This window comes from Modestobacter altitudinis, from assembly GCF_005930475.1.
Classification (GTDB): Bacteria; Actinomycetota; Actinomycetes; order Mycobacteriales; family Geodermatophilaceae; genus Modestobacter; species Modestobacter altitudinis.
In genome coordinates, this window is the sequence record NZ_SJEW01000017.1 from 1 (window position 1) to 56,372 (window position 56,372).

57 protein-coding genes (1 of these 57 running past the window's edge) are annotated in these 56,372 nt (G+C 74.0%); 25 read left to right on the forward strand and 32 right to left on the reverse strand.

Annotated elements, in window-relative coordinates; translation table 11 throughout:
* Positions 1-8: 8 nt before the first annotated feature.
* Entirely contained in the window at positions 9-983 is a 975-nt protein-coding gene (locus FHL79_RS08625) for an ATP-binding cassette domain-containing protein (protein ID WP_138758202.1), read from the reverse strand.
* 112 nt (positions 984-1,095) lie between these two features.
* Here FHL79_RS08625 and FHL79_RS08630 point away from each other — a divergent pair, with 112 nt between their 5' ends.
* A complete protein-coding gene (locus tag FHL79_RS08630) occupies positions 1,096-1,428 on the forward strand; it encodes a TraR/DksA family transcriptional regulator (protein WP_138758203.1) in 333 nt (110 codons plus the stop codon).
* Positions 1,429-1,528: 100 nt separating this feature from the next.
* Here the strand turns inward: FHL79_RS08630 and FHL79_RS08635 are convergent, their stop codons facing one another.
* The 5 genes from FHL79_RS08635 to FHL79_RS08655 are packed head-to-tail and all read right to left on the reverse strand — an operon-like array spanning position 1,529 to position 6,464.
* Positions 1,529-2,464, reverse strand: a complete 936-nt coding sequence (locus tag FHL79_RS08635; protein WP_218938388.1) for a glycosyltransferase family 2 protein — start codon at positions 2,462-2,464, stop codon at positions 1,529-1,531.
* Complete coding sequence (locus tag FHL79_RS08640; protein ID WP_246080527.1) at positions 2,461-3,318, reverse strand: glycosyltransferase family 2 protein; 858 nt, start codon at positions 3,316-3,318, stop codon at positions 2,461-2,463. Before FHL79_RS08640 ends, FHL79_RS08635 begins: the two co-directional genes overlap by 4 nt.
* A 29-nt stretch (positions 3,319-3,347) precedes the next feature.
* On the reverse strand, positions 3,348-4,439 hold the full coding sequence (locus FHL79_RS08645) for a prenyltransferase (RefSeq protein WP_138758205.1): 1,092 nt from the start codon (positions 4,437-4,439) through the stop codon (positions 3,348-3,350).
* Positions 4,432-5,190, reverse strand: coding sequence for a class I SAM-dependent methyltransferase (locus FHL79_RS08650; RefSeq protein ID WP_138758206.1), 759 nt, complete (start codon positions 5,188-5,190; stop codon positions 4,432-4,434). Before FHL79_RS08650 ends, FHL79_RS08645 begins: the two co-directional genes overlap by 8 nt.
* The gene (locus FHL79_RS08655) at positions 5,184-6,464 is read right to left on the reverse strand and encodes a glycosyltransferase family 4 protein (RefSeq protein ID WP_171058081.1); all 1,281 of its coding nucleotides are present in this window, start codon (positions 6,462-6,464) and stop codon (positions 5,184-5,186) included. Before FHL79_RS08655 ends, FHL79_RS08650 begins: the two co-directional genes overlap by 7 nt.
* Positions 6,465-6,552: 88 nt before the next feature.
* Here FHL79_RS08655 and FHL79_RS08660 point away from each other — a divergent pair, with 88 nt between their 5' ends.
* The 3 genes from FHL79_RS08660 (at position 6,553) to FHL79_RS08670 (ending at position 8,860) form a co-directional block, all read left to right on the forward strand.
* Positions 6,553-6,846, forward strand: a complete 294-nt coding sequence (locus tag FHL79_RS08660) for a Dabb family protein (RefSeq protein ID WP_138758207.1) — start codon at positions 6,553-6,555, stop codon at positions 6,844-6,846.
* Positions 6,847-6,891: 45 nt separating this feature from the next.
* Entirely contained in the window at positions 6,892-7,647 is a 756-nt protein-coding gene (locus FHL79_RS25055; protein ID WP_171058082.1) for a hypothetical protein, read from the forward strand.
* 151 nt (positions 7,648-7,798) lie between these two features.
* On the forward strand, positions 7,799-8,860 hold the full coding sequence (locus FHL79_RS08670) for a DUF4192 domain-containing protein (RefSeq protein ID WP_138758209.1): 1,062 nt from the start codon (positions 7,799-7,801) through the stop codon (positions 8,858-8,860).
* A 4-nt stretch (positions 8,861-8,864) separates the two neighbouring features.
* Here FHL79_RS08670 and FHL79_RS08675 read toward each other — a convergent pair whose 3' ends face one another.
* Positions 8,865-10,946 (reverse strand): alpha/beta hydrolase family protein, encoded by a 2,082-nt coding sequence (locus tag FHL79_RS08675; protein WP_138758210.1) that lies wholly within the window; start codon positions 10,944-10,946, stop codon positions 8,865-8,867.
* A gap of 113 nt (positions 10,947-11,059) precedes the next feature.
* A complete protein-coding gene (locus FHL79_RS08680; RefSeq protein ID WP_138758211.1) occupies positions 11,060-11,779 on the reverse strand; it encodes an iron-dependent transcriptional repressor DtxR in 720 nt (239 codons plus the stop codon).
* 191 nt (positions 11,780-11,970) lie between these two features.
* On the opposite strand from FHL79_RS08680, the gene FHL79_RS08685 reads away from it, so the two are divergent.
* A complete protein-coding gene (locus FHL79_RS08685; protein WP_138758212.1) occupies positions 11,971-13,155 on the forward strand; it encodes an acetoin utilization protein AcuC in 1,185 nt (394 codons plus the stop codon).
* Positions 13,156-13,239: 84 nt separating this feature from the next.
* Positions 13,240-15,912 carry a bifunctional acetate--CoA ligase family protein/GNAT family N-acetyltransferase gene (locus tag FHL79_RS08690; protein ID WP_246080529.1) on the forward strand — a complete coding sequence of 891 codons (2,673 nt, stop codon included), beginning with the start codon at positions 13,240-13,242 and terminating at the stop codon, positions 15,910-15,912.
* A gap of 58 nt (positions 15,913-15,970) precedes the next feature.
* On the opposite strand, the gene sigB is transcribed toward FHL79_RS08690, so the two are convergent.
* Together sigB and dtd are read right to left on the reverse strand one after the other, a co-directional pair.
* Complete coding sequence (sigB, locus tag FHL79_RS08695; protein ID WP_171058083.1) at positions 15,971-16,954, reverse strand: RNA polymerase sigma factor SigB; 984 nt, start codon at positions 16,952-16,954, stop codon at positions 15,971-15,973.
* Positions 16,955-17,209: 255 nt separating this feature from the next.
* Positions 17,210-17,641: a D-aminoacyl-tRNA deacylase gene (gene dtd / locus FHL79_RS08700; RefSeq protein WP_138758214.1), complete on the reverse strand. Its 432-nt coding sequence runs from the start codon at positions 17,639-17,641 to the stop codon at positions 17,210-17,212.
* Positions 17,642-17,684: 43 nt separating this feature from the next.
* Between dtd and FHL79_RS08705 the strand changes: the two genes are divergently transcribed.
* Entirely contained in the window at positions 17,685-17,825 is a 141-nt protein-coding gene (locus tag FHL79_RS08705) for a hypothetical protein (RefSeq protein ID WP_246080531.1), read from the forward strand.
* Positions 17,826-17,934: 109 nt separating this feature from the next.
* Here FHL79_RS08705 and FHL79_RS08710 read toward each other — a convergent pair whose 3' ends face one another.
* The 6 genes from FHL79_RS08710 to FHL79_RS08735 all read right to left on the reverse strand — a co-directional run bounded on the left by FHL79_RS08710 (position 17,935) and on the right by FHL79_RS08735 (position 23,058).
* Positions 17,935-18,165 (reverse strand): hypothetical protein, encoded by a 231-nt coding sequence (locus FHL79_RS08710; protein ID WP_171058084.1) that lies wholly within the window; start codon positions 18,163-18,165, stop codon positions 17,935-17,937.
* A gap of 83 nt (positions 18,166-18,248) precedes the next feature.
* Positions 18,249-18,515 carry a twin-arginine translocase TatA/TatE family subunit gene (locus FHL79_RS08715; protein ID WP_138758216.1) on the reverse strand — a complete coding sequence of 89 codons (267 nt, stop codon included), beginning with the start codon at positions 18,513-18,515 and terminating at the stop codon, positions 18,249-18,251.
* Between the two features lie 64 nt (positions 18,516-18,579).
* A complete protein-coding gene (locus FHL79_RS08720) occupies positions 18,580-19,581 on the reverse strand; it encodes an intradiol ring-cleavage dioxygenase (protein WP_246080533.1) in 1,002 nt (333 codons plus the stop codon).
* Between the two features lie 290 nt (positions 19,582-19,871).
* Entirely contained in the window at positions 19,872-21,002 is a 1,131-nt protein-coding gene (locus tag FHL79_RS08725; protein WP_218938389.1) for a glycerate kinase, read from the reverse strand.
* 14 nt (positions 21,003-21,016) lie between these two features.
* A complete protein-coding gene (locus FHL79_RS08730) occupies positions 21,017-22,093 on the reverse strand; it encodes a tartrate dehydrogenase (RefSeq protein WP_138758218.1) in 1,077 nt (358 codons plus the stop codon).
* 71 nt (positions 22,094-22,164) lie between these two features.
* Positions 22,165-23,058: a LysR family transcriptional regulator gene (locus FHL79_RS08735; RefSeq protein WP_138758219.1), complete on the reverse strand. Its 894-nt coding sequence runs from the start codon at positions 23,056-23,058 to the stop codon at positions 22,165-22,167.
* A 146-nt stretch (positions 23,059-23,204) separates the two neighbouring features.
* Between FHL79_RS08735 and FHL79_RS08740 the strand changes: the two genes are divergently transcribed.
* The 3 genes from FHL79_RS08740 to FHL79_RS08750 all read left to right on the forward strand — a co-directional run bounded on the left by FHL79_RS08740 (position 23,205) and on the right by FHL79_RS08750 (position 25,754).
* A complete protein-coding gene (locus FHL79_RS08740) occupies positions 23,205-24,656 on the forward strand; it encodes a GntP family permease (RefSeq protein WP_138758220.1) in 1,452 nt (483 codons plus the stop codon).
* Between the two features lie 122 nt (positions 24,657-24,778).
* Positions 24,779-25,240 (forward strand): HhH-GPD-type base excision DNA repair protein, encoded by a 462-nt coding sequence (locus FHL79_RS08745; protein WP_246080535.1) that lies wholly within the window; start codon positions 24,779-24,781, stop codon positions 25,238-25,240.
* Between the two features lie 166 nt (positions 25,241-25,406).
* A complete protein-coding gene (locus FHL79_RS08750) occupies positions 25,407-25,754 on the forward strand; it encodes a DUF3099 domain-containing protein (RefSeq protein WP_138758221.1) in 348 nt (115 codons plus the stop codon).
* A gap of 3 nt (positions 25,755-25,757) precedes the next feature.
* Here the strand turns inward: FHL79_RS08750 and FHL79_RS08755 are convergent, their stop codons facing one another.
* Together FHL79_RS08755 and FHL79_RS08760 are read right to left on the reverse strand one after the other, a co-directional pair.
* Complete coding sequence (locus FHL79_RS08755) at positions 25,758-26,642, reverse strand: carbohydrate kinase family protein (protein WP_138758222.1); 885 nt, start codon at positions 26,640-26,642, stop codon at positions 25,758-25,760.
* Between the two features lie 10 nt (positions 26,643-26,652).
* Positions 26,653-27,585 carry a pseudouridine-5'-phosphate glycosidase gene (locus FHL79_RS08760; RefSeq protein WP_138758223.1) on the reverse strand — a complete coding sequence of 311 codons (933 nt, stop codon included), beginning with the start codon at positions 27,583-27,585 and terminating at the stop codon, positions 26,653-26,655.
* Between the two features lie 69 nt (positions 27,586-27,654).
* Between FHL79_RS08760 and FHL79_RS08765 the strand changes: the two genes are divergently transcribed.
* Positions 27,655-27,885, forward strand: a complete 231-nt coding sequence (locus tag FHL79_RS08765) for a DUF3039 domain-containing protein (RefSeq protein WP_218938390.1) — start codon at positions 27,655-27,657, stop codon at positions 27,883-27,885.
* A 368-nt stretch (positions 27,886-28,253) separates the two neighbouring features.
* On the opposite strand, the gene FHL79_RS08770 is transcribed toward FHL79_RS08765, so the two are convergent.
* The 6 genes from FHL79_RS08770 to ppgK form a co-directional block, all read right to left on the reverse strand.
* On the reverse strand, positions 28,254-29,441 hold the full coding sequence (locus tag FHL79_RS08770; RefSeq protein ID WP_218938391.1) for an amidohydrolase family protein: 1,188 nt from the start codon (positions 29,439-29,441) through the stop codon (positions 28,254-28,256).
* Between the two features lie 273 nt (positions 29,442-29,714).
* Positions 29,715-30,791 carry a YihY/virulence factor BrkB family protein gene (locus tag FHL79_RS08775; protein WP_138758226.1) on the reverse strand — a complete coding sequence of 359 codons (1,077 nt, stop codon included), beginning with the start codon at positions 30,789-30,791 and terminating at the stop codon, positions 29,715-29,717.
* Positions 30,792-30,868: 77 nt separating this feature from the next.
* Complete coding sequence (locus FHL79_RS08780) at positions 30,869-33,058, reverse strand: VanW family protein (RefSeq protein ID WP_138758227.1); 2,190 nt, start codon at positions 33,056-33,058, stop codon at positions 30,869-30,871.
* 146 nt (positions 33,059-33,204) lie between these two features.
* Positions 33,205-33,432 carry a DUF7455 domain-containing protein gene (locus FHL79_RS08785; protein ID WP_216870603.1) on the reverse strand — a complete coding sequence of 76 codons (228 nt, stop codon included), beginning with the start codon at positions 33,430-33,432 and terminating at the stop codon, positions 33,205-33,207.
* 452 nt (positions 33,433-33,884) lie between these two features.
* Positions 33,885-35,192: an RNA polymerase sigma factor gene (locus tag FHL79_RS08790; protein ID WP_439331125.1), complete on the reverse strand. Its 1,308-nt coding sequence runs from the start codon at positions 35,190-35,192 to the stop codon at positions 33,885-33,887.
* 349 nt (positions 35,193-35,541) lie between these two features.
* Positions 35,542-36,285, reverse strand: coding sequence for a polyphosphate--glucose phosphotransferase (gene ppgK, locus FHL79_RS08795; RefSeq protein WP_138758229.1), 744 nt, complete (start codon positions 36,283-36,285; stop codon positions 35,542-35,544).
* A gap of 62 nt (positions 36,286-36,347) precedes the next feature.
* On the opposite strand from ppgK, the gene FHL79_RS08800 reads away from it, so the two are divergent.
* Positions 36,348-37,175, forward strand: a complete 828-nt coding sequence (locus tag FHL79_RS08800; protein ID WP_171058085.1) for an inositol monophosphatase family protein — start codon at positions 36,348-36,350, stop codon at positions 37,173-37,175.
* Positions 37,176-37,379: 204 nt separating this feature from the next.
* Here FHL79_RS08800 and FHL79_RS08805 read toward each other — a convergent pair whose 3' ends face one another.
* On the reverse strand, positions 37,380-37,913 hold the full coding sequence (locus tag FHL79_RS08805) for a LytR C-terminal domain-containing protein (RefSeq protein WP_138758231.1): 534 nt from the start codon (positions 37,911-37,913) through the stop codon (positions 37,380-37,382).
* Between the two features lie 58 nt (positions 37,914-37,971).
* Complete coding sequence (locus FHL79_RS08810; protein WP_138758232.1) at positions 37,972-39,018, reverse strand: phosphotransferase family protein; 1,047 nt, start codon at positions 39,016-39,018, stop codon at positions 37,972-37,974.
* Positions 39,019-39,366: 348 nt separating this feature from the next.
* Here FHL79_RS08810 and FHL79_RS08815 point away from each other — a divergent pair, with 348 nt between their 5' ends.
* From FHL79_RS08815 to FHL79_RS08845, 7 genes are all read left to right on the forward strand, one after another.
* On the forward strand, positions 39,367-39,669 hold the full coding sequence (locus tag FHL79_RS08815) for a DUF4193 domain-containing protein (protein WP_026844338.1): 303 nt from the start codon (positions 39,367-39,369) through the stop codon (positions 39,667-39,669).
* A 139-nt stretch (positions 39,670-39,808) separates the two neighbouring features.
* A complete protein-coding gene (locus FHL79_RS08820; protein ID WP_138758233.1) occupies positions 39,809-40,732 on the forward strand; it encodes a hypothetical protein in 924 nt (307 codons plus the stop codon).
* A 53-nt stretch (positions 40,733-40,785) separates the two neighbouring features.
* On the forward strand, positions 40,786-41,310 hold the full coding sequence (gene dut / locus FHL79_RS08825) for a dUTP diphosphatase (RefSeq protein WP_218938392.1): 525 nt from the start codon (positions 40,786-40,788) through the stop codon (positions 41,308-41,310).
* Position 41,311: 1 nt separating this feature from the next.
* Positions 41,312-42,034 carry a DUF3710 domain-containing protein gene (locus FHL79_RS08830; RefSeq protein WP_138758234.1) on the forward strand — a complete coding sequence of 241 codons (723 nt, stop codon included), beginning with the start codon at positions 41,312-41,314 and terminating at the stop codon, positions 42,032-42,034.
* Positions 42,031-42,843, forward strand: coding sequence for an alpha/beta hydrolase family protein (locus FHL79_RS08835; protein ID WP_138758235.1), 813 nt, complete (start codon positions 42,031-42,033; stop codon positions 42,841-42,843). Before FHL79_RS08830 ends, FHL79_RS08835 begins: the two co-directional genes overlap by 4 nt.
* Positions 42,840-43,253, forward strand: a complete 414-nt coding sequence (locus FHL79_RS08840; RefSeq protein WP_138758236.1) for an OB-fold nucleic acid binding domain-containing protein — start codon at positions 42,840-42,842, stop codon at positions 43,251-43,253. The genes FHL79_RS08835 and FHL79_RS08840 overlap by 4 nt, the downstream gene beginning before the upstream one ends.
* A 65-nt stretch (positions 43,254-43,318) precedes the next feature.
* The gene (locus FHL79_RS08845; RefSeq protein ID WP_138758237.1) at positions 43,319-44,068 is read left to right on the forward strand and encodes a DUF3159 domain-containing protein; all 750 of its coding nucleotides are present in this window, start codon (positions 43,319-43,321) and stop codon (positions 44,066-44,068) included.
* A 9-nt stretch (positions 44,069-44,077) separates the two neighbouring features.
* Here FHL79_RS08845 and FHL79_RS08850 read toward each other — a convergent pair whose 3' ends face one another.
* Both FHL79_RS08850 and FHL79_RS08855 read right to left on the reverse strand, forming a co-directional pair.
* Positions 44,078-44,746 carry a potassium channel family protein gene (locus tag FHL79_RS08850; RefSeq protein WP_138758238.1) on the reverse strand — a complete coding sequence of 223 codons (669 nt, stop codon included), beginning with the start codon at positions 44,744-44,746 and terminating at the stop codon, positions 44,078-44,080.
* Positions 44,746-45,414 (reverse strand): potassium channel family protein, encoded by a 669-nt coding sequence (locus tag FHL79_RS08855; RefSeq protein ID WP_138758239.1) that lies wholly within the window; start codon positions 45,412-45,414, stop codon positions 44,746-44,748. The genes FHL79_RS08850 and FHL79_RS08855 overlap by 1 nt, the downstream gene beginning before the upstream one ends.
* A 197-nt stretch (positions 45,415-45,611) precedes the next feature.
* Here FHL79_RS08855 and FHL79_RS08860 point away from each other — a divergent pair, with 197 nt between their 5' ends.
* Both FHL79_RS08860 and FHL79_RS08865 read left to right on the forward strand, forming a co-directional pair.
* On the forward strand, positions 45,612-47,648 hold the full coding sequence (locus FHL79_RS08860) for an APC family permease (protein ID WP_138758240.1): 2,037 nt from the start codon (positions 45,612-45,614) through the stop codon (positions 47,646-47,648).
* Positions 47,641-48,912 (forward strand): class I SAM-dependent RNA methyltransferase, encoded by a 1,272-nt coding sequence (locus FHL79_RS08865; protein WP_138758241.1) that lies wholly within the window; start codon positions 47,641-47,643, stop codon positions 48,910-48,912. The genes FHL79_RS08860 and FHL79_RS08865 overlap by 8 nt, the downstream gene beginning before the upstream one ends.
* On the opposite strand, the gene FHL79_RS08870 is transcribed toward FHL79_RS08865, so the two are convergent.
* Positions 48,902-49,699, reverse strand: a complete 798-nt coding sequence (locus tag FHL79_RS08870; RefSeq protein ID WP_171058086.1) for a DUF8728 domain-containing protein — start codon at positions 49,697-49,699, stop codon at positions 48,902-48,904. The two genes, FHL79_RS08865 and FHL79_RS08870, sit on opposite strands and share 11 nt — an antisense overlap.
* Positions 49,663-50,418: a hypothetical protein gene (locus FHL79_RS08875; RefSeq protein WP_138758243.1), complete on the reverse strand. Its 756-nt coding sequence runs from the start codon at positions 50,416-50,418 to the stop codon at positions 49,663-49,665. The genes FHL79_RS08870 and FHL79_RS08875 overlap by 37 nt, the downstream gene beginning before the upstream one ends.
* Before the next feature lie 218 nt (positions 50,419-50,636).
* Between FHL79_RS08875 and FHL79_RS08880 the strand changes: the two genes are divergently transcribed.
* From FHL79_RS08880 to FHL79_RS08895, 4 genes are all read left to right on the forward strand, one after another.
* Positions 50,637-51,023, forward strand: a complete 387-nt coding sequence (locus FHL79_RS08880; protein WP_246080537.1) for a hypothetical protein — start codon at positions 50,637-50,639, stop codon at positions 51,021-51,023.
* A 105-nt stretch (positions 51,024-51,128) separates the two neighbouring features.
* A complete protein-coding gene (gene dxs, locus FHL79_RS08885; protein ID WP_138758244.1) occupies positions 51,129-53,051 on the forward strand; it encodes a 1-deoxy-D-xylulose-5-phosphate synthase in 1,923 nt (640 codons plus the stop codon).
* 77 nt (positions 53,052-53,128) lie between these two features.
* Positions 53,129-53,416, forward strand: a complete 288-nt coding sequence (locus FHL79_RS08890) for a thiamine-binding protein (RefSeq protein WP_138758245.1) — start codon at positions 53,129-53,131, stop codon at positions 53,414-53,416.
* A gap of 44 nt (positions 53,417-53,460) precedes the next feature.
* Positions 53,461-54,075 (forward strand): dihydrofolate reductase family protein, encoded by a 615-nt coding sequence (locus FHL79_RS08895; protein ID WP_138758246.1) that lies wholly within the window; start codon positions 53,461-53,463, stop codon positions 54,073-54,075.
* A gap of 88 nt (positions 54,076-54,163) precedes the next feature.
* Here the strand turns inward: FHL79_RS08895 and FHL79_RS08900 are convergent, their stop codons facing one another.
* Positions 54,164-56,242, reverse strand: a complete 2,079-nt coding sequence (locus FHL79_RS08900; RefSeq protein ID WP_138758247.1) for a 3-hydroxyacyl-CoA dehydrogenase NAD-binding domain-containing protein — start codon at positions 56,240-56,242, stop codon at positions 54,164-54,166.
* Positions 56,239-56,372 carry the end of a thiolase family protein gene (locus FHL79_RS08905; RefSeq protein WP_138758248.1) on the reverse strand. 1,090 nt of this gene lie beyond the right edge of the window, so 134 of the gene's 1,224 nt are visible here — the last part of the coding sequence; the start codon falls outside the window, past its right edge; the stop codon is at positions 56,239-56,241. The genes FHL79_RS08900 and FHL79_RS08905 overlap by 4 nt, the downstream gene beginning before the upstream one ends.

Genomic DNA, 56,372 nt, shown 5'->3' on the forward strand with positions numbered 1-56,372 from the left:
GGCGGTGGTCATGCCAGGGCCTCCTGTCGGGTGTCGGTGGGGGTGGGGTCCTCGGCGCCGTGGCCGGTGAGGGCGAAGAAGACGTCGTCCAGGCTGGGCAGCCGGACGGCGACCTCGGAGACGGCGACGCCGTGGCTGGTGAGCCGGTCCAGCACGGCGCTGAGCAGCGCCTCGCTGGGCACCGGCACCGAGGACGTGCCGCGGGCGTCAGTGCTGGGGACGGCGCCGCTGACCTGCTCCAGGACGGCGAGCACGACGGGCAGGTCGGCCCGGTCGCGGGGGCGGACGGTGAGGGTCTGGGCGCCGGTGCGCGCCTTCAGCTCGTCACTGGTGCCGCGGGCGACGACGCTGCCCTCGTCGAAGACGACGATGTCGTCGGCGAGCTCGTCGGCCTCCTCCAGGTACTGGGTGGTCAGCAGCACCGTGGTGCCGTCGTCGACCAGGCCGCGGACGGTGTCCCACACCTCGTTGCGGCTGCGCGGGTCCAGCCCGGTGGTCGGCTCGTCGAGGAAGAGCACCCGCGGCCGGTTGACCAGGCTGGCGGCCAGGTCCAGCCGGCGGCGCATGCCGCCGGAGTAGGTCTTCGCCGAGCGGCCGCCGGCGTCGGTGAGGCTGAACCGGCCGAGCAGCTCGGTGGCCCGGGCGTGCGCCTCGGGGCGGGAGAGCCCGAGCAGCCGGCCGATCATGACCAGGTTCTGCCGGCCGGTGAGGTCCTCGTCGACCGAGGCGTACTGACCGGTCAGGCCGATCAGCTCGCGCACCCGGTCGGGTTCGCTGGCGACGTCGTGCCCGCAGATCCGGGCGGTGCCCGAGTCGGCGCGCAGCAGCGTGGCCAGCACCCGGACGGCGGTGGTCTTGCCGGCGCCGTTGGGGCCGAGGACGCCGAGCACCGTGCCGGCCGGGGCGGACAGGTCCACCCCGGCCAGCGCCCGGTTCGCGCCGTAGCTGAGCTCGAGGCCGGTGGCCTCGATGGTGTTCTCCATGGGTCCTCCTGGACGTGGGTGGTTGCCAGGAGAGAGGTTCGGCGGTGGCGCTGACATCGCGGCGACGGACGGCTGACACCGGCTGACGGCCGCTGACGGGCACGATGGCGGGGTGACCGCAGTCGAGGACCTGACCCGCACCCGGGCGGGGACCCTCGCCCACATCGCAGCGCTCACCGCGGAGTTCGACGAGGTGGTGGCGGCGTCGGCGTCCTCCAACGCCGACGACGAGCACGACCCCGAGGGCGCGACGATCGCCTTCGAACGGCAGCAGCTCGCCGCCCTGCTCGACCAGGCCCGGCAGCGGCTGGCCGACGTCGACGCGGCGCTGGCCCGGGCTGCGGCCGGCGACTACGGCCGCTGCGTCGAGTGCGGCCAGCAGATCGCCCCCGAGCGGCTCGCCGCCCGCCCCCAGACCCGCACCTGCATCAGCTGCGCCCGCTGACGGCTGGGCGGCTCGTTGATCATGGGCGTCTGGCGCGGGGACACGCCGTCCACCGCGTGTCCGCGAGCGAGAACTCCATGATCAACGCCGGGGTGGGTGCTCAGCTCACGTAGCGGCGGGCGGTGGAGCTGCGCTGGGCGTGCTCGAGGGCGGCGAACCGGGCCTCGGCGTGCGGCGGGAGCACGGTGCGCTCGCGGAGCACCCAGGGCAGCCCCCGCACCGCGGCGAGCAGCCCGCGGGCGGTCACCCGGTCGCGCGGGACGGTGCGCAGCAGGTGCCCGGTGCGGCGCAGGGCCGGCCGGAGCGGGCGGCGCAGCCACGTGGTCCACAGCGTGTTGCGGATGCCGTCGGCCCGCCGCTTGTGCGGGTCCCGCGCGGTGCTGGCCTGGTGGTGGACGGTGAGGTCCGGCAGGTAGCAGAGCTCCCAGCCGGCGGAGGCGAGGTCGCCGGCCATCAGCTCCTCCTCGCCGCCCAGCCAGAGCCGCTCGCTGAAGCCGCCGACCTCGTCGAAGGCCTCGCGGCGGAGCACGCTCGCGCCGGCGAGGAAGCTGCCCAGCGCCGGGCCGGGGAGCCAGTCGGCGCCGACGACGGGGGAGTCGCGCAGCTCGGCGACGATCGGGTCCTCGGTGCTGCCGGGCTCGACCAGGATCCGCGCGGTGAGCACGGCCAGCCGGGGGTGTGCGTCCAGGGTGTCGGCCGCGGTGCGCAGCGAGCCCGGTTCCCACCAGGTGTCGTCGTCGCAGAAGGCGACGTAGGGGGTGTCCAGCCGGGCGACGCCGCGGTTGCGGCCGACCGCGCCGAGGTTGGTCGGGCTGGCGATCAGCTCCACCCAGGGGTGCTGGGCGCGGACGGCGTCGGCGGTGCCGTCGGTGGAGCCGTTGTCCACGACCACGACGTGCGGCTGCTCGGGGAGCAGGCGCAGCCGGGACAGCGCGAGCAGCAGTTCCTCGCGCCGCTGGTGGGTGATGACCACGACCGCGACCCGCGGGTCCGCGCCGGTGTCGGTGGTCATCGGCGCGGCGAGCTCGCTGGTCACCGGGCCAGCGTCCGGACGCCGTCCATCACGTGCCGGGGCAGCACCCGGCGGCGGCGCAGCGCCGCGGGGACCCGGGGGAGGGCGCCGGCCAGCCCGCGCCAGCCGGGGACGCCGGCGCGCGCGGCGCGGAGCAGCTGACCGGCCAGGTCGCGCAGCGGGTAGCGCATCAGGGCGGTGAGCACCCGGCTGCGCCAGATGCCCGCCTGCCGGCTGGCCGGCGCCTCGCGCGAGGTCGAGGGGTGGTGGTGCACGGTGACGCTGTCGACGTAGGACAGCCCCCAACCGGCGGCGGCGAGGTCCAGGGCGAGCCGCTCCTCCTCGCCGGGGAAGCGGACCACCGGGTCGAAACCGCCGACGTCGGTGAACGCCTCGGTGCGCACCAGCGCGGCGCAGGCCACGAAGCCCAGCAGCGACGGCCCGGGCAGGTCCGGCTCGGTGCCCAGCGGGCTGGCCGCCATCTCGGTGCAGACCGGGTCCAGCTCTTCCTCGCTGTCCACCAGGATCCGGGCGGACAGCAGCCCCAACCGCGGGTGGGCGTCCATGATCGCGACGGCGCGGGCCAGGTCGCCGGGCGCCCACCAGGAGTCGTCGTCGGTGAAGGCCACGAACGGGGTGCCGGCGCGGGCGGTGCCCAGGGTGCGGGCGACGGCACCGGCGTTGCGGTCCAGCGGGACGACCGTGACGGCGGGGTGGGCGGCGCGCACCGCCTCCACGGTGCCGTCGGTGGAGGCGTTGTCGACCAGGACGACGTGCGCCTCGTGCCGCGGCAGGCTGGCGAGGAGGTCGGCGCGGCGGTTGCGGCTGGCCACCACGCAGGTCACCGCGGACAGCGGTGGGTGGAGCTGTGTGATCACGCCCGGACCCTGCCCGGTCCGCACGCCGGTCAACCCCGCACGACCCCTCCGCCGGGGGTGGCGTCGGGCACTCCCCGGCGGGCAGGACCCGCCAGCGCGCCCGGGTCGGCGAACAACGCAGCGGCCGGTCCGGTGCCGGCGATCGCGTCGGCGGCCAGCACCACGGCGGCGGCGGTCCAGCTGGTGCGCTCCACCGGCCAGCGGGCGTCGTCGGCGTAGACCAGGCCGGTCCAGTACGAGCCGTCGTCCGCGCGGAGGTGCTGCATGGCGGCCAGCTGCTCGGTGGCGTCGTCCACCCGGCCCGCGGCGGCCAGCGCCAGCGCCAGCTCGCAGGTCTCGGCACCGGTCACCCACGGCCGGTCGGCGACGCAGCGGACGCCCAGGCCGGGGACGACGAAGGTGTCCCAGCCGGCGGCGAGCCGGGCCTCGGCCGGTGCGCCGCAGACCGCGCCGGCGAGCACCGGGTAGTACCAGTCCATCGAGTACCGCGAGCGGTCGGCGAAGGCCCCGGGCCGCTCGACCAGCGCCCGGCCGAGGTCGGCGGCGGCGAGGTCCCAGTCCGGCTGCTCCTCACCGACAAGACCGGCCAGCGCGATGCCGGCGCGCAGGGCCTGGTAGAGGCTGGCGTTCCCGGTGAGCAGCGCGGTGTCGTCGGGCGTGCCGTCGGGTCGCAGCGCCCAGCTGACCGCGCCGCTGGGCAGCTGCATCGCGGTCACCAGGTCCAGGGCGCGGCGCACCGTGGACCACAGCCGGTCGACCAGGGCGTCGTCGCCGGTGGCGAGCCAGGAGTGCCACACGCCGACGGCCAGGTAGCCGGCGTGGTTGCTCTCGACCGCGGGCGCGGTGACGACGCCGTCCCGGTACTCGGCGGCCCACGACCCGTCCGGGCGCTGCCGGCGGGCCAGCCAGGCGTACGCGGCGGCGGCCCGGTCGTGCCGGCCGCCGACGTCCAGCGCCATCGCCGACTCCACCATGTCCCAGGCGTCGAGCTGGCCACCGCGGAACCAGGGCAGCGCACCGTCGGCCGACTGCTCGGCGGCGATGGCGGTCACGGTCTCCCGGACCTGGTCGGCGGTCAGCACGCCGGGCACCTCGGGGAGGGCCGCGGGGACGTCAGGCACGCGCGAGGTCCCCGGCGGGCTCGGCGGTGTCGTCGACCCGGACCCCCGGCTTGTCGGCGTAGATCACGAAGCTCTTGCCCAGCAACGGGTCCAGCAGCCGCTCGGCGGTCCGGGTGAGCCACGGCCGGCGCACCAGGTCCCACACCAGCAGCCGGTGGTAGGCGCGCACGGCAGAGGTGTCCCGGTCGACGCCGACCGCGCACTTGAGCCACCAGAACGGGGCGTGCAGGGCGTGCGCGTGATGGGTGTCGGTGGGCTGCAGACCGGCGCCGACGAGCCGCTCCCACAGCTGGTCCCCGCGGTAGATGCGGATGTGGCCGCCCTCGTTGGCGTGGTAGCTGTCCGACAGCGCCCAGCAGATCCGCTCGGGCCCGTAGCGGGGGACGCTGATCGCCACCCGACCGCCGGGCCGGAGCACCCGGGCGATCTCGGCCAGCGCGGTCCGGTCGTCCGGGATGTGCTCGAGCACCTCGGAGGCGATCACCCGGTCGACGCTGGCGTCGGGCACCGGCAGCGCCCGCAGGTCGCCGCGGGCAGCTCCCGCGGACGCGCCGACCGGCGCCTCACCGGCGGCCGCGATGGCGCCCAGCCACTCGGTGGTGGTGGCCACCTCCTGCTGCCCCCAGTCGACCGCGAGCACCGAGGCCCCGCGTCGGTAGGCCTCGAACGCGTGCCGGCCCTCCCCGCAGCCCAGGTCCAGCAGCCGCATGCCGGGCCGGAGGTCGAGCAGGTCGTAGTCGACCGTCAGCACGCGGCGCTCCCGGTCGTCGTGGTGCTGGTGGTCGTGGACCGGTCCAGCACCTCGGCGTACCAGTCGGCGGTCCGCTCCGCGGTGCGCCGCCAGGTGTAGGCGCCCAGCACCCGGGTCCGGCCGGCCCTGCCCAGCTGCTCCTGCAGCGACGGGTGGTCGAGCACCAGCTCCAGCGCCGCGGCCAGCCGGTCGACGTCGCCGGCCGGGACCTGGAGCCCGGCGTGCGAGCCGACCACCTCCGGCAGCGCTCCGGCGTCTGTGGTGACCAGCGGGGTCCCGCAGGCCATCGCCTCGACCGCGGGCAGCGAGAAGCCCTCGTACAGCGACGGGATGGCGGCGACCGTGGCCGTCTGCAGCAGCCGCACCAGCTCCTCGGTCGGCACCGGCCCGGTGAAGCGGACCGCGTCGCCGAGGTCCAGTCGGTCCAGCGCCGCGTGCGCGGGTCCACCCGGGCGCGCGGTGCCGACGACGGTCAGCCGGACCTGCCGCTCGGTGCGCAGCTTGGCGACCGCGTCGAGCAGGTGCACCAGTCCCTTGAGCGGCACGTCGGCGCTGGTGGTCACCACGATGCTGGCCGGGTCCCGGAGGCCCCGCTCGGCCGGCGGCCGGAAGACGTCGGGGTCGATCCCGACCGGGATCACCTCGACGTCGGCCGCGGGCACGCCCATGTGCCGGGTGATGTCGCGGCGGGAGCTCTGCGACACGGTGGTGACGCCGTCCAGCCGCTGGGCGACCCGGGCCTGCATCGCGGTGAAGGCGTACCAGCGGCGCAGGGTCAGCCGCCGGCGCAGGCCGGTGGCCGCAGCGAGCTCGAGGTCCCGGTCGATCGCGATGGGGTGGTGGACCGTCGCCACCGTGGGCAGACCGCGGCGGCGGAGCTGCAGCAGCCCGTAGCCGAGGGACTGGTTGTCGTGCACCAGGTCGAACTCGCCGGCGCGACGGCCGAGGAGCCGGGCCGCCCGGAGGCTGAAGGTCAGCGGCTCGGGGAAACCGGCGGTGCACATGGTGGCCCACTCGGCCACGTCGACGAGGCCGCGGAACTCGCTGGGTCGCGGTGTCCGGAACGGGTCGGGTTCCCGGTAGAGGTCCAGGCTGGGCACCCGGGTCAGCGGCACGCCCTCGTCGAGCTCCGGGTAGGGCTGCCCGCTCAGCACCTCGACCCGGTGCCCGAGTTCGCGGAGCTCCCGGGACAGCGCCCGGACGTAGACGCCCTGGCCACCGCCGTGGGGCTTGCTCCGGTAGGACAGCAGTGCCACGCGCAGCGACCGTCCCATGCCCGGACTCTAACCAGCGGGTCCGGCCGCCCCTGGAGCCGGACCGGGCGCCGTGGCAGGTGGTCGGCCCGCCTGGCAGGGTGCGGGCATGCTGCGTCACGTCGTGCTCTTCACCTGGACCGAGGACACCGACCCCGAGACCCGGGCCGCCACGGTCGCGGCCATCCGCCGGCTGCCGGAGGTGGTGGGCGGGATGACGTCCTTCGCCATCGGCCCGGACGCCGGCATCACCGAGGGCAATGCCCACACCGCCCTGGTGGCCGACTTCCCCGACGTGGAGGCCTACCGCGCCTACGCGATGGACCCGCGGCACCTGGCCGTCATCGCCGAGCACGTGAAGCCCCACCTGGCCGCACGGTCGGCCGTCCAGTACGAGGTCTGAGCGCGCGCCCCGCTCGCCGGTGTGCTCCGGCCCTACCCTCGGACCATGATCACCGATCGCCGCCGTCAGGTCGGGCTGCTCACCGCGGGACTGCTCGGCGCGGCGGTGCTGGCCGGCTGCGGCTCCGAGGTCGAGGGGCAGGGGTCGGCGAGCCCGACCCCGACCTCCTCGGCCGGGCAGAGCACCGGCGCGCCGGACGACGTCGAGGACCTCTCCGCGGGGCTGCTGCCGGCGGAGGCGTTCGGGGCCGGCGCCCAGGCCACGCCGATCACCGCCGACCAGCTGCAGCAGCAGTCCTCGCTCGGGGGACTGGGCGGGGGGCAGGACGTCACGGTCACCCCCGAGGCGTGCGCGCCGGCGGTGAAGTCGATGGAGCCCGGCCTCGACGACCTCACCGGCCTGGGCGGCCAGACCGTCACCACCGGCTCCGCGGGCACCGCCACCGCTGAGCTGCTGATCGCGGGCCCGGGGGTCACCGACGGCGTCGACCAGCTGAGCGCGACCGTGCAGTCCTGCCCGGAGGCGACGATCACCGCTCCCCAGCTCGGCACGGCCACCGCCACCTTCGCCGAGCTGGCCGTGCCGGATCTCGGCGACGGGTCGGCCGGGATGACGATGACCATCTCGCTGACCGGCCCGGACGGGCAGCCGGTGACCGTGCCGCTGCTGATGGGGATGGTCGCGGACGGCGACCGGCTGGTCAGCCTGACCACCACCGATCCGACCGGTGCGACCGACCCCGCGGCCTTCGGCGCTCTGCTGCAGCAGGCCTACGAGCACCAGGCCGACGCCCTGGACTGAGCAAGCGGTCCGGCACGGGGACGGGGTGCACATGTCCTGACCGTGCACCCGTGAGCCGACGGCCCGCTGCTGGCCGTCCACAGGGGCGGCCTCCGTCCACAACCTGGGCTGACACGCTCCGCGCCGGGCCTGCCGGCAGCAGGGTCGCCGCATGTCCGACGCCGACCCGCCGTTCACCGTCCGTCTCTCCGATCCCGGCGAGGTGGCCGCCGCCCTGCCGCACCTCATCGGCTTCCAGCCGCACGAGTCGCTCGTGGCGGTGAGCCTGCGCGGCCGGGGCGGTGGCCGGCTCGGCCTCACCGGCCGGACCGACCTGCCGCCCGCCGCGCACGCCCGGCCGGTGCTGGACGGCATGGTGCGCTCGATGCTCACCGACCGGCCCGCGGCCGTGCTGCTCCTCGTGGTGAGCGAGCAGGACGACGACCGGGACGGGGGGCCCGGTCCGGCCGAGCTGCCGCACCGGCCGCTGGTGCACGAGGCGGTGCTCGCCTTCACCGCGGCCCGGGTGGCCGTGCGCGAGGTCCTCCTGGTCCGGGGCGGTCGCTGGTGGTCCTACGACTGCGACGCGGCGTGCTGCCTGCCCGCTGCAGGCACGCCGCTGCCCGGCGGCACCAGCCCGCTGGCCGCCGCCGCCGTGGTGACCGGGCAGGTGGTCGAGGCCGACCGGGCCGCGCTGGTCCGGCGGCTCGCCCCGGTCGGCTTCCTGGCCGCTGCGGGGATGGCCCGGGCCTGCGACGAGGTGGGTGACCACCTGGCCCGCCGGACCGCCGAGCTGGGCTGGGACGCCGTCGCGGAGGAGGGCTGGGCGGCTGTGCTGGCGGCCGTGGACGCCGCGGAACCCGGTGCGGGCGCCCGGCTGTCCGACCGGCAGGTGGCCCGGCTCGCCTGGGGGCTGCGCGACGTCGACCTGCGCGACCGCGCGCTCACCCTGGCGCTGGGCCGCTCGGCGGCTGCAGCCGAGGTGGTCTGGACCGAGCTGACCCGGCGGGCGCCGGCATCGCTGGCCGCGGCACCGGCGACCCTGCTCGCGGTCACCGCCTGGGTGCGCGGCGACGGCTCGCTGGCCAACGTGGCGCTCGAGCGCGCGCTGGCCAGCGAGCCGACCTACACCTTCGCCGTGCTGCTGCGCACGGCCCTGGATGCCTGCCTGCCGCCGGCCGAGGTGCGCCGGCTGATCCGCGACGCGTGCGGACCCAGCGATGCCCGCCGGTGACCGGTCAGAGCAGCTCCGGCCGCCGCCACTCCTCGCCCAGCACGTGCTCGGCCAGGAACGCGAGCACCGTCTCGTACCAGACCGCGGCGTTGCCTGGGGTGAGCACCCAGTGGTTCTCGTCGGGGAAGTACAGGAACCGGGACGGCACCCCGCGCTTCTGCAGGTCGTACCAGAGCCGGAGGCCCTCGCCGATCGGCACCCGGTAGTCCTTGTCGCCGTGGATGACCAGCATCGGCGTCCGGATCGCGTCGGCGTACCGGTGCGGGGAGTTCTGGTCGTAGCGCTTCGGCTCGGTCAGCGGGTTGCCGAACTCGCGCTCCCAGTAGAACGCCGAGTCGGTCGTGCCGCTGAAGGTGTCCAGGTGCCAGAGGCTCGCGTGGGTGACGATCGCGGCGAACCGGTCGGTCTGGGTGGCAATCCAGTTGGCCATGTAGCCACCGAACGAGCCACCCATCGCCGCGGTCCGGGTCTCGTCGATCTCCGGGAGCGCCTCGGCGGCGTCGACCGCGCTCATCAGGTCGGTGTAGGGCTCGGCACCCCACGCACCCCAGCCGCGGCGCACGAAGTCCTGGCCGAAGCCCTGCGAGAGGCCGGGATTGGGCAGCAGCACCGCGTAGCCGCGGGCGGCCAGCACCCACGGCGTCCAGCGCCAGGACCAGGAGTTCCAGCTCATCAGCGGGCCGCCGTGGACCCACAGCACCAGCGGTGCCGGGTTCTCCGGGCCGGCACCCTCAGGCAGCACCAGCCAGGACTGCACCCGGCTGCCGTCGGTGGCGGTCGCGTCCAGCTCCCGGAGGGTGCCCGGGAAGCTGCTGATGGTGCCCGGGTTGGGCAGCGGGGACGGGTCCTGCCCGGTCGCCCGCGGGTCCAGCCGGACGGGCACCGGCGGGGTGTCGTAGCCCGACCGCAGGGCGTAGAGAGCGCTGCCGTCCCGGGCCACCTGCAGGTCGCTGTAGGCGCCCTGGTCGGTCAGCCGCACCGGCGAGCCGCCGTCCAGCCCGACCCGGAAGAGGGCGTGCCGGCCGTCGTCGTCGGCGAGGAAGAACACCGAGTCCCCGTCCGCGGAGAACTGCGGTGCGCTCGGCCAGCGGTCGAAGCCGGCGGTCAGCTCGCGGGCCTCCGCGGTGGCCACGTCGACGACCAGCAGCGTGTGGTCCGGGGGCTCGGCGAAGGTCGACTGCGACTCGCAGACGCAGACCACCCGTGCCGAGTCGGGGGAGAACGAGGGCGCGTACACGTCGGACAGCGGGTCGTCGAGGAGGACCCGGGTCCCCCCGGACGCCACCTCGGTGAGCACCAGCCGGGAGCGTCGGCCGGCCGGCCCGTCCGGCACGTCCTCGCTGCGGGCCAGGAAGCGGCCGTCGGGGGAGAGGGCCACGTCGTCCCCGGCGCCCAGCGGCGGGCCGGCGTCCGGGGTGAGGTCGCGCCAGGTCGGCGTCGCCGCCGCGGTGCCCGGGGCGGCCTCGGCCGGCAGCCGGCCGATCCAGAACACGTGCGGGACGGCCGGGCCCAGGTCGTGGTCCCAGAACCGCACCGGGTAGCTCTCGTGCAGCACGGCGCTGACCCCGGCGTCCTTGCGGGCCGTCCGGCGCTGCTCGTCCGCCTCGGCGTCCGCCGCACCGGGCATCGTGGACGCGACGACCGCGACGTCGCCGGTGTCCTGGGCGAGCGCCACCGCCGAGATGCCGCCGGGGCGCTGAAGGACCAGCCGCGCCTCGCCGCCGCCTGCCGGCAGGCTCCACAGCGAGCCCGTCGGCTCCCCGCCCTCCTTGCCCTCCGGGTCCGGGCGGGCGGAGGTGAACAGCAGGTCGCCGGCCGGGGTGAACAGCGGCGCGGACTCGCCGGCGGCGCCCCGGGTCAGCCGGCGCGCCTCCCGCCGCCCCGTGGGGTCGACCTCCCACAGCGCGGACTGCCACTTCTTCCCCTCGGCGTCCAGCGTGGCGACCGAGGTGACCAGCCGGCTGCCATCGGTGGAGAGCGCCAGGCCGCCCAGCCGGGGCAGTGCGACGAAGTCCGCGAGCCGGTGGAACGGGCTGGGCGGAGGGGTGTCAGCAGCCTGCTCGGGAGGAGCTGCGGAGTCGCTCACCGGTGCCTTCTCTCTGCACGTCCGGACGGGTGGTCCCCGAGCCTAGTGACCGAGTCGTGAGCAAGGCGAACGACTCGGACCGGCATCCGGTGCGCGCAGCGGCCGGTTCGCTCCTAGCCCACGCCGACCGCGGCCTCGGCCGCCTCGGCCGGGGTGAGGTCGTCGTCGACCGCGCTGACGAACACGTGCTGGGCCACACCGGGCTGCACGGCGACGCCGTCGACCAGCACGGTGCCGTTGACCAGCGTGGCGGTGACCGTGGAACCGGGACGGACGCCCTGGTCGGCCAGCGAGCGCAGCAGCGGCGCGTCCTCCTGCAGCTGCTCGCTGATCCGGCGGACGACGACCTGCCGACCCTCCGGGGTCGCCGTCACCGACAGCAGGGTCAGCGCGTCCAGGACGGCCGAGGTGTCGCCGCCGAGCGCGTCCAGCCCCGGGATCGGGTTGCCGAAGGGGGAGACGGTCGGGTTGCCGAGCAGGCTGAGCAGCTTGCGCTCGACGGCCTCGCTCATCACGTGCTCCCAGCGGCACGCCTCCTCGTGGACGTCGGCGTACTCCAGGCCGATGACGTCGACGAGCAGGCACTCGGCCAGCCGGTGCTTCCGCATGACCGCGGTGGCCAGCGCCCGGCCCTCGTCGGACAGCTGCAGGTGCCGGTCGCCCTGCACGGTGAGGAGACCGTCGCGCTCCATCCGCGCCACGGTCTGGCTCACCGTCGGGCCGCTCTGGTGCAGGCGCTCGGCGATCCGCGCGCGCAGCGGGACGATGCCCTCTTCCTCGAGCTCGAAGATGGTCCGGAGGTACATCTCCGTGGTGTCGATGAGGTCGTTCACGTCCACTCCTCCGTCAGGTGCGCCCGATCTTACGAGGCGGGGGCCACCCCACGGGGAGATCAGGACCGACGCGTTCCCCTGGCGCAGCGAGGGTGCGCCACCGGTAGCGTCGCCACGGTGATGCAGCTGGCCCGCTCGATGACGAGCACCGCAGCACCGGTCGCACGCCCGGCCTCCGGCGGTGGGCGGCCGTGAGCGACTCCGTGGCCGTCGTCTGGGACGACACGCTCCTGGGCTACACCATGGGCGGCGACCACCCGATGCACCCGGTCCGGCTGGACCTGACCATGCGGTTGGCCGACTCGCTGGGGGTGTTGGCACGGCCGCGGCTGGAGGTCGTGGCACCCACCCCCGCCGGCCCGGAGCTCCTCACCCTGGTGCATGACCCGGCCTACCTCGAGGCGGTCCGCCGGGCACCGGAGGACCCCTACGGCGTCGGGCACGGCCTGGGGACGGCGGACAACCCGGTGTTCCCCGGCATGTACGACGCCGCCGCGCTGATCACCGGCGGCAGCGTGCGCGCCGCCGAGCTGGTGTCCACCGGGCGGGCGCAGCACGCGGTGAACATCGCCGGGGGCCTGCACCACGCCATGCGGGACGCGGCGTCGGGGTTCTGCGTCTTCAACGACGCGGCGGTCGCCATCGCGTGGCTGCTCGGCCAGGGCTGGGAGCGCATCGCCTACGTCGACCTGGACGTGCACCACGGCGACGGCGTTCAGGCCGCCTTCTACGACGACCCGAGGGTGCTCACCGTCAGCGTCCACCAGACCCCGCTGACCCTGTTCCCCGGCACCGGCTACCCGGAGGAGACCGGCGACCCGCAGAAGGCACTGGGCAGCGCGGTCAACCTGGCGCTGCCCAACGGCACCGACGACTCCGGCTGGCTGCGCGCGTTCACCGCGGTGGTCCCCAGCGTGGTCCGCGCCTTCCAGCCGCAGATCCTGATCACCCAGTGCGGCTGCGACGCCCACCACGAGGACCCGCTGGCCGACCTCGGGCTCACCGTGGACGGCCAGCGCGCCTCCTACCGAGCCGTCCACGACCTGGCGCACGAGGTCTGCGACGGCCGCTGGGTGGCCCTCGGCGGCGGTGGGTACGGCCTGGTCCGCTGCGTGCCGCGGGCCTGGACGCACCTCATCGCCGAGGCCGGCGGGGAGCGGCTGGCGCCGGACACGGAGATCCCGCAGAGCTGGCAGGACGACGTCCGGCGCCGCGGCCTGCGGACGCCGCCGCCGGTCACGATGACCGAGGGCGGTTACGTCGGCTTCAACCGCTGGGACCCCTTCACCGAGACCCGGGTCGACCGCGCGATCATGCGGACCCGCACCGCCTCCTTTCCCTACTTCGGACTCGACCCGGACGACCCCCGTGATTGAGGACCACCTCGTCCCCCACCACTCGCAGGCTCGTGGCGGGCCCCTACGAGGTGGCCGCGAAAACCCATGACCGAGGACGCATCCGTGAACGTCACTGCGCCGCCGCACTGGGAGGCCGACGTCGTCGCCGCCGACGGCGGGACGGTGCACCTGCGGCCGATCACCCCCGAGGACGCCGACGGCATCGTCGGGCTGATGGAGCGCAGCTCCGACCAGACCCGCTACTACCGCTTCTTCGGGCCGATGCGGCGGCTGTCGGACAAGGACCTGCACCGGTTCACCCACGTCGACCACGACGCCCGGGTGGCCTTCGTCGTCCTGCTCGGCGACCGGCTGATCGGGGTCGGCCGGTACGACCGCTACCCCGGCACCGACGACGCCGAGGTGGCCTTCCTCATCGAGGACGCCCACCAGCGGCGCGGGCTCGGGTCGGTGCTGCTCGAGCACCTGGCCGCGGCCGCCCGGGAGCGCGGGATCAGCCGGTTCGTCGCCGAGGTGCTCAGCCAGAACAGCGCGATGGTGCGGGTCTTCCTCGACGCCGGGTACTCGGCCAAGCGGTCCTACGAGGACGGCGTGGTCCACCTGACCTTCCCGATCGCCCCCACCGAGCAGTCCCTGGCCGTCGCCCACGAGCGGGAGCAGCGCAGCGAGTCCCGCTCCATCGGCCGGCTGCTCGAGCCCGGGTCGGTGGCCGTCGTCGGCGCGAGCAACGACCCGGCGAAGGTCGGTCACGCGGTGCTGAACAACCTGCTCGAGTACGGCTTCGACGGCCCGATCTACCCGGTGAACCCCACGGTGCGGCACGTGCGCGGGGTGCCCGCGTACGCCGACATCGAGTCGATCCCCGACGACGTCGACCTGGCGGTGCTGGCCGTCCCGGCCGACGAGGTGGCTGCCGTGGTCGAGGCCTGCCGGCGCAAGAACGTGCACGGCCTGGTGGTCATCTCCGGGGGGTTCGGCGAGACCGGGCCGCAGGGCCGGGCCGCCGAGCGGGCGCTGGTCGCCTCCGCGCGGGCCTCCGGGATGCGGGTGGTCGGACCCAACTGCCTGGGGATCGTCAACACCGACCCGACGGTGCGGCTCAACGCCAGCCTGGCGCCCGACGTGCCGGGCCGCGGCCGGGTGGGCTTCTTTGCCCAGTCCGGCGCGCTCGGGGTGGCGCTGCTGGAACGGGCCCGTGGCCGGGGCATCGGGCTGTCCAGCTTCGTCTCGGCCGGCAACCGGGCCGACGTGAGCGGCAACGACCTGCTGCAGTACTGGGCCAGCGACCCGGGCACCGAGGTGGTGCTGCTGCACCTGGAGAGCTTCGGCAACCCCCGCAAGTTCGCCCGGCTCGCCCGTGGGGTCGGCCGCACCAAGCCGGTCGTGGCGGTCAAGAGCGGCCGGCACGTGAGCATGACGGCGGGGCTGGCGGGCACCAGCGTCGCCGTCCCCGAGCAGTCGGTGGCGGCGCTGTTCGCCTCGGCCGGGGTGATCCGGGTGGACACCCTGGCGCAGCTGTTCGACGTCGGCACCCTGCTGGCCCACCAGCCGCTGCCGGACGGCGACCGGGTCGCCGTGATCGGCAACTCGACCGCCATGGGGGTCCTGGTCGCCGACGCGATCCTGGAGCAGGGGCTGCAGCTGGCGCACGAGCGGCCGGTCGACATCGGCACCCAGGCCGGCCCGGAGGACTTCCGGGCAGCCCTGCAGGCGGCCCTGGACGACGACGGCGTGGACTCGGTCGTCGCCGTCTTCCTGCCCCCGCTGCTGCGCGGTGAGCAGCCCTTCGGCCGGGTGCTGCGGGAGGTCTCGGCGGGGTCACCGAAGCCGCTGGTCGCCAACTTCCTGTCCACCGACGGCATCCCCGACGAGCTCGTGGTCCGCGACTCCCACGGCATGCCGGGCCGCGGGTCGGTGCCCTCGTTCTCCACCCCGGAACGGGCGGTCATCGCGCTGTCCAAGATGAGCGAGTACGCCCGGTGGCGACGGCGGCCGCTGGGCGTCGTGCCCGAGCTCGGCGACATCGCGGAGGCCGATGCCCGGGCGGTGGTCACCGGCACGCTCGCCGGGGCGCCGGAGGGCCGGCCGCTCACCGACGACGAGACGATGACCCTGCTGAGAGCCTACGGGCTCCCCGTGCTCGGCACCCGGCGCGTGGAGGACGTCGAGTCGGCCGTCGCGGCGGCGGAGGAGATCGGCTACCCGGTGGTGCTGAAGTCGACCGCGCCCTGGCTGCGGGACCGCCGGGACCTGGGCGGCATGCGCTTCGACCTGGCTGACGCCGAGGACGTCCGGGCGGCCTACGCCGCGATCCCGGCCGGTGACCCGGTCATCGTCCAGGAGCAGGCGGCGCCCGGCGTGGGCACCGTCGTGGAGATCGTGGACGACCCGTCCTTCGGCGCGCTGGTCAGCTTCGGGGTCGGCGGGGTGGCCACCGACCTGCTCGGCGACCGCGCCTACCGCACCCTGCCGCTGACCGACCTGGACGCGCACGAGCTGGTGCGCGAGCCGCGGGCCTGGCCGCTGCTGGACGGCTACCGCGGCAGCACGCCGGTGGACTCGGCGGCGCTGGAGGACCTGCTGCTGCGCGTCGCCCGGCTCGCCGACGACCTCCCGGAGGTCCTCTCGCTCAGCCTCGAGCCGGTCATCGTCGGGCCGACGAACGCCTGGCACGGCGGCCGCTCCCTGGTGATCGCCGGCGCCGGGGTCCGGGTCGGCCCGCCCACCGCCCGCATCGACGCCGGCCCCCGCCGCATGTTCCGCCCCGGGACATGAGAAGAGCCCGCCACCCCAGATGGGGCGGCGGGCTCTCAGGCCCAGCGGGGTTCTTCGATCAGCCGAGGTAGTCCCGCAGCGCGTCGGCGCGCTGGGGGTCGCGCAGCTTGGTCATCGTCTCGCGCTCGATCTGCCGGACCCGCTCGCGGGAGAGGCCGAAGCGCTTGCCGATCTGCTCCAGGGTCCGCGGCTGCTCGCCGTCGAGACCGAAGCGCATGATCACCACGTCACGCTCGCGGTCCTCGAGGGTCTCCAGGACGTTGCGGACGTCGCCCTTCATCATCTGGAAGGCGACGGCGTCCTCGGCGACTGCCGCGTCGGCGTCCTCGATGAAGTCACCGAGGCGGGACTCCTCGTCGGCACCGACGGTCTGGTCGAGGGAGACCAGGTCGCGGGAGTACTCGAGCAGCTCGGTGATCCGTTCGGGCGTCAGGTCGAGCTCGAGCCCGAGCTCCTCGGCAGTGGGCTCCCGCTCCAGCTCCTGGTGGATCCGGCGGCGGGTCCGCACCACCTTGTTGACCTGCTCGGCCAGGTGGACGGGCAGCCGGATGGTCCGGCCGGAGTCCGCCATGGCGCGGGTGATGGCCTGACGGATCCACCACGTCGCGTAGGTGGAGAACTTGAAGCCCTTGGTGTAGTCGAACTTCTCCACGGCGCGGATCAGGCCGACGTTGCCCTCCTGGATGAGGTCCAGGAACGTCATGCCGTGGCCGGTGTAGCGCTTGGCCACCGACACGACCAGGCGCAGGTTGGCCTCGAGCAGGTGGGCCTTGGCGGCCTTGCCGTCCGCGGCGAGGAGCTTGTAGTCGCGCTGGAGCGCCGGGGTCAGCTGCTTCCCGTTCAGCAGCCGGTCGGCGTAGAGGCCGGCCTCGATACGCTTCGCCAGCTCGACCTCCTGCTCGGCGGTCAGCAGCGCGGTCTTGCCGATGGTGTTGAGGTACACGCGCACCAGGTCCGTCGACACCAGGCCACTGGTGTCCGGGGCGCGGCGCGACGTGCGCACTCCGAGGGTGTCGGTGGGGGAGGACTGCAGCACGGTCACGGTGAGTCTTCGTCCTTGCTTCGGGATCTGGATGCGTCCGCGCCCTCGTGGCGCTCGGCATCCCGATGGAGGCGGTCAGAGCGTCGTCCCGGGTGTCGCCCGGGTGGCTCTCCAGCCGTTCTGTCCGTGTGGTACGTCGTGTGCAACGGATCGGACCGGTGGGGTGTTCCGGGGCGGTGCAACTCACAGGCAACGTCCAGCAGGAAGGTGCCGGGGGGTCTGCGACAGGGGTGTGGTACCCGCTGCGGGGAGGAGCTAGACCTCCAGCAGCAGGGTCATCGGGCCCTCGTTCACCGAGGCCACCGACATCCGCGCGCCGAACCGCCCGGTCGCCACCCCGGTGCCCCGCCGGCGCAGCTCGGCGGCGACCTCGTCCACCAGCGGCTCGGCCTGCTCCCCGGGTGCGGCGTCGGCCCAGGACGGACGGCGGCCCTTGCGGGTGTCGGCGTAGAGCGTGAACTGGCTGACGACCAACACGGGCAGGCCCAGGTCACCGACCGAGCGTGCGCCGTCGTCGGTGGGGAAGACGCGCAGCTCGTGCACCTTCCGCGCCAGCACCCGGGCCCGGGTCGCGTCGTCGTCCCGGCCGACGCCGACCAGCGCCAGCAGGCCCGGCCCGATCGCCCCGACCACTTCGCCGTCCACCGTCACCGACGCCTCGCTCACCCGGCTCACCACTGCGCGCACGCCGGAGATCCTCCCCGGCGGCTCCTCGGGCAGGATCTCCGGCGTGCCGACCCTCCACCTCGCCCAGGACGACGCCGCCGACGAGCTGCTCGGCCGCGACCCGCTGGCCCTGCTGCTCGGCATGCTGCTGGATCAGCAGGTGTCAAGAGGAACAACAGGATCTGCAGTGCGCGACGCGATCTGACACGGCGCGATGTCGCCCCGAACTGCCGACTGACCGCCGTCCGCACCGGCGTCGGTGCCGGCTTGCCGACTCCGGACCTCCGGCCGGTCTGAGCACCGGCAGGCCTGCATCACCGCTCGCTCGTGCCAGGGAAATCGAGCGGGATGCTGTTGCGCTGGCCGAAGTTGGTGCTCGGGGCCTGGAGCTCACCCTCAGCGGCCTGGTCGGCACGGCAACCGAGTTGCTCGGCACCGGCGCCCGTCCAGCAGAGCACCACTGTGGTTTCGGCCCGGCGGCGGATCCCGAACCTGAGCGTGTGACAGGACGACGGCGCGCGATCGTCGGCGGGCTGAATGCGCACGTCGGTTCTCACGCGCCGGGGCCGAGATCGATCGTGAGAGCACCAGTCACAAGGTCAGTGCCAGCTCCGACCGGGCTTTCTGCTCAAATCTCCTGTTGGGCGACCGCTGGACGGGCTGGCTCGGAGCCCGCCGATGCAGAGCGCGGCACAGATGTGCTGGCGGGGTCGTGGGTGTCCGGCGTCCCGCCCACTGCGGCGACCGGCTGATCGTCTCGCAGTTCGTTCACCTCGGTCTTGAAGATGCGCAGCGACCGGCCCAGCGAGCGGGATGCGTCGGGCAGCTTCTTGTACCCGAACAGCAGCATGATGGCGAGCACGATGAGGCCGATCTCGGCCGGTCCGAGGTTCATCTGATGTCCTTTCGCCGGGCGCACGCACGGCGCCCGGCCACGCCGATGAGTTGAGTGGGGACGGTCAAGACGACGGGCCGGCCGAAGTGCCGTCAGCGGACCCTGGCGGAGGCGTGCCGGGAGCGCCGGAGGGAGGCGCACCTCCGGGGCCCCCACCCGATGGTGCAGCGCCGCTGGGCGCGCCGGACGGAGCTCCGTCGGCGCCGGGAGCGGTGCCGCCTCCGGTCGGCGTGGTGGTGGTGTCCACCCGCACGGTCAGGGCGACGGTGTAGCCGCCGTCGACGTCGCCGGACACCGTGGGGAGCTGGGTGACGCCGGAGTCGTCCCCGAAGACGTTGTCGCTGTCCAGGCTGACCTGCGACAGGTTGCTGACCGAGTTCTCGTAGCCCGTGGTGGCGTAGACGACGTCGTTGGTGGCCTGGGGCATGGCGATCTGCGAGGTGGCGATTGTGTTCGTGGAGTCGGTGATGCTGTCGACGTCGGGGTAGACCTCGAAGTGGATGTGTGGCCAACGGCCGGAGTAGCAGGCCGGGTAGATGCTGGTGAAGGTGACCTTCCCGTCGGCGTCGGCGACCTGCACGCCGCGCAGGTAGTTCTCGTTGAGGATGTCCTCGGAGTACAGCGAGTACTCACCGTCCCGGTTGCAGTGCCAGACGTACACGGCGACGCCCTCGAAGGGTGCGTCGTCGTTGGCCATGTCGAGGACGGTCAGTTCGATGGTGAGCGGGACGCCCTCGGCCGTGGTGGACGAGGTGCCGAAGCTGGACCGGATGTCGCTGCGGACGACGCCGCTCTGGGTCAGCACGTTGGCGCCGTTGGAGCCGTCGCCGGGGTAGGGGCCGGCAGTCTCATCGGGGATCTCCCCGGACGCCGCGGTCGCCGCGGAGCTCGACGCAGCGGAGCTGGACGCCGTGGCGGAACCGCTGCTCGATCCGCCTCCGCAAGCAGCCAGCCCCGCGGTGGCGGCGCCCAGGCCCAGGACGCCCAGCATCTTCCGGCGGTTGAACAGGGTGCCGAGGTCGAAGGCAAGGCCCTGGTCGATGACCTCCTCCTCGGGCCGGGGCAAGCGACGGCCCTGATAGGTCGGGGCTGGAACCGGCCGGGACTGCGAAGGCACAGAGAACTCCAATGGGTAACGGGGTGCGGTCTCGTCACGACTGTCGCGTGGCCGGGCTGGTGTAGCGGCGTGACTGCGCTGTGTATTCGCTGAGGATCGACCTGATCTCCGCAGTGGACGTGCTCACCGACTTCGAGTTCCGTGGCAGACGGTTGCTACAGACGGCAGCGGAGCAAGTCGGCAGCTCCGCCGGTGATCACCTGGGTCGTCGACCGACATCGCCGCCGCGCAACTCCGGCTCACTCCCGGGCGCGTAGGCGCTGGCCGATGAGCGTTCCGGCCTGCTCGGTGAGGCGCCGGGACAGTTCGGGATCGCGGCTCGAGTCGGCGGCGTCGAGGTCGGCGAGGGCGACTACCTGCCGCAGTCCCAGTCGTTGGCATTCGTCGTCGGCGAGAAGGGACTGGCCGACAACGGCGTACACCGGCCGGGGGATGGCTCGTGACGCGACGACGGCGGGCAACTTCCCGGCCAGTGTCTGGCCGTCGATGCGGCCCTCGCCGGTGACGACGGCGGTGCAGTCGACGACGGCTCCGTCGAAGTCCAAGAGGTCGAGGAAGAAGTCGGCTCCGGGCACGCGCTGGGCGCCGAGCCATCGGCAGGCGAACCCGAGGCCGCCCGCCGCCCCGACGCCGGGCTCCTCGACCCCTGGCGTGTCCGCTGGTGAAGCGCCAGGTTGAGGGTTGTTGCCCAGCAGTTGGGCGAGATGGCTCAAACCCACCTCAAGGAGGTCGACCTGAGCCGGCGTAGCGCCCTTCTGCGGGCCGAACACCGCGGCGGCCCCGTCGGGGCCGACCAACGGGTTGCTCACGTCGGTTGCCACGACCAGTTCCACGCCGCCGAGAGGCAGCAGCCCGGAGACGTCGAGGTCGGCGATCTTTATCAGCGTCTCGCCGGCTGGGTCGACCTCGCCGCCGTGGGCATCGCGGAAACGGACGCCGAGCGCCGTCAGCATGCCGGCGCCTCCGTCAGTGCTGGCGCTCCCGCCCAGGCAGAGCACGATCCGCCGGGCGCCGGCGGTGACCGCGGCCGCGACAGCCTCGCCGAAGCCGTGGGAAGACGCGGACATCGGGACGAGCTCTCCGGCGGGCAGCGTCGCCAGCCCGCAGGTGGTGGCCACCTCGACGACGGCGGTCGTCCCGTCGAATGCAAAGGCGGCGTCGCGGAGCTCGCCGTCGGCGCCGTGGACGCGCACCGGGTGGGCGGTTGAGCCGGCGCACACCGCGGCGTCCACGCTGCCGTCACCGCCGTCGGCCAGGGGAAAGAGCCTGACGGCCACACCTGCCGCCGCCAGGCCCCGGCCGATGGCCTCCGCGACCTCGAGCGCGGTCAGGGAGCCCTTGAACTTGTCCGGGGCAACCAGGACACGCACTCTCGGCTCCAGGCTCAGGCGTTGACGGTGGCCGGTGCGCTGACCCGGTCCAGCACGGCGCGCGTGTAGCCGGCAGTGTCCGCGGACCCGCCCAGGTCGGCGGTGCTGATGCCGTCGGCCAGCGCACCGAAGGCAGCGGCGAGGAGCTCCGCGCTGGCCTCGGGGTGGCCGAGGTGGTCGAGCATCATGGCCGCCGACCACATGGCGCCCAGGGGGTTGGCCTTGCCCTGACCAGCGATGTCGGGGGCCGAGCCGTGCACCGGCTCGAACATCGACGGGAACTCCCGCTCGGGGTTGAGGTTGGCCGCCGGCGCGACACCGATGCTGCCGGCCACCGCGGCGGCCAGGTCGCTGAGGATGTCGCCGAACAGGTTGGACCCCACGATGACATCGAAGCGCTCCGGGGCGAGCACGAGCTTGGCGGCGAGGGCGTCGATGTGCTCTTTGTCGCTGCGCACGCTGGGGTGCTGCTGCGCCACCTCGGCCACCAGTTCGTCCCAGAACGGCATGGTGTGCACGATGCCGTTGCTCTTGGTCGCCGAGGTGACGTGGTTGCCGCGGCTCTCGGCCAGCGCGTAGGCGTACTCGACGACGCGCGTGACGCCCTTGCGGGTGAAGACCGCCTCCTGCACGGCCAACTCGTCCTCGGTGCCCCGACCCAGTCGCCCCCCGATCTCGGAGTACTCGCCCTCCACGTTCTCCCGGACGACGACCAGGTCGACGTCCCCGGTGCCGGCGTTGCGCAGCGGGCTGGGCACCCCGTCGAGCACCCTGATCGGCCGCAGGTTCACGTACTGCTGGAAGCTGCGGCGGATGGGGATCAGCAGCCCCCACAGCGACACGTGGTCAGGAACCCCGGGCCAGCCGACCGCTCCCAGCAGCACTGAGTCGTGGTGGCGGATCTGCTGCAGGCCGTCGGCCGGCATCATCGCGCCCTCGGCCACGTACCGCTGGCACGACCAGTCGAAGGAGTCGTAGGTGAACTGGATGCCGTGCCGGCGGCCGACGGCGTCGAGGAGGGCCTGAGCCGGGGGGAGCACCTCGGCGCCGATGCCGTCGCCGGGGATGAGGGCGATGCGGTAGCTGGTCATGGCTTCAGTCGACCGTGCCTCGCGTCACACGTCCAAGACGCAGTTGTTGCCGCGCTGAGAGGTTGCGCCTATCAGAGCAGCGTCTCGGTCGTGTCCTGCGCCAGGTGGAGGAACGCGGCGGCGGCTGGGCTCAACCGGCCCGGCCGGTACAGCAGCGACACGTGGAGCAGATCGGGGCAGTCCAGTGCCCGGACGGTGGCACCCGCGGACTCGGCCAGTGCCCGCCAGGAGTCGCTGACCACCGCCGTGCCGACGCCCGCGAGGACCAGCGGCAGCACGGCCTCCCGGTGCTCGACCTCGACTGCGAAGCGGCTGCCCAGGGCCTGGCGTCGCACCGCTTCGGCCACGCTGCGCATCCCGGTGCCCTGCTGGCCGACGATGAGCGCGGCACCGGCGAGGTCCGCAGGCTGAACGGGGTCGCCCGGGGGCAGCATCGACTCGTCCCGGGCCAGCAGGGCGAACCGCTGCGTCTCCAGGTGGAGGACCTCAAGGTCGTGCAGCGCGGGCGCCGACGGTGCGGCGGCGACCACTCCGAGCTCGGCGTTGCCGGTCGTCAGCATGGCCTGCACGGCGATGGGCGTGCTCGCCGCCCGGACCGAGATCAGGACGAGCGGGTGGGCAGCAGCGAAGGCGGCGACCAGGCCGGTGAGTGGACTGACCGCCTGCGAGGGCATCGAGGCGATCGCGAGCTCCCCGCCGACGAGTCCGTCGACGGCCTCCACCGTCGCCCGGGCGAGCTCCAGTCCACGCAGCACCTCCCGGGCAGGGCCCACGAGCGCGTGGCCGGCTGCGGTCAGCACCAGACGGCGGCCCGTGCGGTGGAACAGCAGGCTGCCCAGGTCCCGCTCGAGTGCCCGCAACGCCTGGGAGACCGAGGGCTGGGCGACGTACAGCTGCTCGGCGGCCCGGTGGACGCTGCCGGCGTCCACGACGGCCAGGAAGTACCTGAGCTGACGAGCGTCCACCGCGTCCTGCCTCCCGTCGATAGCCGGTGCCTATCACCTTGCCAGCAACCCGGTCTTGGACCGGTACGCCTACCGCAGGGCTCACTGGTGCTCGTTGTGATGGGCGGCACAGACGCCGTCCGCACCCGACTTCCTAGGAGGGCACCGTGTCCGATGCCTGGCTCCTTGCCCACACCGTCATCGCAATCGTGGGCATCGTTGCGCTGATCACCTGGCTCAAGACCCCACCCATCTTCGGACTGCTGATCGGGGCGACATACCTGGGCCTGGCCACCGGGCTGGGCATCAGCGGCACCGCGGAGGCCCTGACCGTCGGGTTCGGCGACGTGATGGCCGAGATCGGCTTGCTCATCACCTTCGGCGTCGTCATGGGATCCCTGCTCACCGCCACGAACACCCTTCAGCGCGTCATCGAAGGACTGCTGGGGCTCTTCGGTGAGAAGCGGGTGCCGATGGTGTTCGCCGTCTCCCTCTCCACGCTGTTCACCTCCATCTACTCCGATGTGGTGCTGGTGCTCACCGCGCCACTGGCGCGGCGCCTGGGTCCCCGCCTGGGCCCGCGGGGCGTCGCCCTCATGGGCGGTGCGCTGACTGCCGGCATCGAGGTCGGGCTCGTCTTCGTGGTCCCGGGTGTCGGCGCCCTCGCCGTGGCCGGCCTGCTGGACGTGCCGCTCGGTGAGATGTTCCTGCTCGGGCTCATCGTCGGAGTGCCCACCGCCGTGCTCACGATGCTCACCTTCGCCGTGCTGCTGAAGCGGGTGCTGCGCTGGGACCCGGCTGCCGACGAGCTCAAGGCGCCGGTTGACGACACCGACGAAGGGGCCGACGACGGCGCCGGCAACGGAGGCGGTGCCGGCGGCGGCGCTGCTGGTTCTGACGGACATCCCGGGGCCGCGAGCTCGACCGCCATCACGACCACGACGGTCACCCGGCCATCCGAGGAGAGGGTCCGGCAGCTGCCGCTGCTGGTGTCGATCTCCCCGGTGCTGGTGACGCTGGCGCTGATCGCGCTGGGTGCGCTGGCCAACGCCTTCGACTTCCCCCTGGGCCCAATTGCGTTGCTCAGTGAGCCGGTCATTGCGATGGCGATAGGCGCCGGTCTGGCTCACCTGCTCGCCCAGCGGGTCCTGCCTCGAGCGGAGGTCAACTCGGCCGTCGGCAAGGCGCTGGCGATGGCCGGCCCCATCCTGGTCCTGTCTGGGCTCTCCGGCTCCGTCGCCGAGGTGATCGGTCAGTCCGGGCTGCGCGACGTGCTGGCCGAGTCGTTCAACGCCGGGTTCCTCCCGCCGCTGCTGCTGGTCTGGCTGGTCGCCGCGATCCTGCACATCGCGATGGGGTCCATCTCCATCGCCGCGATCACCGCGGCCGGCATCCTGGCCCCGATCGCAGGCTCCTTGGGTGTCCCGGTCGTGCTCATCGCCCTGGCCGCCTGCTCCGGGGCACTGTTCCTCCCGCACGTCAGCAGCAACTTCTTCTGGATGTTCCAGTCACTGCTCAACCTGAGCACCCGAGGGACGTTCAAGACCCACACCGTGGCCATGTCGTTGGCATCGGTGATCTCGCTGCCCATCGTGCTGCTGCTGGACATCGTCGTCTGACGGAGTTCGCGGAGCCGCTGCGCACGACGAAGCCCCCATGGTCAGTGACCATGGGGGCTTCGGGCGGGTTGTGTCGGAGGGGTCACACGCACAGGCACACGCACACGCACACGCACACGCCTGTGACTGAGGACCGGCTCGGCGTCGACACGCTGTCGGCAGCAGGGCTCGCCGGCTGCGACCCCGAGGTGCTGCAGCGGCACTTCCAGGGCCCGCCGGCCCTGCACCGCTACCCGGGGTCGATGGCCACCCGCGCCCAGGACCTGGCCCGCCTGCTGCTGGAGCGGTACGACGGCCGCGCCGAGGCGCTGTGGAGCGACGTCCCGGACGCCACGACCCTGCTCCGCCGGCTGGGCGAGCTGCCCGGCTTCGGCGCGCAGAAGTCGAAGATCTTCCTCGCCCTGCTCGGCAAGCAGTGCGGCGTCACGCCACCCGGCTGGCGCGCGGCGGCGGGGGACTACGGCCAGGAGGGTGCACGCCGCTCGGTCGCCGACATCACCGGCCCCGCCTCGCTGGCCGAGGTGCGCGCCACCAAGCAGCAGCTCAAGCAGGCCGCCAAGGACGCGAAGGCCCAGCAGGGGTGATCGGCGCCTGTGTCGGCGGGCACGTGGGAACAGTGCACCGAGCACCTGCATGGCGCACGATCGAGTGGCACGATGGGTCCCAGGAGCCGGGGGCTCCGGGGCCGGTCGCACCAGCGAGAACCGACCACCGCCGCCCATCCCCCGGCCGACCCAGGGAAGGGCGACCGTGGCATCCAGCCAGTCCTCGAGCCGGTCCGACCGACGCGAGCCCCTGCTCATCACCGAAGCCGAGCCGAGCCAGGCCGACCAGCACGCAGCCCGCAAGAGGCGCTACTCGATCACCATGGCGATCCGTGGCGGCAGCCTGGTCATCGCTGCGCTGACCGCCCAGTACTCGCTGTGGCTGATGGCGGTCTTCGCCGTCCTCGGCACGGTGCTGCCCTGGATCGCGGTGGTCATGGCCAACGACCGGCCGCCGAAGAAGCACCTCGACCCCAACCGCTACCGGCCGCCGGCACCCGACCGGATCCTGGAGTCGGGCAGCAGCAGCAAGGCCCGCGTCATCGACATGTGAGCCTCAGCGGGCCCCCGCCCGTCCCACCACGACGGCGGCCCGCTGCAGGCCGGCCTCCAGCGCCGCCGCCGGGTCGGGCCGGCCGGCGGACGCCGACCACACCGACAGCACGCCGGCGGTGAAGGCATCGCCCGCGCCGGTCGTGTCCACGACCTCGGCCGGGTGCGCGGCCCGGTGCACCAGCACGTCCCCGGCTGCCCACAGCGCCCCCTCGGCCCCGAGGCTGACCACGACGACCGGGTGCAGCCCGGCGAGCGCCCGGGCTGCCTCGGTGGTGTCGGTGCAGCCCGTGAGCAGCCGCGCCTCCTCCGCGTTGGGCAGCAGCAGGGTGGCCGCCGCGGTGTCGGCGAGCCACCGGTCCACGCCGTAGCCGGCCAGCGGCCCGGTCGACGCCGGGTCGACCGACACCGTGCACCCCGCCGTGCGCGCCGCGGCCAGGGCGGCGAGCCCGGCTGCCCGCGGTCCGTCGTCCAGCAGCGTGTACCCGGACAGGTGCAGGTGGCCTCCGGCCGGCGGCGCCGGGACGTCGTCGGGCTGCAGCGCCAGGTTGGCGCCGCGGTCGGCGAGCATGCTCCGCTCCCCGCCCGGCTCGACGAGGCTGATGATCGTGCCGGTCGAGAGGCCGGGGAGGGCGCGCACCGCCAGGGTCACCCCGGCGCCGGTGAGGTCCCGGCACAGCGCCTGACCGGGGAGGTCCTCGCCGACGCAGCCGGCCAGCGTCACCGGCGTCCCGAGCGCGGCCAGGTGCGCCGCCACGTTCGCGCCCGCCCCGCCGCCGCGGGTGACGATCGCGGCGGGGCGGTCCGAACCCGGCGCCGGGTCCCCGGACAGCAGGGCGACGACGTCGGTGCAGACGTCGCCGACGACGACGACCCGCGGTGCGGTCACGGTCGGCCGGTCAGCGGGGGAGCGCCGCGAGCTCGGCCGCGATCTGCCCGGCGAGCTCGGCGTTGCGGAGCACCAGCCGCACGTTGACCTCCAGGCTGGCGCCGCCGCTGGCGTCGTGCAGGTGGCCGAGGACGAACGGGGTGACGTCCTTCCCGCGGGCCCCGGCGGCGTCCGCGGCGGCGAGCGCGTCGGCGATCACCCGGTCGTGCAGCTCGGCGTCCAGCTGCTGGTCCACCGGCAGCGGGTTCGCCACGACGACCGCTCCGGGCGCCAGTCCGCGGCGGGCGGCGAACACCCGGGCTGCCTCGGCCGGCGTCTCGACCGACCAGTCGACCGCGGACCCGGAGTCGGCCACGTAGAAGCCGGGGAATCGCAGCGTCCGGTAGCCGACGACGGTCACCGACAGCGACTCCAGCCGCTCCAGGGTGGCCGGGACGTCGAGGATCGACTTCACACCCGCGCAGACCACGACCAGGGAGGTGCGGGACAGCGCGGTCAGGTCGGCGGACTCGTCGAAGGTGTCGCCGGCGTGCCGGTGGACCCCGCCCAGGCCGCCGGTGGCGAACACGCCGATCCCGGCGCGCTCGGCCAGCAGTGCGGTGCTGGAGACGGTGGTGGCACCGCTGCGGCCCAGCGCCGCGGCGATCGGCAGGTCCCGGACGCCGAGCTTGGCCAGCTCCGGGTCGGCGCAGACCCGGTCGACCTCCTCCGCGGTGAGCCCGACGTGCGGGACCCCGTCCAGGACGGCGATCGAGGCCGGCACCGCACCGCCGGCCCGGACGGCGTCCTCCACCTGGTCGGCGGCCGCGCGGTTCTCCGGGCGGGGCAGCCCGTGGGCGAGCAGCGTGCTCTCCAGCGCCACGACCGGCCGGCCGGCCGACAGCGCGTCGGCCACCTCGGGGGAGAGGACGGGAACGGCGAGGTCGGGATGGGAGTTCTGCACCCTGTCATCATGGTGGGCGGTCCGCGGGCGACCGGTCACCGGTCCCGCACCCCGAACCAGGGAGCAGACGTGAGCAGCAGCGACATCCTCGAGCGGCCGGACGTCCGGGACGCCGACACCGGCAGCGCCAACGAGGTCTTCCACTACGTGAAGAAGAACAAGATCGCCGAAAGCGCGGTCATGGGCACCATGGTCGAGGCGCTCTGCGGCGAGGTCTTCCCGGTCACCAAGACCCCCAAGCCCGGCAGCCCGGTGTGCCCGGCCTGCAAGGAGGTCTACAACCAGCTCAAGAAGGGCTGAGCTGCGCACAGGGTCGATCTGATCGGCCGTGCGTCGCTCTTGCCCCCTGAGCGGCCCACCATGAGTCATCACGGCCGTCTCGTCGGCGCGGTCGAACTGGGCAGCGTTCCCGGGGGCCGCCTGCCCCGCCTTCCAGCCGCCACGCCGCCAGTCAGCGGCGAGGTACGCCATCAGTTGACGGTTCTGCGCGCTGACGAGGACGGCTCGCATGGCCGGGCGGATGAGTGCGGGCACTGCTCGTCGGATGGACGGGGCAGTGCCGTGCTCGCCCGTTCGTCGGGGCAGCTCTGACCACGTTCGGGGCAGCCCGTGCTCAGTCGTCCGGCTGTGGTCGTGCAGCTCGTCCCTACCCAGGTCACGCACTGCGGTCATTCCGCGGTCGGGGAGCGCGATGCCGGGTGTCCGGCCCGCCACACCTGCTCGATGGCCCGCGTCCCGGTGATGTCGTGCTCGGGGTCGCCTTGGACCAGGACGAGGTCGGCACGCATGCCCGGCGCGATGCCGCCTCGGTCGGTGAGGCCGAATGCCGCGGCGGGTGCACTCGTCGCGGCGGCCAGAGCTGCGGGCGGGGACAGGCCGGCCAGCACGAGCAGATGGAGTTCGTCGTGCAAGCTGGCGCCGTGGGCAGTGCCCGGGCTGGGCGCATCGGTGCCGGCGAGCAGGCGTAGGCCATTCCGCTGCAGCTGCGCGACCGCCGACATGGCGTGTGCCAGGTCGGCGCGCGCGCCCGGCCCGACGGGGAAGTCGAGCGTCAGCGAAGCCCGCTGACGCGGGTCCAGCGCCGAGCCGAGGTGGGGGTCTTCGGCCAGGGCGCGACCGCGGCTGTGGCCCGAGCGGGCGGCGAGCGAGGTGAGTGTCGGGACCACGAACACGTTGCGGCGTACGGCTGCGTCGAGGAACTGGGCGGAGGGTGGTTCGTCGAAGAACAGGTGAGCCAGCCCATCGACGCCTGCTCCGACGGCGAGGAGTGCGTGCGCCTGGGTGAGGGTGTGCGCGACGACGAGCAGGTCCTGTGCGTGTGCCGCGGCGACCAGCGCCTCCACCGTGTCGGCGGTCAGCGTGGGGACGGCGTGCCCGGTGGTGGTGCCGTCCTCGAGGATCACCTTCAGGAAGTCAGAGCCCTCGGCGACCCGGGCCGCGACGAAGGCCTCGGCTTGCGCGGGTCCGGCAACGGTGGGGAACGGGGACAGGAGGCCTTGGGCGATGAGCCGGGTCGGATGCCCTCCCGGGGCGGTGGCGCCGATGCCGGCCGAGCGCAGATCGGCCGCGCTCGGGTCGCAGGATGCTTGCTGCACCAGCGCTCCTACGAGGGCGGGGTCGGCGAACATGTCCAGTTCTGTGGTGACCCCCGACCTCAGTGCCGACTGCAATGCGCCGGGGAAGACGTGCACGTGTGCGTCGATCAGGCCGGGCAGGACGGTGCCGCCTCGAGCGTCGACCACCGGTACGCCCGCCGGCGCGGTCAACCGGGAGTCGAGCGCGGCGACGCGCCCCTCGAGGACCAGGACGCATCCGGGGGGCAGGAATCGGTGGCCGTCGAAGAGCTTCGCTCCCACGATCAAGACGCTGTCCGGCCCGGGGTCCACGCCGCACTTCCTACTCCTCCTCCGAGCCGGTCGGCTCACCTCGCCGCGTGCGAGGAGTTCCCCTCGCGCCTCGCCGCGCCGGACATCGGGGAGCGCGCAGTACGAGTTCACGAGCGGCACCCCCGCGGCTCTGCCACGGCCACGTGCGGACCCGGACCGAGCCGCTGCCCGGGTCACCGACGGTGAGCCTCCGGCCCGCGCCGCTGGCCCCGAGCCGACTCTCAGCGGCGCCCGGGACTGACGTCAGTCCCGCAGCCCGAGCTTGTGCGCCTCCAGCTCGATCTTGGCGGCCCGGCGGGCCTGGCGGCGGGCGTCGTGGCGGCGGCGCTTCGCCGGCCATCGGGCCTCGATGGTGGCGTTGAGCTCGCCACCGAGCAGCAGCGCCATGCCGAGCAGGAAGCAGAACAGCAGGGCCGCGATGGGGGCGGCCAGTGCGCCGTAGGGCAGCGCCGTGGTGAGGATGTCGGCGACGTAACCGCGCAGCACGGTCGCCGCGATCACGAAGAAGACGACGGCGAAGATCGCGCCCGGCAGGTGCCGGTGCCAGGGGATCCGCCGGGGCAGCATCACGTGGTAGAAGCTCGTGAGCACCAGGACGAGCCCCACCACGACCACCGGCCAGTACACCGCGTTGACCAGCACCGTCGCGGTCCCCTGCCAGTGTGCGGGCAGCAGGTCGACCAGGGTCTCCCGGCCCAGCACCAGCAGGGGCAGGGTGAGGACGGCGGCCACCAGGCCGCAGATGAACAGCCACAGCGCCATCAGCCGGGTGGCGATCGGGCCGCGCACGTCGCGCTGGCCGTAGGCGATGACGCCGGTGTTGATGAACGTGGCGGTCGCCGAGGACCCGGCCCACAGCGACACCAGGAAGCCCACGCTGACCACGTCGAGCCGACCCGAGTTGAGGATGTCGTCCAGGGTCGGCTGCACCAGGTCGGCCACGACGCCGGGGGTGAGTGCCTCGGCGGAGGCGGTGACCAGCTGGTTCTCGATCTCGGCGACCTTGTCCGCGCCGATCCAGTCGCCCAGGTAGCCCAGCGAGCCCAGCAGCCCGATCAGCAGCGGCGGGACCGAGAGGACCTGCCAGAAGGCCGCCTCCGCGGACAACCCGAGGATCCGGTCCGACCAGGCCTTCGCCAGGCTGGCCCCGAGGACCTGCAGCGGCACCCGGATCGGTGCCGGCAGCCAGCTCAGCCGGCCGCGGCGGGCGGGCTGCGGACGTGCCTGCGCCGGGCCGTCCTCGGCGCGCGGTGCGGCGCCGTCGCCCCCGGTGCGCTCACCGGGGGGCGCCGCTGAGCTGCGTGGGACGGCGGAGGCCACAGCTCCAGTGTGCACGGCGGCCCTCGCGGACGGGCGCTCCTGACCTGCGGACACCCACCCGGAGGGGGGCGGTGGTCTCAGCGGCGTCGACGACGGGCGCGGGCGCGGACGTCGTCAGCCGGCCGGCCACCGGGACGGCGTCCGGTCGGGGCCGCCGGGGCGGGGGTGCCCGCGGTGGCCGGCTGTCCCGCCGCCGGATCGGCCGGCGGGACGCAGGTGATGACCGCCTCGGCGGCGTAGTGGGTCTCGAAGTCCTCGCGGCGGAGCTCGGCCCCGGTGGCCGGGTCCTTGAACACCCGGGTGACGGTGATGTCGAAGCCGGTCGAGCCCGACTGCGGGGTGCAGTTGCCGTCGTCGACCTTCTCCTGGACCGCCGGCTGCCGGAGGTTGCGGCGCGGCCCGCTGATCGACTCGATCTCGTAGTGCTTGGTCCCCCAGAAGGTCACCGTCAGCGCACCGGGGACCCACTCGGTCTGCACGTAGATGCCGGTGTCGGTGTCGTTGCGCCACTGCAGGTCGATCGCGCCCTCGTAGACCGTCGCCTCCCGGCCGGCCGGGTAGCGGCTGATGTAGAAGCTGTGCGGCTTGTGGTAGACGTCCTCGAGGCCGGCGAAGAAGACGGCGTTGAACATCGTCGTGGCGAACTGGCTGATCCCGCCGCCGACGGCCTGGGACAGCTCGCCGCCGCTGATGACCGCGGCCGGCACGTACCCCTGCGCGGTGCCGCGGGGGCCGGTGAAGTCGTTGAGGCTGAAGGTCTCGCCCGGCTCGACCACCGCGCCGTCCACCTCCTCGGCGACCACCCGGATGTTGGTCCCGCTGGCGGAGCTGGTGAAGTTGGTGGTGAAGGTGCTGACCTGCTCGGTGATGCCCAACGCCTGCGCCTGCTCGGTGGTGAACGCGGCGGGCACCGGTCCGAGGGTCGGGGTCACCGAGCGGGGCGCCGGGTCGTCCAGCACGGGCAGCAGCTGGTCGGCCAGTTCGGCGGGGTCGATCCCCTGACCGTCGACCGAGGGGACGATGGAGACCGAGTCCCCGGACACCTCGAAGCGGGCGTCCTGCGCGGGGGAGCCGAAGGCGGCGAAGTCCTCGCCCATGGCGGTCTGCAGCGCCGTCGGGTCGACCGCGACCGCGAGGCTGCCGTCGTCCTGGGGCGTGAACGTCAGCGACGCGGCGATCGCGGTCTCCGGGACGTCGACGGGGTCCGCTCCGCCGGTGCCCACGACGGTGACCGGGGCGGACAGCGCCGGGATGACCGTCTCGTCCAGCACGCGCTGGGCCTCGGCCCGCTCGACCTGCACCGGGGCGACGGCGACGGGCAGGTCGACCGGGGCCGTGGGGTCGGCAGCGGAGGCGACCGCCGCGGTGATCGCGTCGACGGCTCCGTCCCGGTCCAGCGAGCGGCCCTCGACCGGCTCGACGAGGGAGGGCGTGGTGCCGTCCAGGGCGATCGTGGCGTCCACCGGGGTGCGGTCCACCGTGGTGGCCAGCTGCTCGACCTGGGCGTCCAGCGAGGTGCGGTCGACGGTCAGCACCGGGTCGACGGTGCGGTCGGAGAACAGCGAGGTGAGCCGGGTCCAGGGGTTGAGTGGCTGCTCGTCGACGGCGTCGACGGTGCCCGGCACGTCCAGCGCGATGCCGGCGGCCGGCGGGTGCAGCAGGCCCTCGACGTCGTCGGCGACCAGCGGGCGATCGGCGACGACCCGGGGCGCGAGGTCGCTCTCCAGCCGATCGGACGCCGCCGCGGGGGAGAGGTCGCCGAGCTCCAGGCCGGCGACGACCGTGCCGCGCGGGACGTGGTCGCCCGCGGCGAGCAGGTCGACGCCGTAGGCGGCCCCGAGCGCGAGGACCGCTGCGGCGGAGAGCAGCACTGCGCGGCGCCGCCACCAGGGCCTGCGGGGCGTCACCTCGGCCGACGGCGGTCCGGGAGGCCCGTCCCCGGTCCGGGAGTCGGTCGGGAGGGCCGCCACCGGGGTCCCGTCGGCGGGCAGGGCGTGGTCGTCGTGCGCCGGACCGATCACCTGGGTGTCCGAGGGGTCCCCGCCGGCACCGTCGGTCGCGGTGTCGTCGGCGACGGGCGGGATCAGCTGGGTGTCCGACGGCTCGGCGTCGGGTGCCTCGGTCGCCGGCGGCGCCGTCCGGCCGGACCCGGGTGCGGCGGGGCCGGACGACGGCGGCACCGGCGGGGCGTTGCGGCTCCGGCCGATGGTGCCGTCCGACTGCAGGCGCACCGTGTCGGCGGCGTCCCGGGGGGCGTCCTGCGGCATCGATCGGTCTCCGGCTCGGGGGAGACCGGTGACCGGTCCCGGGAACGACGAAGCCGCCGACTCCCCGTCCCCGCGGTGCGGGTCCGGAGTGTCGGCGGCTTCGTCGGGTGAGGGCTTCATCGCTGGCGCGACGATAGTTGCCCCACTCAGTCGGAGACGCGCGCCTCGCCGTCGGTGTCGATGATGTCGACGGCGATGTCGCGGAGCTTGCTGTCGTACTCGCGGGCGTGGTGCCCGCAGAAGACGAGGTCACTGCCGCTGGGGAGGACCACGCGCACCTTGGCCAGAGCACCGCAACGGTCGCAGTGGAAGGGAACGACGAGATCTTCGGTGGGCGGGGTCGTCGTCAGCGTCTGGGTCGTCATCTGGCTCATCACTCGCTCTCTACCGCACGGACCCGCGACTGCGGATCGGCCTCCTGCACAGCGCCAGGATGGCCCCTCGTGTTCCCGTTCCGGCCCTTGTTGTGCCTCGACGCGCGGAAAGAGATGCGGTCGTGACACGAACAGGAGCGGTGGAGCGGTTCAGCAGGGGACGTCACTGGTTCGGAACTGGGTCCGGGTGGTGCACGTGCTGTCTTGCGCGATCACCGGCCGGGCCGGCTGTGGGTCCGCTGCTGTTCTGACCTCGCCCACGCTACGCCGTCTACCCGACACGTGCCGTCGTACACAGCCGGGTCACCCATTGGGACCGCGATCGTCATCCAGCCGTCATTCGCACAACGGCCGGCGCCCCGAGGGGCACCGGCCGTTGGTGACGGTCTGGAACGGCCCCCTGCAGGGTCCCGCCGCGAGCTCGCGAGTGGCGGGGGGCAGGGGGTGTTTCCTCAGTCGAGGTAGTCGCGCAGGACCTGCGAGCGGCTGGGGTGGCGCAGCTTCGACATCGTCTTGGACTCGATCTGCCGGATCCGCTCCCGGGTCACCCCGTAGACCTGGCCGATCTCGTCCAGCGTGCGCGGCTGGCCGTCGGTGAGACCGAAGCGGAGCCGGACCACGCCGGCCTCCCGCTCGGACAGCGTCTGCAGGACGCTGGTCAGCTGGTCCTGCATGAGCGTGAAGCTCACCGCGTCGACCGCGACGACGGCCTCGGAGTCCTCGATGAAGTCACCGAGCTGGCTGTCGCCCTCGTCGCCGATGGTCTGGTCGAGGCTGATGGGCTCCCGGGCGTACTGCTGGATCTCCAGCACCTTGTCCGGGGTGATGTCCATCTCCTTGGCCAGCTCCTCCGGGGTGGGCTCGCGGCCCAGGTCCTGGAGCAGCTCGCGCTGGATGCGGCCGAGCTTGTTGATGACCTCGACCATGTGCACCGGGATGCGGATGGTGCGGGCCTGGTCGGCCATGGCGCGGGTGATGGCCTGCCGGATCCACCAGGTGGCGTACGTGGAGAACTTGTAGCCCTTGGTGTAGTCGAACTTCTCGACCGCGCGGATCAGACCGAGGTTGCCCTCCTGGATCAGGTCCAGGAACGCCATGCCGCGGCCGGTGTAGCGCTTGGCCAGGGAGACCACGAGGCGGAGGTTGGCCTCCAGCAGGTGGTTCTTGGCGCGCTCGCCGTCGCGGACGATCCAGTTGAGGTCGCGGCGCATCTGCGGGGAGAGCTTCTGGCCCTCCTCCTCGACCTGGCGCAGCCGCTCGGCGCCGTAGAGCCCGGCCTCAATCCGCTTGGCGAGGTCGACCTCCTCCTCGGCGGTGAGCAGCGCGACCTTGCCGATCTGCTTGAGGTAGGCCCGGACGGAGTCGGCCGAGGCGGTGAGCTCGGCGTCCTTGCGCGCCTGGCGCAGCGCCTCGGACTCCTCCTCGTCGTCCCACTCGAAGTCGCCGCTCTTCTCCTCGCCCTCGTCGGTCTCGGCGACGGCGACGCCGTCCTTGCCGGTGACGACGGTCTCGTCGAGCTTGAGGCCCTCGGGCCCGCCGTCGACGACGGCGACAGCGGTGCCGTCACTGGCGACGGCGGTCAGCACGGTGCCCTCGCCGGCGCCCGGGGAGGGGGCGATCGTCGGCTTGCGGGCGACGGCCTTCTTCGCCGGGGCCTTCTTGGCCGGGGCCTTCTTGGCTGCTGCGGTCACCGAGGCGGTGGACTGCGTCGAGGCGCTGGCACGGGCGGCGACCGTCCGGCTGCGACTCGGACTGCTCACCGTGGTCTCCGGCTGGTCGGACGGCTGGTCGGCGGGCACTCAGGGTTCCTTCCCGTACAACTGCGGTGCGTTCCTCGAGGACCGTGTGGCCCGCGGGCAGCGGCCCCGGACCGCACCCGGCGCAGCGGCCCACCGCCACGCCCCGCGGGGTGACACACCGCGAGGTGTTTCACCGGGCTGGGATGGGGGGATGACTTGCTGGCTGGGGGTTGACGCGGTGGGGCTCCACCATTGTAACGACGTGCAGGCGACGGTCCACCGGTTCTGTGCCGGGAGCGACCCGGATGACACGCCCGCCACCTCCACCGGGGGAGGACGACGCCCGTCCCACCCCCGGTGCGGAGGCCGCTCACTGGCCGATGTGCTGCTCCGCGGCGAGTGCGGCACCGACGATGCCCGCGTCGTTCAGCAGCTCGGCAGGCACCACCCGGGTGCGGGTGGACAGCAGCGGCACCCACTTCTCCGACTTCTTGCTCACCCCGCCACCGACGATGATCAGGTCGGGCCAGATGCTCGCCTCGAGGGTGTCCAGGTAGCGGTCCACGCGCTTGGCCCACTGCGAGTAGCTGAGCTCCTCGCGCTCGCGGGCCGAGGCCGAGGCGCGCTTCTCCCCGTCGTGGCCGTCGACCTCGATGTGCCCGAACTCGGTGTTGGGCACCAGCGTGCCGTCGATGAACAGCGCGCTGCCGATGCCGGTGCCGAAGGTGAGCATGAGCACCAGGCCGCGCTCGCCCTTGCCGGCGCCGTAGGCCATCTCGGCGATCCCGGCCGCGTCGGCGTCGTTGAGCGTCTGCACGGTGCCCGGGATCACCGCCTCCAGGCCCTTGGCCATGTCGGTGCCGATCCAGGACTTGTCCATGTTGGCGGCGGTGAACGTCACGCCGTGCTTCATCACCCCGGGATAGGTGACCCCGATGCGCCCCTCCCAGCCGAACTGGCCGACGATGTCGGCCACCACGCCGTAGACCGGGTCGGGCAGCGCCGGCTGCGGCGTCGGGATGCGCACCCGATCACCGACCAGCTCGCCCTTGTCCAGGTCGACCACGCAACCCTTGATGCCGCTGCCACCGATGTCCACTCCGAAGCCCTGCACGGAGGCAGGCTAGCGACAGTCGCGACGTCCGGCGCGCAGGTCGGGCAGGATTCCTCTCCGTGATGACCTCCGGCGGCACCGCACCCGACCTGCACACCGAGCTGCTGGAGCTCGCCCGGGCCACCGCCGAGGAGGCCGCGGTGCTCGTCGGCGCAGGTCGCAGCACGGCCGCGGACCAGGTCGACACCAAGTCCAGCCCGGGCGACGTCGTCACCGCGGTGGACACCGCGAGCGAGGCGCTGATCGTGCGCCGGCTGACCGACGCCCGGCCCGACGACGGGGTGCTGGGCGAGGAGGGCGCCGCCCGGGAGGGCACCAGCGGTGTCCGGTGGGTCGTCGACCCGATCGACGGGACGGTCAACTTCCTCTACGGGCTGCCCGCCTACGCCGTCTCCATCGCCGCCGAGGTCGACGGGCGCAGCGAGGTCGGTGTGGTGCTGAACGTGGCCACCGGGGAGCTGTTCACCGCTGTGCGCGGGCGGGGCGCCTGGCTGACCACACCCGGGGCCGCTCCGCAGCAGCTGCACGGCAGCGCGCCGCTGTCCTTGGAGCAGACGCTGGTGGCGACCGGTTTCGGGTACCGCGTCGAGCAGCGCCGGGCGCAGGGTGCGGTGGTGGCCCAGCTGCTGACCGAGGTGCGCGACATCCGCCGCAACGGCTGCGCCTCGCTGGACCTCTGCTCGGCCGCCGCCGGCCGGGTGGACGCCTACTACGAGCTGGACCTCAAGCCCTGGGACCACGCCGCCGGTGCCCTCGTCGCGGCCGAGGCCGGTCTGGTGGTCACCGGCACCGCGGGCCGGCCCTTCGCCGACCCGATGGCGGTCGCCGCCGCCCCCACGATCGCCGAACGCCTCGTAGCCCTCCTCGAGCACCTGCATGAGGAGGAGTAGGCCGGACACGAGCTGAGTCGCGCACGGGCTGAGCCGGGTACGGGTACGGATCCCCGTCCGCGAGGACGGTCCGCGGAGCGGTCGCGGGGCCGGAGGCTCCCGACCGGGCCGCGACCAACGGCTCGACGCCGCAGGGGAACGGCTCCTGGCCGCGGTGTCATCGCGGAGCGATGACCATGTGCTCAAGGAGCGATGACCATCAACTCAACAGGCGTTCTCGGCGCTGGCGATCGGCGCCAGCGCGGCGTCCACCTGGTCCTCGGTCGCCAGCCCGGCGAACTCCGGTCCGATCACGAGGTCGACGACGGCGGTGGCGCGGGTGTCGGGGCGCAGCGTCGATCCCGGCAGGTACAGCTGCAGGTACTCGGCGGTGCTCTTGCCGCGCGGGCCGAACCGCAGCTCGCCGACCCCGGTCACCTCGTTGCCGCTGTTGTCGTTGGCGATCTCCTCGACGACGAATGCCCGGCTCTGCAGGGTGGTCGCCACCTCGCCGGCCTTGCCGGCCTGCTCGCTGGCGTTCAGCACGCGCAGCGTGACCGTGGCCGGGTCCAGCGACTGGGGGGCCGCGCTGGCGCTGCTGCAGGCGGCGGCCTGCGCCTCGTTGCGGGTGTCCTCGTCGGTGAGGACGTTCCACCACACGGCCAGCGCACCCAGCGCGAGGACGAGCAGGAAGGCCAGGGCGGGGATCGGCCGGCGCCGCCGGGCACCGGCCGGTCGCCGCTCGGTCGGCTCGCTCACGAATTATCCACGTCAGCGAGATCGCACACGCGGCAGACCCTAGCTGCGGCCGGGCCGGCTACAGCGCACCGTCGTCGAGCGCGGCGCGTCCCAGCTCGACGCAGGGGTCGATGCGGTCGGCGTAGCCGCTGGTGTCCTTCCCGGCCATCGCGCCGGCGGCCGAGCGGGCGACGATCCCGGCGATGATCGCGGCGAACTTGAAGTAGGCGAACCCCACGTACCAGTTGAGGTCCGACAGGTCGGCGCCGCTGCGGCCGGCGTACCGCTCGGCGAGCTCCAGCCGGGTCGGGAACCCGGGCAGTGCCGACACGGAGTTCACCGACACGGCGCGGTCCTCGCCCGCCTGCGGCCAGTAGACGAACAGCATGCCCAGGTCGGTGAGCGGGTCGCCGAGGGTGGACATCTCCCAGTCCAGCACGGCCCGGATCCGGCCGGGGGTGTCCGGGTCGAGCAGGCAGTTGTCCAGCCGGTAGTCGCCGTGGGTGACGCCGGACCGCTGCGAGGTGGGCACCGTCTCGGCCAGCCGGGCGGCGAGCGCGTCCAGCGCCGGCCGCTCGGTGTCCCGGGTGGCGTCCCACTGCTTGGTCCACCGGCGCACCTGGCGCTCCAGGAAGCCCTCCGGCCGACCGAAGTCCGCCAGGCCGACGCTGCCCGGGTCGACGGCGTGCAGGTCGGCCAGGACGTCCATCAGCCCGTCGGCGACGGCGCGGCGCTCCGCCGGCTCGTCGGCGTAGCCCGGCGGCAGGTCCGTGACCACGTGCACGCCCACCACCCGCTCCATCACGTAGAACGGGGCGCCGAGCACCGAGGTGTCGGTGGCCAGGTGCAGCGTGCGCGGCACCGGGACGGCGGTGTCCGCCAGGGCCGAGATGACCCGGTGCTCGCGGACCATGTCGTGCGCGGTGGCCAGCACGGCGCCGGTCGGCGGGCGCCGGAGGATGACCGCGTCGTCCGCCGAGCCGCCCTCCGGGGTCACCACGTAGGTGAGGTTGGACATGCCCGCGGCGATGAGCTCGACGCGGACCGATCGCCACTTCTCGTCGCCGAGCGCGGTCGCGAGGTAGGGGCCCACGACCCCCGGATCAGCACCCACAGGAGTCGCCACGGCGGCAGGGTAGCCTCTGGCGCTCCGTCCTCCAGCCGCCGTCCCGGAGTCCTGGATGTGTCGCCCTCGGGGAGGCGGGCACAAACCGGGCTCCAGCGGCGTTGGGCGGCTGGCCGGAGTGCGCACGGGTGGCGCGCAGGGCTGTTCCGGAGGGACGACCGACGGAGTGGCGCTGGACGCGTCCGGTGCACGACAGCAGGAGACCGGCCGGGGACCCAGCAGTGGGTCAGCGGCCGGGGACAGACCACCGGCCGCTGCGGCGGCCGGGGCCACCGGCCGTGGCGCTGCGGCGCCACGGCGAACGAGCGGGCCGCGTGCCCGCGCTGAAGAGAAGAGAAGGGGCACACCATGGCCACCGACTACGACGCCCCCCGACGCAACGAGTCCGACGAGCTGGGCGAGGACTCCCTCGAGGAGCTCAAGGCCCGCCGCGCCGAGGCACAGTCCTCCTCGGTCGACGTCGACGAGACCGACTTCAACGAGAACCTCGAGCTCCCTGGGGCCGACCTGTCCAACGAGGAGCTCACCGTCCGCGTGCTGCCCAAGCAGGAGGACGAGTTCACCTGCTCGCGCTGCTTCCTGGTGCACCACCGGAGCCGGCTGGCGACCACCCGCAACGGCCAGCCCGTCTGCCGCGACTGCGCCGCCTGAGGAAGGACCCCCTCGCCCCCACCGTTCGCAAGCTCACGGCGGGACCCTGCGAGGGGGCCGTTCCAGCACGTCACCTGGGTTGGGGGCGGGAGTGGACGGGCACCGTCCTCGGGACGGGGCCACTGACGGAGGGAACTCGATGACGGAGCAGTCGCGCAGGTCGGCGCAGCCGCGGGACGTGCCGCCGCCCCGGCCCGTGGAGCCGGTCGAGGGCGAGGTCGTCGGGGGCGACACCGGGCTCGGTCCGGCGGCCCGCGCGCTGGCCGACGCCGTCGCCGGGCTGCTCGGCCGGGACGCCACCGCCGACCAGCCCGGCGGCGCCCGGCGCACGACCGCCGGTGCCCGTGCGGCGACCGGCGTGCTGACCGACGTCATCTCCGCGGTCGCGGCGGCCGCCCGCTCGGCCGCCAACCCCAGCGGTGCCGAGCGGACGGGCCCGTCCACCCGCAAGGACGGGCAGCGGCGCGCTGCGCCGAGCGGGGTGCTCACCGACCTGCTCGACGCCGCCGCGCCCCGCCTGCCGATCCGGGACCGCGACCGGCTGCGCCAGGCCCACCCAGGCGCCACGGACGGCGAGATCGCCGACGCCCTCGTCGCCCGGGCCACCCGGCTGACCGGTGGCATCGGCGCGGCGGCAGGGGGGCTCACGGCCGCGCAGTGGTTCGCCCCTCCCTCGCTGATCGCCGTCCCGCTGGAGCTCGGCGCGCAGACCGTGCTGGTCGCGGCCGTCGAGGTCGTCCTGGTCGGGGAGCTGCACGAGCTGGCCGGCCGGCGCGCCCCGGGCGACGCCGCGGGCCGGGCACGGGCCTACCTGACCAGCTGGACCACCCAGCGCCCCGTGGGCCGGACCGGCTCCGGTGGGCTGTTCGGGGTCATCAGCACGGCCACCGCTGCCGCGATGCGCCGCCAGGTGACCAAGCGGCTGGCCCGCAGCACGACGTCCATGGCACCGCTGCTCGTGGGGGCCACGCTGGCCGCGCGCGCGAACAAGAAGGCGACCGTCGTCCTCGCCGACGAGCTGCGCCGCGAGCTCGGCCTGCCGCCGTCGTCCCCGCCGCACTGACCGGGCTCCGGCCGCCCTCCACCGGCCCCGGCAGCGCGGCTAGCCTCGCCGCCGTGCCCGTTCCCTCCGCCGACCCCCCGGCGCCGGTCCTCGCGGCGGTCGACGTCCCGGTGCTGCTGACCGGACCGGACGCGGTGCTCCCCGCCTACGCCCTGCCCGGCGACGCCGGTGCCGACCTGTGCGTCGCCGAGGACGTCGAGCTCGCCCCGCACCAGCGGGCCCTGGTCGGCACCGGCGTCGCGGTCGCCATCCCGGAGGGGTTCGCCGGGTTCGTGCACCCGCGCTCGGGCCTGGCCCACCGGCTCGGGCTCAGCCTGGTCAACGCGCCGGGGACGATCGACGCCGGCTACCGCGGCGAGATCAAGGTCAACCTGGTGAACCTGGACCCGGCGACCACCATCCGGCTGCGCCGGGGCGACCGGGTCGCCCAGCTTCTCGTCCAGCCGGTCGTCCGGGCGCGGTTCGTGCCGGTCGCCGAGCTGCCCGGCAGCGAGCGGGGCAGTGGCGGGCACGGTTCCACGGGCGGCGCAGCGGTGCTCGCTGCCCCCTCCCCCTCAGCACTGGAAGGACGGGTCTGACATGCCGTTCGGACGCCGGCGCAACCGCATCGACCGCAGCCTGCGCGAGCGTGGGGTCCCGCCCGAGCCGCAGGTGCGGCAGCGCGAGGAGACCGGTACCAGCGGCCCTTGGGACGTCGCGGACGCCCCGGAGGACGGGGTCGCCCGGGTCGACCTGGGTGCGCTGCGGCTGCCGGCGCTGAGCGGGATGGAGCTGCGCGTCGACGTCAACCCCCAGCAGCAGGTGGTCGGGGCGAGCCTGCGGTCGGGGGAGTCGATGCTGCAGCTGTCGGTCTTCGCCGCCCCCCGCGCGGGCGGCCTCTGGGACGAGGTGCGGGTGGAGCTGGCGCGGAGCGCGAGCGGCCAGGGTGCCTCCCTCCGGGAGGTCGAGGGCCCCTTCGGCACCGAGCTCGCCGGCACCGTGCTGCTGCCCGGCCCGGCGCAACCGGACGGCACCGCGCCGCCCAGGCCGGTGCGCCGGCCGGCCCGCTTCCTCGGCGTCGACGGCCCCCGCTGGTTCCTGCGCGGCATGCTCACCGGACCGGCGGCCGCCGATCCTGACCAGGCGGCCGCACTGGAGGAGGCGTTCCGGGCGGTCGTCGTCGTCCGCGGCACCGCGGCCATGCCGGTGCGCGACCAGCTGCCGCTGACCCTGCCGCCGCAGGCCGCCGCCCAGGTGGCCCGGCAGCAGGCCGCCGGTCGCCCGGGTGGCACGGGGACCCCGCCGAGCGGTGGTGCCGGGTGACCGGCCCGGTGACCATCGCCTACGGTCCCGGCCCCGACCAGTTCCTGGAGGTCTCACTGCCGGCCGGGGAGGGCCCGGCGCCGGTGGGGATCGTGCTGCACGGCGGGTTCTGGCGGGCTGCCTACGGCGTCGAGCTGGCCCGGCCGCTCGCCGCCGACCTGGCCGCCCGCGGCTGGGCGGCGGTCGCCGTCGAGTACCGCCGGGTCGGCGCCGGCGGCGGCTGGCCCACCACCGTCGAGGACGTCGCCGCCGCGATCGACGCGCTCGGGGACCCCGGCCTGGTGGGGGAGGACGTCGCCGCCCGGCTGGACCTCACCGACGTCACCGTGGTCGGCCACTCCGCAGGCGGGCACCTGGCGGCCTGGGTGGCCGGGCGCAGCCGGCTGCCCGCCGGTGCGCCGGGCGCTGCTCCCCGGGTGCCGGTCACCGCCGCGGTGTCCCAGGCCGGGGTGCTGGACCTGACGGCGGCGGTCGCCGAGGACCTGGGCAGCGGGGCGGCCGTGGAGTTCCTCGGCGGGACGCCGGAGGAGGTGCCGGACCGCTACGCGGTGACCGACCCGGTGCGGCTGCTGCCGACCGGCGTGCCGGTGCTGTGCGTGCACGGGGAGGCGGACACCACCGTCCCGCTGGAGCAGAGCCAGCGCTACGCGGCGGCTGCCGCGGCCGTCGGTGACCGGGTTGAGGTGACCGTGGTGCCGGGGGACCACATGGTCGTGATCGACGTCGTCGGGGAGGCGTGGCGACGCACGCTGGAGTGGTTGACCGCACGCCACCCAGCCGCCCGGGACAGCACTACCCTGGGCTCGTGACCGCTACCAGGACCGAGTCCGCAGCCGGGCAGGGCGCGCAGCCCGGCGCCCGCGGCTGGCTGTCCCGCAAGCTGCAGAAGCTGACCGCCGACGACCAGACCGTCGACGCCGAGGAGCTGCAGTCCGACGTCGTCTCGGCCGGCTGCGCGCCGGTGAGCGCCTGTCGCAAGGGCGAGGTGGTCACCGTCACCGGCCGGATCAAGTCGGTCGTCTACACCCCCCGCGAGACGGTGCCGACCCTGGAGGCCGAGCTGTTCGACGGCTCCGGCTCGGTCACCCTCGTCTGGCTGGGCCGGCGCCGCATCCCGGGCATCGAGCCCGGCCGGCGGCTCACCGCCCGCGGCCGGTTCGCGGCCTTCGAGGGCCGTCGCGTCATCTACAACCCCTGGTACGAGCTGAGCGCCGGGTGACCCCAGGCGCACCGGGGCGGCACGGGGGGGAGCCGGCGGTGACCGGGACGTCGCAGGGCGGGGGCATGACGTTCGACCGCCACCTGGTGCTGGACCAGCTGGGTGGCTGGCGGGGCATGGTCGACGCCTCGCTGCCGACCATCGCCTTCATCGTCGCCAACGGCATCGGTGGGCTCACGGTCGGGATCTGGGCGGCCGTCGTCGCCGCGGTGCTGGTCTTCCTGCTGCGGCTGGTCCGCCGGGAGAGCGTCCAGCAGGCGATCAGCGGGCTGTTCGCGGTCGCGGTGGCCGTGGTGATCGCCGCGCGCACCGGTGAGGCACGGGACTTCTTCGTGCTCGGCATCGTGCGCAACGCCGCCATCGGGGTCGTCGTGCTCGGCTCGCTGCTGGTGCGCTGGCCGCTGGTCGGGGTCGTCGCGGAGTTCCTGGCGCCCAGCCACCTCGGCGCCATGTCCAGCCACCGGCTGCCCTCGCTGCGCAGCCGGCTGGGCGGCGGGGGTGCGCCGGTGCAGCCGGCCGCTCCCGAGGTCGCGGCTGCGGCCGAACCGGATCGGGTGCAGGACCCCGAGCCGGACGTGCACTGGCGCGACGACCCGCGGATGGTGCGCGCCTACGGCTGGCTGACCGTGCTGTGGGGCGGGGTCTTCCTGCTCCGGGCGGCCGTGCAGGCCGTCTTCTACAGCCAGGACGAGGTCGGCTGGCTGGGCACCTCGTCGGTGGTGCTGGGCCTGCCGGTGACCGCCGTCCAGCTCGTCGTCACCCTCTGGGTGGTCTCCCGGCTCCACCGCCACCGCGCCGAGGAACCCGAGGCGTAGCGGGGTCCCTCAACAGCTCCCGTCGGGGCACATGACCCGCTGCAGCTGCTCCTCGATGTCGCCGTGGGCGACGAACAGCAGCTCGTCCCCGGCCTCCAGCGGCTCGTCGGGGTCGGGGTTGATGACCCGCTCGCCGCGCAGGATGGTGGTCAGCACCGTCTCCTGGGGCAGCGGCACGTCGCGGACCGGCCGGCCCACCCACGGGGTGTCCTCGGCCAGGGTGATCTCGACCAGGTTCGCCGCGCCCTTGCGGAAGCTCATCAGCCGGACGACGTCGCCGACGGTCACCGCCTCCTCCACCAGCGCGGCGAGCACCCGCGGGGTGGAGACGGCGACGTCGACGCCCCACGCCTCGGTGTAGAGCCACTCGTTGCGCGGGTCCTTGACCCGGGCGACCACCCGGTTCACCGCGAACTCGGTCTTGGCCAGCAGCGAGACGACCAGGTTGGCCTTGTCGTCGCCGGTGGCGGCGATGACGACGTCGCAGCTGGCCAGCTGCGCCTCCTCCAGGGAGGTGACCTCGCAGGCGTCGGCCTGCACCCACTCCGCGCCGGGCACCGCCTTGGGCTTGACCCGGGAGCCGTTCTTCTCGATGAGCATGACGGCGTGGCCGTTGCCCAGCAGTTCCGACGCGATGGACCGGCCGACCGCACCGGCGCCCACGATGGCCACGCGCATCAGTGCTGCCCTCCCGACGGTCCCTGCTCGACGGCCTGGTGCACCCGGTCGGTGTTCTCGTCGACGGTGGCCACGACGAGGTGGTCGCCGGTCTGCAGCACGGTGGCCGCGGTGGGCAGCTGGGCCTCGCCGAAGCGGACCAGCCACGCCGCCCGGGCACCGGAGGCGGACTCCAGCTCGGTGAGCGGGCGGCCCACCCAGCCGTCGGTCACGGTGAGCCGCATGAGCAGGACCTTCCCGGTCGGCTCGCGCCAGATCTCGGAGACCTTGACCGAGAGCAGTTCACGCAGCAGCCGGCTGACCGTCCAGGGCACGGTGGCGACGCTGGGGATGCCCATCCGCTCGTAGACCTCGGCCCGCTTGGAGTCGTAGATGCGGGCGACCACGTGCTCGACGCCGAAGGTCTCCCGGGCGACCCGGGCGCTGATGATGTTGGAGTTGTCGCCGCTGCTGACCGCGGCGAAGGCGCCGGCGGAGTCGATCCCGGCGTCCAGCAGGGTCTGCCGGTCGAAGCCCAGGCCGGTCACCTGGCGCCCGCCGAACTCCGGGCCGAGCCGGCGGAAGGCCTCGGCGTCCTGGTCGATGACCGCGACGCTGTGGCCGATCGCCTCCAACCGCCGGGCGATCTGCGAGCCGACGCGGCCGCAGCCCATCACGACCACGTGCACCTGTTCCACCCTGTCTGTCGGTCAGTCCGAGGAGCGTGCAGCCCCGCTCCCAGCGGGGCCACCGCGCGCGAAGGTACACCCGGCGGAGGACCCGGGAACCGCCGCCGGGCGCACCGGACACCCGTCCGGGTGCTGCTGTGAGAGAGGTCGCCCCGTGTCGGCACACCGGGGGCCCCGACGTCCGTACCATCGCCGCCGTGCCGACCCTGTCCGACCTCGGACAACTCCCGAAGCGTCTCGTCCTCGGCCGCCCCGTCCGCAGTGACAAGGCAGGTGAGTCGCTGCTGCCCAAGCACCTCGCCCTGCCGATCTTCGCCAGCGACCCGCTGTCATCCGTCGCCTACGCGACGCAGGAGATCCTGCTGATCCTCACGCTGGCCGGGACGTCGTTCCTCTTCCTCGCCCCCTGGCTGGCCGCGGCCGTCGTCCTGCTGCTCACCGTGGTGGTGCTGTCCTACCGCCAGGTGGTGCACGCCTACCCCTCGGGCGGCGGCGACTACGAGGTCGCGATGAAGAACCACGGGCAGTTCGCCGGGCTGGTGGTGGCCAGCGCGCTACTGACCGACTACGTGCTCACCGTGGCGGTGTCGGTCAGCTCCGGCACCGACAACATCATCTCGGCGTTCCCGGGGCTGGACGAGCACCGGCTGGCCATCGCGGTCACGCTGATCGCGCTGCTGGTGGCGGCGAACCTCCGCGGGGTGCGGGAGTCCGGGAAGACCTTCGCCGTCCCGACGTACCTGTTCATCGGCGGCATCGTGGTGATGATCGTCACCGGGCTGCTCCGCGACTTCGTGCTGGACGACCGGGTCGTCGCCGAGAGCGCGGGCTACGGCATCGAGCCGGAGGCCGGCTACGCGCAGGTCACCGGGTTGGCGCTGATCTTCTTCGCCCTGCGCGCGTTCGCCTCCGGCTGCACCGCGCTGACCGGGGTGGAGGCGATCGCCAACGGCGTCCCGGCCTTCCGGCCGCCGAAGAGCAGGAACGCGGCCACCACGCTGGCGCTGATGGGCGGCATCGCCGCGCTGATGTTCGCCGGGGTGACCGCGCTGGCGCTGCTCTCGGACGTCAAGTACGTCGAGAACACCTGCGACCTGGTCGGGTTCGCCAACTGCACCACCGAACCGCAGCGCACGGTCGTCGCCCAGGTCGCCGCGGCGACGTTCGGCGGCCCGGACTCGATCGGCTTCTACTACATCCAGGCGGCCACCGCGCTGGTCCTCATCCTGGCCGCCAACACCGCGTTCAACGGCTTCCCGCTGCTCGGCTCGGTGCTGGCGCAGGACCGGTTCATGCCCCGCCAGCTGCACACCCGCGGGGACAAGCTGGTCTACAGCAACGGCATCCTGCTGCTGGCCGGGTTCGCCGTCCTGCTGCTGGTCGTCTTCGACGCCGACTCCACGAAGTTGATCCAGATGTACATCGTGGGCGTCTTCACCAGCTTCTCGATCGGCCAGTGGGGCATGGTGCGGCACTGGAACCGGGAGCTGCGCGGCCTGACCGACCCGGCCGCGCGGCGGCGGGTCCAGCGCTCCCGGGTGATCAACGCCATCGGCGGGTCGCTGACCACCGTCGTCCTGGTGATCGTCGTGGTGACCAAGTTCGCCGGCGGCGCGTGGATCGTCATCGCCGCGATGCCGCTGATCTTCCTGCTGATGCGGTCGATCAACCGGCACTACTCCCACGTCGCCGCCCAGCTGGTGCCCGACAGCGACGCGCGGATGAAGCCGAGCAAGGTGCACGCCGTCGTGCTGGTGTCCAAGGTGCACAAGCCGACGCTGCGGGCGCTGGCCTTCGCCCGGGCGACCCGGCCCGACGTGCTGACCGCGCTCACCGTCAACGTCGACGACGCCGACACCCGGGCACTGCAGGCCGACTGGGAGCGCTACGACATCCCGGTGCCGCTGACCGTCATCGACTCCCCGTACCGGGAGATCACCCGGCCGGTGCTCGACTTCGTCCGGGACATCCGCCGGTCCAGCCCGCGGGAGCTGGTGGTCGTCTTCGTGCCGCAGTACGTGGTCGGGCACTGGTGGGAGAACCTGCTGCACAACCAGAGCGCGCTGCGGCTGCGCACCCGGTTGCAGTTCCAGCCCGGCGTGATGATCACCAGCGTGCCCTGGCAGCTGGAGAGCTCGCTGGACCGGGGCACCAAGCTCGACGGGTCGGGGCCGGCGCCGGGCGACCTGCGCCGCGGCCTCACCGACGAGGTGGAGCAGACCCCCTATGGCTGAGCGGCGCCGCTCCCGTACCTCCGCGGACGGCGGGGCCGGCTGGGTCGGGAACCGGTTCGAGGTGACCGTCGGGCCGGTGGCGCACGGTGGGCACTGCGTGGCCCGGCATGAGGGCCGGGTGGTCTTCGTCCGGCACACGCTGCCCGGCGAGCGGGTGGTGGTCGAGGTCACCGAGGACCGGCACGCCGGGTTCTGCCGTGCCGACGCCGTCGAGGTGCTCGAGGCCGCGCCGGACCGGATCGAGCGCCCCTGCCCGTACAGCGGGCCCGGGAAGTGCGGCGGCTGCGACTGGCAGCACGTCAGCCACGCCGGCCAGCTGACCCTCAAGGCCGCCGTCGTCCGGGAGCAGCTGTCCCGGCTGGCCGGGCTGGACCTGCCCGTCACGGTGGAGGCGCTGCCCGGCGGACCGCTCCGCTGGCGGTCCCGGGCGCGGTTCGCCGTCGAGCGGACCGGTGGCCCCGGGCTGCGCCGGCACCGCTCGCACGACGTCGTGCTGCTCGACGACTGCCCGATCACCGTCGAGCCCGCGGCTGCCGCCGTGCTCGGCCAGCGCTGGCCGGGTGCAGGCGCCGTGGACGTCGCCGTCGACTCGGCCGGGGTGGTGACGACGACGCGGCTGGACCGGCGGGGGCAGGCCACCTCGACGCGGGTGCTGCGGCCCGGTGCCGACGTCCCGGAGGAGCCGGTCGGGCGGGCCCAGCGCTCGGCGGGCGGGCGCGACTGGGAGGTCGAGGGCACCGGTTTCTGGCAGGTGCACCCGGCCGCGGCCGACGCCCTGGTCGGTGCGGTGTCGGACTTCGCCGTCGTGCGGCCGGGGGAGACGGTGCTCGACCTCTACGCCGGCGCCGGCCTGTTCGGCGGTGCGCTGGCTCCCGGGGTCGGCGCGCAGGGCCGGGTGGTCTGCGTGGAGTCCGACGCCGCGGCGTGCGCGGCGGCCGACGCCAACCTCGCCGACCTGCCGCAGGCCGAGGTGTGGCAGGGCGACGTCGACGCCCCCGGGCTCACCGAGCTGCTCGACGAGCTGGGCCGGCCCGACGTCGTCGTCCTGGACCCGCCGCGCGCCGGTGCCGGCCGTGAGGTGAGCCGGGTGATCGCCGGTGCCGGGCCCCGGGCGGTCGTCTACGTGGCGTGCGACCCCGCGGCGCTGGCCCGGGACGTCGCCGTGCTCGCCGGTGCCGGGTACCGGCTCGAGGCCCTGCGGGCCTTCGACTGCTTTCCCATGACCGCGCACGTGGAGTGCGTCGCGCTGCTGGTCAGGGCGTAGCCCCGGCCGGGAAGCACAGCGCGGCGTGCGCCGGCAGGGTGCTCGCGAAGTCGCGCAGTGCCGGCCGCAGCTCTGCGGCGGCCCGGGCGGAGGTGGCGAAGAAGCTCACCTGGCGGCTCGCAGAGGTGACCCGGGGCAGGTCCATCGACAGCACGGCGACCCGGGTCCAGGACGACGGCACCTCGGGGAACCAGGGGTCGTCGCAGATCATCGCGAGCTCGACGCCGTGCTCGTCGGTGAGCCGCTGCATCCAGCCGACGCCGTCGTCGGCGGCCCGCGCCCTCCGGGCCTCCTGGCTGGCCAGACCCCACAGGTCGAGCACGTACTGCCCGCCCCGGTCGGCGACCAGCCCGAGGTCGTTGACCGCGACGGGCCGCCGCCAGTGGTCGGAGACGAAGCGGGCCATCTGCGCCTGCTGCGTGTAGATGTTGGCCGCGCCCGCCGACGTCCGCACCGTGGTCCCGACGTACCCGGCCGAGACGGCCATGGTGACGATCGCGCCCGCTGCAGCCCAGCGCCAGCCGTCGTGGGCCGCGAACAGCGCGGTCAACGGCCGCCGGGCCAGGTACTCGACCACCGGCAGCACGGCCGCGTAGGCGTACAGCTCGTAGCGGCTGAACCAGCCGAAGTGGCCGGCGACGGCGTGTGCGGCCAGGACGCCGAACGCGTAGCCGTGCAGCGCGGTCACCCGGCGCCGGACCAGCGCGGAGGCGAGCAGGCCGGCGAGGAGCACCGCGAACACCGGCTGGGTCACGGCATCGCCCACGGCGGCCACGACGGCGCCCACGCCCGATCCGCGGGCCACCGCTGACTTGACGAGCACCGAGCTCGGCAGGAGGTCGAGGCCGTTCGCCGCAGCGAGGACGGAGAACGCGACCAGGGCAGCACCGCGACGGGAACGGCGAGCAGCGCCGTCCGCCGCCGGCCCTCCCAGCAGAGCACCGCCGCGCCGGCCACGGTGACCGCCAGGCCCTCGTACCGGAGCGAGGGCCCCAGCACCAGTCCGGCCACCAGCCACCACGGCACCGTGCCCGTGCACGCCACCTCGACCAGGCCGACGCCGACCGCCAGCGACGCCGTGATGTGCGCTGAGTGCTCCATGCCGGTGAACGCGACCGCGCCCCAGTTCAGCAGCAGCAGCGGGCCGGCGACCAGGGAGGCGGCGAGCGCCGGCCGCCGGCGGGAGCGCCCGTCGGTGACGTCGGCGAGCAGTCGCAGCAGCAGCCATCCCGTCGCCAGCGTGGCGACCAAGTTGATCGCCAGTGGGGTCGCCGCGTGCAGCACCGTTCCGGCCGTGGGGGCCAGCAGGAACGGCCAGAGCACCGAGGAGGACGGCGTCGCCACCTCGCCGGGGTTGATCCCGTAGTGGCCGTGCCGGATCCGGTCGGACAGCGCCAGGTGGATGTAGGGGTCGTCGAGCGGGTAGGTGGGGTGCCCGCTCGTCGCGACCAGGATCGCGACGGCCTCCACGACGAACAGCAGCCCGATCACGAGTGCGACCAGCACGAGGTCCGTGCTCGGTCGGATCACCCGCAGGCGCGGCATACGAGAGGTCCCACCGTCGGCCCGTCGGACGGGCGCAGTCTCGACGTCGACCCGGGTGCCGCGCCAGTCGAGCCGTCCCGGTCCACCACCCGGGTCAGCCGGACCGGACGGCGAGCAGGTGGGCCGGAGACGTCACGGATCGAACAGGTGTGCGATCCGGTGTCGAGGAGCCCTCGGCGGTGGCCCACACTGACCGGGTGGACGTGTCGCTGCCGCCGGGCTGGCCGGACGAGGTCGCGCCGCCCGGCGCCCCGGACTGGGAGCGCACCGCGGTCGCGTGGCTGTACGACCTCGTGCCTCACGACTACCGGGCGCACGAGGTGCTGCGCCGGTACCCGGTGCTGCTCGCCCGGTTCGCCGCCGACCACGTCGCCGCCGGGCTGGAGGCGGCCCGTGCGGGCTGGCGCACGGTGCGGGTCGAGCTGGCCGACCAGCTCCCGCCGGATGCGATGGAGGCGGCGATCCGCGCCTACGAGCGAGAGGGTGCCCGGCTGACCCGGGCGGCCCGGGGCGTGGAGGTGGTGGCCGGTGCGCTGCGCGGTGAGCGGTGGGTGCCCCGACTCTGAGCGGCTCGCTCGCCAGGGCAGGTCGCCGGTTCGCAGTTACAGTGGGTCTCCCCACCGGTTGCGCCCTTCCCGTCGCCGCCGACGTCGAGAGGACCCTGCTCCGTCGTGTCGTTGCTCCGCTCTCTGACCGGGCCCGCAGACCTCCGGGCGCTGGCGCCCGACCAGCTGCCCGCGCTCGCCGCGGAGATCCGGGACGCCCTGGTCACCAGCGTCGCCAAGACCGGCGGTCACCTGGGCCCGAACCTGGGCACGGTCGAGCTGACCATCGCGCTGCACCGGGTCTTCGAGTCCCCGCGCGAGCCGATCGTCTTCGACACCGGTCACCAGGCCTACGTGCACAAGCTCCTCACCGGCCGGCTGGCCGGGTTCGCCCAGCTCCGCCAGCGCGGCGGGCTGTCCGGTTACCCCAGCCGCACCGAGAGCGAGCACGACTGGGTCGAGAACAGCCACGCGTCGACGTCGCTGTCCTACGCTGACGGGCTGGCCAAGGCCTTCGCCGTCCGGGGCGACCCGCGCCCGGTGGTCGCCGTCATCGGCGACGGCGCGCTCACCGGCGGCATGGCCTGGGAGGCGCTGAACAACATCGCCGCAGCGCAGGACCGGCCGGTCGTCATCGTGGTCAACGACAACGGCCGCTCGTACTCACCGACCATCGGCGGTGTCGCCGACGCCCTGGCCACCCTGCGGCTGCGGCCCGGGTACGAGGACGCGCTGGCCGCCGTCCGGCAGGCGCTGCACAAGGCGCCGGTCGTGGGCACGACCCTCTACGACGCGCTGCACGCCATCAAGAAGGGCCTCAAGGACGTCCTCAGCCCACAGGGCATGTTCGAGGACCTCGGCATGAAGTACGTCGGCCCGGTCGACGGGCACGACGTCGCGATGATGGAGTCCGCGCTCCGCCGGGCCCGGTCCTTCGGCGGGCCGGTGATCGTGCACGCCGTCACCACCAAGGGCTTCGGCTACCCGCCGGCCGAGACCGACACCGTCGACGCCTGGCACTCCACCGGGGTCTTCGAGCCCGACAGCGGGCTGTCCTCGGCGGCCGCCGGGCCGGAGTGGACTGACGTCTTCTCCGACGAGCTGGTCCGGATCGGCAACGAGCGCTCCGACGTCGTGGCCATCACCGCCGCCATGCTGCACCCCACCGGTCTGGCGTCCTTCGCCGAGCGCTTCCCGGAGCGCACCTTCGACGTCGGGATCGCCGAGCAGCACGCGCTCACCTCGGCCGCCGGCCTGGGCATGGCCGGGCTGCACCCCGTCGTCGCGATCTACTCGACGTTCCTCAACCGCGCGTTCGACCAGCTGCTGATGGACGTCGCGCTGCACGGCCAGCCGGTCACCGTCGTGCTGGACCGCGCCGGCGTCACCGGCTCCGACGGCGCCTCGCACAACGGCATGTGGGACATGTCGATCTGCTCCGTCGTGCCCGGCCTGCAGCTGGCCGCCCCCCGCGACGAGCCCACCCTGCGGGAGGCGCTGCGGGAGGCCGTGGCGGTCACCGACGGCCCGACCGTCATCCGGTTCCCCAAGGGCGCGCTGCCGGTCGAGGTGCCGGCCATCGAGCGCCGAGGCCGGGTCGACGTGCTGCGCCGGGGGGCGACGCCGGAGGTGCTGCTGGTCGCCGTCGGCTCGTTGGTGCCGATGTGCCTGGCCGTCGCCGAGCGGGCCGCCGACCACGGCATCGAGGTCACCGTCGTCGACCCGCGCTGGGTGCTCCCGGTGTCCGAGGAGCTCGTCACGCTGGCCGCCGGCCACCGGCTGGTGGTCACCGTCGAGGACGGCGGCCGGGCCGGTGGGGTGGGGTCGACGCTGTCCCAGGCGCTGCAGGACGGCGACCACGACGTGCCCGTGCGCACGCTGGGCCTGCCGCAGCGGTTCTTCGAGCACGGCAGCCGCGGGCAGGTGCTGGCCGACGTCGGCCTCACCGAGCAGGACGTCGCCCGCCGGATCGTCGAGTGGGCCGCCCGGGTCGCCGACCGCGCGGCAACCGTCCCGTCGGTGACGGAGCGGGCCGAGGGCCAGCAGTAGAAGGACCCCGTCCTCCTCATCCCTCGCAAGCTCGGGACGAGCCTCGGGACGGGGCCGCAAGCAGCCGGAAGGGCGACATGTTGATAGCCGAGATCCAGGTGGCGCCCTCGCCGCCGGGCACCCCGGGCGACCCGCACGCCTACGTCGAGGCGGCCATCGCGGTGATCCAGGGCTCCGGGCTCCGCCACGAGGTCGGCGCCCTCGGGACGACGCTCGAGGGCGACGCCGACGCCGTGTGGGCCACGCTGAGGGCCGCGCACGAGGCGATGGTGGCCGCAGGCGCGACCGGCGGCCTCTCGCACCTGAAGGTGGCCACCGTGAACCGCACGATGGACAGCCTCACCGCCAAGTTCCGCCCGGCGTGACGCGGGGGCGATGAGTTCGACCGGCTGATCGGGTCTGCCGTGGCATGACTCGGATCATCGCGGACATCTCGGTCTCCCTCGACGGCTTCGTCACCGGGCCCGACCCGGGCCCGGACGACGGTCTGGGCACCGGTGGAGATGCCCTGCACACCTGGGCGTTCTCCGCCGACCCCGACGACCGCCGGGTCCTGCGTGACGCGACGGCCCGATCGGGCGCCGTCGTCCTCGGCCGCCGGCTGTTCGAGGTCGTCGACGGGCCGGGCGGCTGGGACGACGAGACCGGTTACGGCGCCGGCGAGGTCGGCAGGCCTGCGTTCGTGGTGGTCACGAGCTCGCCGCCGGAGTCGGTACGGCTCACCGACCTCGACTGGACGTTCGTGAGCACCGGTCTGTCCGACGCGGTCTCCGCCGCGCGTGAGCGTGCAGAGGCGTCGTCGTCGGACAGCGGCAGGGACCTCGACGTGGTCCTCATGGGCGGTGGCGCCACCGTCGGCTCAGCGGTCGTCGACGGGCTCGTCGACGGGCTGACGCTGCACCTCGCGCCCGTCGTGCTGGGCGCCGGCACGCCCCTGTTCACCGGCGGGCCGCCGCGGACGCTGGTGCAGCGAGGCGTGATCGCGACCTCGACGGCGACCCACCTGACCTACGACGTCGTCTGACGACGTCCTGGCTCACCTGCCGTGCTCCTGGCTCACGATGTGCGGTGAGCCAGGAGCACGCACGATCAGGTGACCTGATCCCGGGCCCTCAGGCCGGGAGCGAGGCCACCCCACGGGGCAGGAAGCGCTTCCCGGTCACGGCCTCGGAGACGCCGACCCGGTCCAGGTACGCCGAGATGCCACCCAGCCAGAACGGCCAGCCGGCGCCCAGCAGCATGGCCAGGTCGATGTCCTGCACCGCCTGGACGACGCCCTCGTCGAGCATCAGCCGGATCTCCTCGGCCAGCGCCCGCTCGGCGTTGGACCGCAGCTCCGCCGCGGTGAGGGGCGAGTCGCCGCTCTCGATCCCCACCAGCTCCGGGTCGATCACGCCCGGCTCGGAGAAGACCGACGTCTTGCCCAGCTCGACCATCCGGCGGAGCCCCTCGCCGACGCCGAAGCGGTCCGGGAACGCCTCGTGCATCCGCTCGGCCACGTGCAGCGCGACCGGCGGGCCGACCAGCGACAGCAGCTCGAACGGCGTCATCGGCAGGCCGAGGGGGTCCAGCGCGGTCTCCGCGACGGCGACCGGTGTGCCGGCGTCCACCGCGGCGGTGACCTCGCCCAGGAAGCGGGTGAGCAGCCGGTTGACCACGAACGCCGGGGCGTCGGCGACCAGCACGCAGCTCTTCCCCAACTGCTTGCCGACTGCGAAGGCGGTGGCCAGCGTCGCGTCGTCGGTCTGCCCGGCGCGCACCACCTCCAGCAGCGGCAGCACGGCGACCGGGTTGAAGAAGTGCAGCCCGACCACCCGCTCCGGGTGCTCCAGCTTCGAGGCCATCTCGGTCACCGACAGCGCGGAGGTGTTGGTGGCCAGCACGCACTCGGCCGAGACGACCGCCTCCACCTCGGCGAGGACCTGCTGCTTGACCGACAGCTCCTCGAACACCGCCTCGATGACCAGGTCGGCGTCGGCGAAGACGTCCTTGGACAGCGAGCCGGTGACCAGGCCCGTGAGCCGGTTCAGCGCGTCGGGGGAGAGCCGGCCGCGGCCGGCCAGCTCCTCCAGCTCGCCGTGCACGTAGCCGACGCCCTTGTCCACCCGCGCCTGGTCGATGTCGGTCAGCACGACCGGCACCTCGAGCCGGCGGACGAACAGCAGCGCCAGCTGCGAGGCCATCAGTCCGGCGCCGACGACGCCGACCTTGGTGACCTTCCGGGCCAGCGCGCGGTCCGGCGCACCCGCGGGCCGTTTGGCCCGCTTGTTCACCAGGTCGAAGGAGTACAGCCCGGCTCGCAGCTCGTCGCTCATCAGCAGCTCGGCCAGGGCGTCGTCCTCGGCCGCCGTCCCCGCCGTGAAGCCGGTGTCGCCGGCGCGGGCGAGGTCGAGCAGCTCGACGGCGCGCAGAGCCCCAGGAGAGGCGCCGCGGGTGCGTGCGGCGACGATGCCGCGGGCCCGGGCGATGGCGTCGTCCCACGCCGAGCGGTCCACCTCCGGACGCGACACGGTCACCTCGCCGGCCAGCACGCCGGCCGCCCACTCCAGCGACCGCTCCAGGAAGTCGGCCGGCTCGAGGACGACGTCCGCGATGCCCAGCTCCGCAGCGCGCGGCCCGGACGTGACCTTGTTCTGCGCCAGCGCGTTCTCCACGATGACGCCGACCGCGGCGTCGATGCCGACCAGGTCCGGCAGCAGCTGCGTGCCGCCCCAGCCGGGCACCAGGCCGAGGAAGACCTCGGGGAAGGCGACGACGGCGGTGCTGGCGATCGTCCGGTACCGGCAGTGCAGCGCGAGCTCCAGGCCGCCGCCCATCGCCGCGCCGTTGACGAAGGCGAACGTCGGGACGCCGCCGTCGGTGAGCCGGCGGAACACCCGGTGCCCGGTCTCGGCGATCTCCCGGGCGTCCTCGGCCGAGGTGAGGGCCGGGACGCCGGAGAGGTCCGCGCCGACGGCGAAGATGAACGGCTTGCCGGTGACGGCGATGGCCACCGGGGCAGGCGAATGGGCCGCGACCTCGTCCAGGGCGGCGTCCAGCGAAGCGAGCCCCCCGGGGCCGAAGGTCGACGGGCGGGTGTGGTCCTGCCCGTTGTCCAGGGTGATCAGCGCCAGCTCACCGGCCAGCCCGGGCACCCGCAGGTACCGGACGTGCGCCTGCGTGACGACCTCGTTCTCGAACACTGCACTCACGTCGAAGCACCTTCCCAGTTCGGGTTCTCCCAGATCACGGTGCCGCCCATGCCGATGCCGATGCACATCGCGGTCAGCCCGTAGCGGACGTCCGGCCGCTCCGCGAACTGCCGGGACAGCTGGGTCATCA

What these genes read in the sequence shown, in the direction of transcription:
- FHL79_RS08660 (WP_138758207.1), top strand. Translation starts at nt 6,553, where the DNA reads ATGCTGCGTCACGTCGTGCTCTTCACCTGGACCGAGGACACCGACCCC.
- FHL79_RS08890 (WP_138758245.1), top strand. Translation starts at nt 53,129, where the DNA reads ATGTTGATAGCCGAGATCCAGGTGGCGCCCTCGCCGCCGGGCACCCCG.
- FHL79_RS08895 (WP_138758246.1), top strand. Translation starts at nt 53,461, where the DNA reads ATGACTCGGATCATCGCGGACATCTCGGTCTCCCTCGACGGCTTCGTC.
- FHL79_RS08830 (WP_138758234.1), top strand. Translation starts at nt 41,312, where the DNA reads ATGCCGTTCGGACGCCGGCGCAACCGCATCGACCGCAGCCTGCGCGAG.
- FHL79_RS08800 (WP_171058085.1), top strand. Translation starts at nt 36,348, where the DNA reads ATGACCTCCGGCGGCACCGCACCCGACCTGCACACCGAGCTGCTGGAG.
- FHL79_RS08715 (WP_138758216.1), bottom strand. Translation starts at nt 18,515, where the DNA reads ATGAACCTCGGACCGGCCGAGATCGGCCTCATCGTGCTCGCCATCATG.
- FHL79_RS08820 (WP_138758233.1), top strand. Translation starts at nt 39,809, where the DNA reads ATGACGGAGCAGTCGCGCAGGTCGGCGCAGCCGCGGGACGTGCCGCCG.
- FHL79_RS08625 (WP_138758202.1), bottom strand. Translation starts at nt 983, where the DNA reads ATGGAGAACACCATCGAGGCCACCGGCCTCGAGCTCAGCTACGGCGCG.
- FHL79_RS08785 (WP_216870603.1), bottom strand. Translation starts at nt 33,432, where the DNA reads ATGAGCCAGATGACGACCCAGACGCTGACGACGACCCCGCCCACCGAA.
- FHL79_RS25055 (WP_171058082.1), top strand. Translation starts at nt 6,892, where the DNA reads ATGATCACCGATCGCCGCCGTCAGGTCGGGCTGCTCACCGCGGGACTG.
- FHL79_RS08670 (WP_138758209.1), top strand. Translation starts at nt 7,799, where the DNA reads ATGTCCGACGCCGACCCGCCGTTCACCGTCCGTCTCTCCGATCCCGGC.
- FHL79_RS08850 (WP_138758238.1), bottom strand. Translation starts at nt 44,746, where the DNA reads ATGCGCGTGGCCATCGTGGGCGCCGGTGCGGTCGGCCGGTCCATCGCG.
- FHL79_RS08815 (WP_026844338.1), top strand. Translation starts at nt 39,367, where the DNA reads ATGGCCACCGACTACGACGCCCCCCGACGCAACGAGTCCGACGAGCTG.
- FHL79_RS08780 (WP_138758227.1), bottom strand. Translation starts at nt 33,058, where the DNA reads ATGCCGCAGGACGCCCCCCGGGACGCCGCCGACACGGTGCGCCTGCAG.
- FHL79_RS08655 (WP_171058081.1), bottom strand. Translation starts at nt 6,464, where the DNA reads ATGGGACGGTCGCTGCGCGTGGCACTGCTGTCCTACCGGAGCAAGCCC.
- FHL79_RS08730 (WP_138758218.1), bottom strand. Translation starts at nt 22,093, where the DNA reads ATGACCAGCTACCGCATCGCCCTCATCCCCGGCGACGGCATCGGCGCC.
- FHL79_RS08865 (WP_138758241.1), top strand. Translation starts at nt 47,641, where the DNA reads ATGGCTGAGCGGCGCCGCTCCCGTACCTCCGCGGACGGCGGGGCCGGC.
- FHL79_RS08845 (WP_138758237.1), top strand. Translation starts at nt 43,319, where the DNA reads ATGACGTTCGACCGCCACCTGGTGCTGGACCAGCTGGGTGGCTGGCGG.